The 56,193-nt window shown below is 64.6% G+C and carries 54 protein-coding genes and 1 pseudogene (1 of these 55 only partly in view); 30 read left to right on the top strand and 25 right to left on the bottom strand.

Going from position 1 to position 56,193, the window contains the following annotated elements:
- The 3 genes from GA0061098_RS34905 to GA0061098_RS34895 form a co-directional block, all read right to left on the bottom strand.
- On the bottom strand, positions 1-674 hold the 5' portion of the coding sequence (locus GA0061098_RS34905; RefSeq protein WP_091965938.1) for an FAD binding domain-containing protein. 133 nt of this gene lie to the left of the window's left edge; the window shows 674 of its 807 coding nt (coding positions 1-674); it begins with the start codon at positions 672-674; its stop codon lies off the left edge, out of view.
- A 27-nt stretch (positions 675-701) separates the two neighbouring features.
- A complete protein-coding gene (locus tag GA0061098_RS34900; protein WP_026201687.1) occupies positions 702-1,187 on the bottom strand; it encodes a (2Fe-2S)-binding protein in 486 nt (161 codons plus the stop codon).
- 134 nt (positions 1,188-1,321) lie between these two features.
- Positions 1,322-1,768: an SRPBCC family protein gene (locus tag GA0061098_RS34895; protein ID WP_091965937.1), complete on the bottom strand. Its 447-nt coding sequence runs from the start codon at positions 1,766-1,768 to the stop codon at positions 1,322-1,324.
- A gap of 173 nt (positions 1,769-1,941) precedes the next feature.
- Between GA0061098_RS34895 and GA0061098_RS34890 the strand changes: the two genes are divergently transcribed.
- The 3 genes from GA0061098_RS34890 to GA0061098_RS34880 all read left to right on the top strand — a co-directional run bounded on the left by GA0061098_RS34890 (position 1,942) and on the right by GA0061098_RS34880 (position 4,648).
- Positions 1,942-3,297, top strand: a complete 1,356-nt coding sequence (locus tag GA0061098_RS34890) for a 3-carboxy-cis,cis-muconate cycloisomerase (RefSeq protein ID WP_091965936.1) — start codon at positions 1,942-1,944, stop codon at positions 3,295-3,297.
- 28 nt (positions 3,298-3,325) lie between these two features.
- Complete coding sequence (gene pcaD / locus GA0061098_RS34885; protein ID WP_091965935.1) at positions 3,326-4,108, top strand: 3-oxoadipate enol-lactonase; 783 nt, start codon at positions 3,326-3,328, stop codon at positions 4,106-4,108.
- A gap of 147 nt (positions 4,109-4,255) precedes the next feature.
- Entirely contained in the window at positions 4,256-4,648 is a 393-nt protein-coding gene (locus GA0061098_RS34880) for a carboxymuconolactone decarboxylase family protein (protein WP_091965934.1), read from the top strand.
- On the opposite strand, the gene GA0061098_RS34875 is transcribed toward GA0061098_RS34880, so the two are convergent.
- Complete coding sequence (locus GA0061098_RS34875) at positions 4,610-5,146, bottom strand: hypothetical protein (protein WP_091965973.1); 537 nt, start codon at positions 5,144-5,146, stop codon at positions 4,610-4,612. The genes GA0061098_RS34880 and GA0061098_RS34875 overlap by 39 nt on opposite strands.
- Positions 5,147-5,444: 298 nt before the next feature.
- Positions 5,445-5,627 carry a hypothetical protein gene (locus GA0061098_RS45325; RefSeq protein ID WP_018316535.1) on the bottom strand — a complete coding sequence of 61 codons (183 nt, stop codon included), beginning with the start codon at positions 5,625-5,627 and terminating at the stop codon, positions 5,445-5,447.
- Between the two features lie 276 nt (positions 5,628-5,903).
- On the opposite strand from GA0061098_RS45325, the gene GA0061098_RS34865 reads away from it, so the two are divergent.
- From GA0061098_RS34865 to GA0061098_RS34845, 5 genes are all read left to right on the top strand, one after another.
- Positions 5,904-6,821 carry an ABC transporter permease subunit gene (locus tag GA0061098_RS34865; protein WP_091965933.1) on the top strand — a complete coding sequence of 306 codons (918 nt, stop codon included), beginning with the start codon at positions 5,904-5,906 and terminating at the stop codon, positions 6,819-6,821.
- Positions 6,822-6,832: 11 nt separating this feature from the next.
- Entirely contained in the window at positions 6,833-8,152 is a 1,320-nt protein-coding gene (livM, locus tag GA0061098_RS34860) for a high-affinity branched-chain amino acid ABC transporter permease LivM (RefSeq protein WP_091965932.1), read from the top strand.
- Complete coding sequence (locus tag GA0061098_RS34855; RefSeq protein ID WP_091965931.1) at positions 8,149-8,982, top strand: ABC transporter ATP-binding protein; 834 nt, start codon at positions 8,149-8,151, stop codon at positions 8,980-8,982. Before livM ends, GA0061098_RS34855 begins: the two co-directional genes overlap by 4 nt.
- Positions 8,979-9,722 (top strand): ABC transporter ATP-binding protein, encoded by a 744-nt coding sequence (locus GA0061098_RS34850; protein WP_091965930.1) that lies wholly within the window; start codon positions 8,979-8,981, stop codon positions 9,720-9,722. The genes GA0061098_RS34855 and GA0061098_RS34850 overlap by 4 nt, the downstream gene beginning before the upstream one ends.
- 162 nt (positions 9,723-9,884) lie before the next feature.
- Positions 9,885-11,003 (top strand): branched-chain amino acid ABC transporter substrate-binding protein, encoded by a 1,119-nt coding sequence (locus GA0061098_RS34845; RefSeq protein WP_028142892.1) that lies wholly within the window; start codon positions 9,885-9,887, stop codon positions 11,001-11,003.
- 81 nt (positions 11,004-11,084) lie between these two features.
- Here GA0061098_RS34845 and GA0061098_RS34840 read toward each other — a convergent pair whose 3' ends face one another.
- On the bottom strand, positions 11,085-11,471 hold the full coding sequence (locus GA0061098_RS34840) for a response regulator (protein WP_091965929.1): 387 nt from the start codon (positions 11,469-11,471) through the stop codon (positions 11,085-11,087).
- A 246-nt stretch (positions 11,472-11,717) separates the two neighbouring features.
- On the opposite strand from GA0061098_RS34840, the gene GA0061098_RS34835 reads away from it, so the two are divergent.
- From GA0061098_RS34835 to GA0061098_RS34825, 3 genes are read left to right on the top strand one after another with little or no spacing between them, the layout of a single operon-like run.
- Entirely contained in the window at positions 11,718-14,525 is a 2,808-nt protein-coding gene (locus GA0061098_RS34835; RefSeq protein WP_091965928.1) for a PAS domain S-box protein, read from the top strand.
- A gap of 58 nt (positions 14,526-14,583) precedes the next feature.
- The gene (locus GA0061098_RS34830) at positions 14,584-15,579 is read left to right on the top strand and encodes a P1 family peptidase (RefSeq protein WP_091965927.1); all 996 of its coding nucleotides are present in this window, start codon (positions 14,584-14,586) and stop codon (positions 15,577-15,579) included.
- 50 nt (positions 15,580-15,629) lie between these two features.
- Positions 15,630-15,842, top strand: a complete 213-nt coding sequence (locus tag GA0061098_RS34825) for a KTSC domain-containing protein (protein WP_091965926.1) — start codon at positions 15,630-15,632, stop codon at positions 15,840-15,842.
- Between the two features lie 13 nt (positions 15,843-15,855).
- On the opposite strand, the gene GA0061098_RS34820 is transcribed toward GA0061098_RS34825, so the two are convergent.
- Positions 15,856-16,626, bottom strand: a complete 771-nt coding sequence (locus GA0061098_RS34820; protein WP_091965925.1) for an EF-hand domain-containing protein — start codon at positions 16,624-16,626, stop codon at positions 15,856-15,858.
- A 254-nt stretch (positions 16,627-16,880) separates the two neighbouring features.
- Here GA0061098_RS34820 and rpe point away from each other — a divergent pair, with 254 nt between their 5' ends.
- From rpe to GA0061098_RS34805, 3 genes are all read left to right on the top strand, one after another.
- Entirely contained in the window at positions 16,881-17,582 is a 702-nt protein-coding gene (gene rpe, locus GA0061098_RS34815; RefSeq protein ID WP_091965924.1) for a ribulose-phosphate 3-epimerase, read from the top strand.
- A gap of 311 nt (positions 17,583-17,893) precedes the next feature.
- The gene (locus GA0061098_RS34810) at positions 17,894-18,073 is read left to right on the top strand and encodes a hypothetical protein (protein ID WP_038971663.1); all 180 of its coding nucleotides are present in this window, start codon (positions 17,894-17,896) and stop codon (positions 18,071-18,073) included.
- A gap of 25 nt (positions 18,074-18,098) precedes the next feature.
- Positions 18,099-18,290: a hypothetical protein gene (locus GA0061098_RS34805; protein WP_091965923.1), complete on the top strand. Its 192-nt coding sequence runs from the start codon at positions 18,099-18,101 to the stop codon at positions 18,288-18,290.
- A gap of 19 nt (positions 18,291-18,309) precedes the next feature.
- Here the strand turns inward: GA0061098_RS34805 and GA0061098_RS34800 are convergent, their stop codons facing one another.
- The 5 genes from GA0061098_RS34800 to GA0061098_RS34780 form a co-directional block, all read right to left on the bottom strand.
- Positions 18,310-19,749 (bottom strand): serine/threonine protein kinase, encoded by a 1,440-nt coding sequence (locus tag GA0061098_RS34800; RefSeq protein WP_091965922.1) that lies wholly within the window; start codon positions 19,747-19,749, stop codon positions 18,310-18,312.
- Positions 19,750-19,755: 6 nt separating this feature from the next.
- Positions 19,756-20,496 carry a metallophosphoesterase family protein gene (locus tag GA0061098_RS34795; protein WP_091965921.1) on the bottom strand — a complete coding sequence of 247 codons (741 nt, stop codon included), beginning with the start codon at positions 20,494-20,496 and terminating at the stop codon, positions 19,756-19,758.
- Between the two features lie 131 nt (positions 20,497-20,627).
- A complete protein-coding gene (locus tag GA0061098_RS34790; protein WP_091965920.1) occupies positions 20,628-21,233 on the bottom strand; it encodes a hypothetical protein in 606 nt (201 codons plus the stop codon).
- Positions 21,226-21,912 carry a DUF2135 domain-containing protein gene (locus GA0061098_RS34785; RefSeq protein WP_091965919.1) on the bottom strand — a complete coding sequence of 229 codons (687 nt, stop codon included), beginning with the start codon at positions 21,910-21,912 and terminating at the stop codon, positions 21,226-21,228. The genes GA0061098_RS34790 and GA0061098_RS34785 overlap by 8 nt, the downstream gene beginning before the upstream one ends.
- Positions 21,909-22,706, bottom strand: a complete 798-nt coding sequence (locus GA0061098_RS34780; RefSeq protein WP_091965918.1) for a MotA/TolQ/ExbB proton channel family protein — start codon at positions 22,704-22,706, stop codon at positions 21,909-21,911. Before GA0061098_RS34780 ends, GA0061098_RS34785 begins: the two co-directional genes overlap by 4 nt.
- Before the next feature lie 199 nt (positions 22,707-22,905).
- Between GA0061098_RS34780 and GA0061098_RS34775 the strand changes: the two genes are divergently transcribed.
- Both GA0061098_RS34775 and GA0061098_RS34770 read left to right on the top strand, forming a co-directional pair.
- Positions 22,906-24,276: a sensor histidine kinase gene (locus GA0061098_RS34775; protein ID WP_091965917.1), complete on the top strand. Its 1,371-nt coding sequence runs from the start codon at positions 22,906-22,908 to the stop codon at positions 24,274-24,276.
- A 7-nt stretch (positions 24,277-24,283) separates the two neighbouring features.
- Positions 24,284-24,934, top strand: a complete 651-nt coding sequence (locus GA0061098_RS34770; RefSeq protein ID WP_091965916.1) for a response regulator — start codon at positions 24,284-24,286, stop codon at positions 24,932-24,934.
- Positions 24,935-25,389: 455 nt separating this feature from the next.
- Here GA0061098_RS34770 and GA0061098_RS34760 read toward each other — a convergent pair whose 3' ends face one another.
- Positions 25,390-25,977 (bottom strand): TetR/AcrR family transcriptional regulator, encoded by a 588-nt coding sequence (locus GA0061098_RS34760; RefSeq protein WP_091965914.1) that lies wholly within the window; start codon positions 25,975-25,977, stop codon positions 25,390-25,392.
- A gap of 557 nt (positions 25,978-26,534) precedes the next feature.
- On the opposite strand from GA0061098_RS34760, the gene purB reads away from it, so the two are divergent.
- Complete coding sequence (gene purB / locus GA0061098_RS34755; protein ID WP_091965913.1) at positions 26,535-27,842, top strand: adenylosuccinate lyase; 1,308 nt, start codon at positions 26,535-26,537, stop codon at positions 27,840-27,842.
- 58 nt (positions 27,843-27,900) lie between these two features.
- On the opposite strand, the gene GA0061098_RS34750 is transcribed toward purB, so the two are convergent.
- A complete protein-coding gene (locus GA0061098_RS34750; RefSeq protein ID WP_091965912.1) occupies positions 27,901-28,395 on the bottom strand; it encodes a hypothetical protein in 495 nt (164 codons plus the stop codon).
- Positions 28,396-28,542: 147 nt separating this feature from the next.
- Between GA0061098_RS34750 and GA0061098_RS34745 the strand changes: the two genes are divergently transcribed.
- The gene (locus GA0061098_RS34745) at positions 28,543-29,715 is read left to right on the top strand and encodes a M20 aminoacylase family protein (protein WP_091965911.1); all 1,173 of its coding nucleotides are present in this window, start codon (positions 28,543-28,545) and stop codon (positions 29,713-29,715) included.
- Positions 29,716-29,841: 126 nt separating this feature from the next.
- Here GA0061098_RS34745 and GA0061098_RS34740 read toward each other — a convergent pair whose 3' ends face one another.
- From GA0061098_RS34740 to GA0061098_RS34725, 4 genes are all read right to left on the bottom strand, one after another.
- Positions 29,842-31,653 carry a caspase family protein gene (locus GA0061098_RS34740; RefSeq protein ID WP_091965910.1) on the bottom strand — a complete coding sequence of 604 codons (1,812 nt, stop codon included), beginning with the start codon at positions 31,651-31,653 and terminating at the stop codon, positions 29,842-29,844.
- Positions 31,653-33,467 (bottom strand): caspase family protein, encoded by a 1,815-nt coding sequence (locus tag GA0061098_RS34735; RefSeq protein WP_091965972.1) that lies wholly within the window; start codon positions 33,465-33,467, stop codon positions 31,653-31,655. The genes GA0061098_RS34740 and GA0061098_RS34735 overlap by 1 nt, the downstream gene beginning before the upstream one ends.
- An 82-nt stretch (positions 33,468-33,549) precedes the next feature.
- Positions 33,550-35,403 (bottom strand): caspase family protein, encoded by a 1,854-nt coding sequence (locus GA0061098_RS34730; RefSeq protein WP_129591010.1) that lies wholly within the window; start codon positions 35,401-35,403, stop codon positions 33,550-33,552.
- A gap of 218 nt (positions 35,404-35,621) precedes the next feature.
- On the bottom strand, positions 35,622-37,487 hold the full coding sequence (locus GA0061098_RS34725; protein ID WP_091965909.1) for a CHASE3 domain-containing protein: 1,866 nt from the start codon (positions 37,485-37,487) through the stop codon (positions 35,622-35,624).
- 220 nt (positions 37,488-37,707) lie between these two features.
- Between GA0061098_RS34725 and GA0061098_RS47065 the strand changes: the two genes are divergently transcribed.
- On the top strand, positions 37,708-38,547 hold the full coding sequence (locus GA0061098_RS47065; protein WP_283808021.1) for an ABC transporter substrate-binding protein: 840 nt from the start codon (positions 37,708-37,710) through the stop codon (positions 38,545-38,547).
- On the top strand, positions 38,495-39,082 hold the full coding sequence (locus GA0061098_RS47060) for an extracellular solute-binding protein (protein ID WP_283808020.1): 588 nt from the start codon (positions 38,495-38,497) through the stop codon (positions 39,080-39,082). Before GA0061098_RS47065 ends, GA0061098_RS47060 begins: the two co-directional genes overlap by 53 nt.
- 81 nt (positions 39,083-39,163) lie before the next feature.
- Here GA0061098_RS47060 and GA0061098_RS34715 read toward each other — a convergent pair whose 3' ends face one another.
- Positions 39,164-41,071, bottom strand: coding sequence for an acyl-CoA synthetase (locus GA0061098_RS34715; protein ID WP_091965908.1), 1,908 nt, complete (start codon positions 41,069-41,071; stop codon positions 39,164-39,166).
- A gap of 248 nt (positions 41,072-41,319) precedes the next feature.
- Here GA0061098_RS34715 and GA0061098_RS34710 point away from each other — a divergent pair.
- Both GA0061098_RS34710 and GA0061098_RS34705 read left to right on the top strand, forming a co-directional pair.
- Positions 41,320-42,410, top strand: a pseudogene (locus GA0061098_RS34710) (SecDF P1 head subdomain-containing protein).
- A 251-nt stretch (positions 42,411-42,661) separates the two neighbouring features.
- Positions 42,662-43,468, top strand: coding sequence for a Crp/Fnr family transcriptional regulator (locus GA0061098_RS34705; protein WP_091965907.1), 807 nt, complete (start codon positions 42,662-42,664; stop codon positions 43,466-43,468).
- A gap of 10 nt (positions 43,469-43,478) precedes the next feature.
- Here GA0061098_RS34705 and GA0061098_RS34700 read toward each other — a convergent pair whose 3' ends face one another.
- Positions 43,479-44,120, bottom strand: a complete 642-nt coding sequence (locus GA0061098_RS34700; protein WP_091965906.1) for a glutathione S-transferase family protein — start codon at positions 44,118-44,120, stop codon at positions 43,479-43,481.
- A gap of 242 nt (positions 44,121-44,362) precedes the next feature.
- Here GA0061098_RS34700 and murI point away from each other — a divergent pair, with 242 nt between their 5' ends.
- The 6 genes from murI to GA0061098_RS34670 all read left to right on the top strand — a co-directional run bounded on the left by murI (position 44,363) and on the right by GA0061098_RS34670 (position 49,364).
- Entirely contained in the window at positions 44,363-45,154 is a 792-nt protein-coding gene (gene murI, locus GA0061098_RS34695; RefSeq protein ID WP_091965905.1) for a glutamate racemase, read from the top strand.
- Between the two features lie 61 nt (positions 45,155-45,215).
- Complete coding sequence (locus GA0061098_RS34690) at positions 45,216-45,989, top strand: HpcH/HpaI aldolase family protein (RefSeq protein WP_091965904.1); 774 nt, start codon at positions 45,216-45,218, stop codon at positions 45,987-45,989.
- 68 nt (positions 45,990-46,057) lie between these two features.
- The gene (locus GA0061098_RS34685; protein WP_091965903.1) at positions 46,058-46,441 is read left to right on the top strand and encodes a cupin domain-containing protein; all 384 of its coding nucleotides are present in this window, start codon (positions 46,058-46,060) and stop codon (positions 46,439-46,441) included.
- A 104-nt stretch (positions 46,442-46,545) separates the two neighbouring features.
- Positions 46,546-47,313, top strand: coding sequence for an acyltransferase (locus tag GA0061098_RS34680; RefSeq protein ID WP_091965902.1), 768 nt, complete (start codon positions 46,546-46,548; stop codon positions 47,311-47,313).
- A 277-nt stretch (positions 47,314-47,590) separates the two neighbouring features.
- On the top strand, positions 47,591-48,208 hold the full coding sequence (rpsD, locus tag GA0061098_RS34675) for a 30S ribosomal protein S4 (RefSeq protein ID WP_018316575.1): 618 nt from the start codon (positions 47,591-47,593) through the stop codon (positions 48,206-48,208).
- Positions 48,209-48,296: 88 nt separating this feature from the next.
- Positions 48,297-49,364: a threonine aldolase family protein gene (locus GA0061098_RS34670; protein WP_091965901.1), complete on the top strand. Its 1,068-nt coding sequence runs from the start codon at positions 48,297-48,299 to the stop codon at positions 49,362-49,364.
- A gap of 106 nt (positions 49,365-49,470) precedes the next feature.
- Here GA0061098_RS34670 and GA0061098_RS34665 read toward each other — a convergent pair whose 3' ends face one another.
- Genes GA0061098_RS34665 through grxD form a run of 4 tightly spaced genes read right to left on the bottom strand, consistent with a single transcriptional unit; the run spans position 49,471 to position 52,946 of the window.
- Positions 49,471-50,730 carry a serine hydrolase domain-containing protein gene (locus tag GA0061098_RS34665; protein WP_165637796.1) on the bottom strand — a complete coding sequence of 420 codons (1,260 nt, stop codon included), beginning with the start codon at positions 50,728-50,730 and terminating at the stop codon, positions 49,471-49,473.
- Between the two features lies 1 nt (position 50,731).
- Positions 50,732-52,018, bottom strand: a complete 1,287-nt coding sequence (locus GA0061098_RS34660) for a serine hydrolase domain-containing protein (RefSeq protein WP_165637795.1) — start codon at positions 52,016-52,018, stop codon at positions 50,732-50,734.
- Between the two features lie 46 nt (positions 52,019-52,064).
- Positions 52,065-52,616, bottom strand: coding sequence for an O-acetyl-ADP-ribose deacetylase (locus tag GA0061098_RS34655; protein WP_091965899.1), 552 nt, complete (start codon positions 52,614-52,616; stop codon positions 52,065-52,067).
- A gap of 3 nt (positions 52,617-52,619) precedes the next feature.
- Complete coding sequence (grxD, locus tag GA0061098_RS34650; RefSeq protein ID WP_091965898.1) at positions 52,620-52,946, bottom strand: Grx4 family monothiol glutaredoxin; 327 nt, start codon at positions 52,944-52,946, stop codon at positions 52,620-52,622.
- Positions 52,947-53,186: 240 nt separating this feature from the next.
- Between grxD and egtB the strand changes: the two genes are divergently transcribed.
- Together egtB and egtD are read left to right on the top strand one after the other, a co-directional pair.
- Complete coding sequence (gene egtB / locus GA0061098_RS34645; protein WP_165637794.1) at positions 53,187-54,482, top strand: ergothioneine biosynthesis protein EgtB; 1,296 nt, start codon at positions 53,187-53,189, stop codon at positions 54,480-54,482.
- Positions 54,483-54,530: 48 nt separating this feature from the next.
- A complete protein-coding gene (gene egtD, locus GA0061098_RS34640; protein WP_165637793.1) occupies positions 54,531-55,502 on the top strand; it encodes an L-histidine N(alpha)-methyltransferase in 972 nt (323 codons plus the stop codon).
- A gap of 107 nt (positions 55,503-55,609) precedes the next feature.
- Here egtD and GA0061098_RS34635 read toward each other — a convergent pair.
- On the bottom strand, positions 55,610-56,193 hold a 584-nt coding region (locus GA0061098_RS34635), incomplete at its 5' end, for an IS5 family transposase (RefSeq protein WP_091965896.1).

Below are 56,193 nucleotides of genomic sequence, written 5' to 3'. Positions count from 1 at the left end.
GCGGCGAAGCGCTTCTTCAGGGCTTCCTCGAACGCAGTGACACGGAACACGCCTTCGGAGCCGGCGCCGGTGACGGCGACCCGCACGTCGGACGGACGCCGTGCCACGAACACGCCAACCAGCGCATAGCGCGAGGCCTGGTTGCGGAACTTGACGTAGGCCGCCTTCTTCGGCAGCGGGAACATCACCTTGGTGATGATCTCGTCGGCTTCCAGCGCGGTCGAGAACAGGCCCTGGAAATACTCTTCGGCCTTGAGGCGCCGCTTGTTGGTGACGATGGTCGCGCCCAGCGCGAGCACGGCGGCCGGATAGTCCGCGGTCGGGTCGTTGTTGGCGAGCGAGCCGCCGATCGTGCCCTTGTGACGTACGGCGGGATCACCGATTCCGCCGGCAAGATTCGCGAGCGCCGGAATCGCCTCGCCGACGATGGCGGAGGTCGCGACCTCGGCGTGCTTGGCGGTGGCGCCGATCACCAGCGAACGGCCCTTCATCTCGATCGTATTGAGCCTCTCGATGTGGGAGAGGTCGACCAGATGCGGAGGGCTGGCGAGGCGCTGCTTCATGACGGGAATCAGCGTGTGACCGCCGGCGATCACCTTGGCGTCTTCGTTCTTCACCAGGAGGTTGGCGGCCTGCCGAACGGTCCCGGGGCGATAATATTTGAATTCGTACATCTGAATGTCCTGATCGCGGGATGCGCGTTACGCGAGGTCGGATTTCGCCATCGCCTTGGCGCCGGCGGAGATCGAGGCGACGATGTTCTGGTAGCCGGTGCAGCGGCAGAGATTGCCTTCTAATTCTTCCCGGATCGTATGGTCGTCGAGCTCGTTGCCCTTGCGGTGCACGATGTCGATCGCGGTCATGATCATGCCCGGCGTGCAGAAGCCGCATTGCAGGCCATGGTGCTCGCGAAAGGCCTCCTGCATCGGATGCAGCGGCGCGCCGTCTGCGGCCAGCCCCTCGATCGTCTTGACCTCGTGGCCGTCGGCCATCACCGCAAGCGTGGTGCAGGATTTCACGGCCTTGCCGTCGACATGCACGACACAAGCGCCGCACTGCGAGGTGTCGCAGCCGACATGGGTGCCGGTCAGGCGCAGATTCTCGCGCAAAAACTGCACCAGGAGGGTGCGGGGATCGACGTTGGCGGTGACTGGATTGCCGTTCACGATGAGGGAGATTTTTGCCATAAGCACTCTCTATCAGCGCCCCGACGGGTCCCGTCGAAGCGGTTCTTATAATTATTCCAACCCATCATATGGGCCATTATGCCCCGGGGCAATATCGCCCGGGACGCAAGGTGCCATGCCGAAGGCGATGACCTTCAGCCCTGTACCGCCTTGGCGAAGTTCGCGAAAAATTCGTCGGCGAGTTTCTTGGCGGCGCCGTTGATAAGGCGCTGGCCGAGCTGCGCCAACTTGCCGCCGATCTGCGCCTCGACATCGTAGGACAGCAGCGTGCCGCCGTCCTTCTCCGCCAGCTTGACCACCGCGCCACCCTTGGCGAAGCCGGCGACCCCGCCCTCGCCCTCGCCCGAGATCTTGTAGCCGTTCGGCGGGTCGAGATCGGAGAGCGTGACCTTGCCCTTGAAGCGTGCCGACACCGGGCCGACCTTCATTTTCGCCGTGGCGCGAAAGCCGCCGTCGTCGGTCCTCTCGAGCTCCTCGCAGCCGGGGATGCAGGCCTTCAGCACCTCGGGATCATTGAGCTTGGCCCACACGGCCTCGCGCGGCGCCGCAAGCTGGACTTCGCCGTTCATCGTCATGGCCATGAGGGTGCCTCCCGGATCGCGTAACTTATAGTGCTGATCAAGTAACGCAGGGACGCGGCAAAGGAAAGGGCGGCGCCCGGTCAAGTGCAATGCATATTCGCAACTGCAAAAAGACGTGTGCGGGCGGTTGGGGATTGGCACAGCCGGGCCATGATGATTAGGTCGCGCGCAATATGAGCACATCCCTCTCCCCCCTGCTCGCACCGATGCTGTCGAGCGCCGCCATGCGCGCGGTCTGCGATGACCGCTCGACCCTGCAGAACATGCTCGATTTCGAGGCAGCCCTGGCACGCGCGGAGGCCGCCACGGATGTGATTCCAGCCTCTGCGGTGGGCTCGATCGAGGCCGCATGCAAGGCCGATTCCTTTGACGTGGCGGCGCTGGCCGAGGCCGCAACGCGATCGGGTAATCTGGCGATTCCCCTGGTCAAGATGCTGACAGCCAATGTCGGCAGGGCCGACACCGAGGCCGCGCGCTACGTGCATTGGGGCGCCACCAGCCAGGATGTCATCGACACCGCGACCATGCTCACGCTTCGCGCCGGCCTCGATGCGCTGGACGCCGACCTCAGCCGCGCCATCAAGGGTTTTGCCGCGCTGGCACGGACCCATCGCAACACTGCGATGGTGGCTCGGACCTGGCTGCAGCACGCGCTGCCGATGCCGTTGGGCCTGAAAGCCGCCGAATATGCCGCAGGCCTCGCCCGCGCCCGCTGCCGCCTGCGGCGGCTCTCCCGCGAGGGCCTCGCGCTGCAATTCGGCGGTGCGGCCGGCACGCTCGCGGCCCTCGGCGACAAGGGGCTTGCCGTGGCGGAACGTCTCGCGCAGGAGCTGAACCTGCCGCTGCCGGAAGCGCCCTGGCACACCCACCGCGACCGCATCGCGGAGGCCGCTTCGGCTTTCGCTATTCTGGCTGGAACCTGCGGCAAGATCGCGCGCGACGTTTCGCTGATGATGCAGACCGACGTCGCGGAGGCCTTCGAGCCCGCCGGCGAAGGCCGCGGCGGCTCCTCGACGATGCCGCACAAGCGCAACCCCGTCGCCGCCGCAAGCGCGCTGGGCGCCGCCACCATGGCCCCGCAGCTCGCCGCGACGATATTTGCCGCGCAGGTGCAGGACCACGAGCGCAGCGCAGGCCCCTGGCACGCGGAATGGCCGACCTTGCCGCAATTGATGCTGGTCGCCTCAGGCGCGCTGGCCGCCATCGTCGACATCGCCGAGGGCCTCGACGTCGACGCTGCGCGCATGCGCAGCAATCTCGATGCGACGCACGGACTGATCATGGCGGAAGCCGTCACCTTTGCGCTGGCCGACAAGATCGGCAAGAGCGATGCGCATCATCTCATCGAGGCCGCCAGCAAGCGCGCGGTCGCCGAGAAGAAGCATCTGCGCGAGGTGCTGTCGGCTGATTCGCAGATCACTGCGCATCTTTCGCCGGAAAAAATTGCGGCATTGTTCGAGCCGATGGCCTATCAAGGGGCTTCCCAAGCCTTGATCGACCGGCTGCTCGACAGCCTCGACCGCGAATAAGAACCGCAGAATACGACGGAGACGCCGCATGCCCATGATCGATGCCGACGGTTGCCTGCTCAACGTCTCCGTCGAGGGCCGCGACGGCGGGCCGACGCTGATGCTCTCCAACTCGCTCGGCTGCACGCTGCAGATGTGGGAGCCTCAGATGAAGGCGCTGACGCAGGTGTTCCGCGTCATCCGCTACGACCGCCGCGGCCACGGCAAGTCCAACGTTCCGCCCGGCCCCTACACGATGGAGCGGTTCGGCCGCGACGTGCTCGCGATCCTCGACGACCTCAACATCGAGAAGGTGCATTGGTGCGGCCTTTCGATGGGCGGCATGGTCGGGCAATGGCTCGGCGCCAACGCGCCGGAGCGCTTCGGCAAGCTCATCCTCGCCAACACCTCCTGCTACTATGCCGAGCCGACCAAATGGCTGGAGCGCATCGACGCCGTGAAGAAGGGCGGCATCGCCGCGGTCGCCGATGCCGTGATCGCGGGATGGCTGACGCAGGACTTCCGCGAGCGCGAGCCTGAGATCACCGCGAGGATGAAGTCGATGCTGCTCGCCTCCCCCGTCGAAGGCTACCTCGCCTGCTGCGAGGCGCTGTCGACGCTCGACCAGCGCGCGCTGCTGCCTGACATCAAGAGCCAGACATTGGTGATCGCCGGCCGCCACGACATGGCGACGCCGATCTCGGCGGGCGAGTTGATCCGCTCGAATATTCCGGGCGCAAGCATGACCATCATCGACGCCGCGCATATTTCCAACGTCGAGCAGCCGCATGCCTTCACCGACGCGGTGGTGGGATTTTTGACGCAGCGTTGATCGCCCCCATCGTCATTCCGGGGCGATGCGGAGCATCGAACTATGGTGCGCAATTGCGCACCTGAGAATCCCGATCGGCATTCACAACCTCGAGATTCCGGGTTCGCCTCTTCGAGGCGCCCCGGAATGACTCACCGGAGAAACACCATGGACGACCAGAAGCGCCGCGATGCCGGCATGAACGTGCGACGGAAGGTGCTGGGCAATGCCTGGGTCGACAAGTCGATCGCGAACCGCAATTCGTTCAACACCGACTTCCAGGACATGATCACCCGCTACGCCTGGGGCGAGATCTGGACGCGTCCGCATTTCGACGAGCGCACGCGGCGTGTGCTGGTGATCGGCACCATGGTCGCGCTCGGGCAATGGGACGAGTTTCGCCTGCATGTGCGTGCGGCGCTCGCGGAGGGAGGCTTCACTCCCGACGACATCAAGGAAATCCTGCTGCAGCAGGCGATCTATTGCGGCGTGCCGGCGGCGAACCACGCCGTCAAGGAAGCCTCAGCGATTGTGCAGGAGCTCGGCCTGCTCAAGACCTAGCGACGCAGGGATCTCGACAGGGGTCTCGACGATCTGCGGAGCAGCCTCGGGCCGCTCGATCAGGATCACGATGGCAGCACCGAGCAGCAGCAGCAGCTCGGTGGCGTGCAGCCGGAGCGCGGCCATCTCGCCGACCTTCGAAGCCATCACCATGCTGGCAAACGAGATCAGGCTGCCGATCGCCAGCGCAATCCCGAGCGCCTCATCGCTGCCGCCGGACTTGCGGGTTCGGGGGACGCAGAGCAGAGCGAGATAGATCGCAAAGAACGCGACCACGGTGAGACGGCCCAGCGCAAGCAGCCAGGCCGCGCGCACCGTGCTCATCCCTGCCATCTGGAGATGGTCGCTGAGGAACAGCGCGACGGCGACGCTCGGCCGCTCGTAGAGGCCATGCACCGGTGCGACGATGATGTTGAAGGCGACGATGGTCCAGGCCGGAATGAAATAGGCCGCCAGCAGCGCGCCGTTGACCGAGCCGATCCGCCAATTCCTGAACATGCCGCTTCCCGCTTCGTCGACCACGCGCCTTCCGCTGGGAAGGCTTTGCCGGGAGCTAACTCGCATCAGACTGTGGCGGCAATTTAAACCCTTTGTTTACCTTAACTGCCCTGCCCCCGTCATTCCGGGGCAATGCGCAGCATTGAGCTATGGTGCGCAATTGCGCATCTGAGAATCTCGAGATTCCGGGCCTGGTGCCAACGCGCCATCCCGGAATGACGCGGCAAGCAACTGCCCAAAAAAGACCCCGCCTTGCGGCGGGGCCCTCCTCAATACCCTTCGTTCTCGGGCTCCCAAATTACTTGTCCTGCTGGCCGCCCTGCTGCTGGCCGGGGCGATCGCCCTGGCGCATCGGATCGTTCTGCTGCTGCTGTCCGGGTTTCTGACCGCCGCCCTGCTGCTGGCCCGGCTGCTGACCTGGGCGCTGCTGGCCGGGGTTCTGACTCTGCTGACCCGGATTCTGGTTCTGCTGCTTCGTCATTCGGGGAACTCCCTTGTTGGACGTCAGAGGCGAGATAACGGCCGGCATCCGCTTTGGTTGCCCGAGGAACCCGGTTCCTCGCAGTTGCGGAACCGACGGCTAAATGAGCTCTGTACAAGACCTTCTGTCGAAGCGTGAGCTGTTGCAGCCGCCAGTTCCCTCCTGTTACAAATCCGGAAGAATGCTTAGGGGCTGCCGGGGCCCAAGAAACGGCCCAAGAAACCCACTCTCCTAAGAGCTCCCTTTGAGCCCGCGTCAGGTTTGGTACGGCAGCCCATGGATTATTTCGCCCAGCAGCTCATCAACGGTCTCGTTCTGGGCTCGATCTACGGCCTGATCGCCATCGGCTACACGATGGTCTACGGCATCGTCGGCATGATCAACTTCGCCCATGGCGACGTCTTCATGATCGGCGGCTTCATCGCCCTGATCACCTTCCTGATCCTGATCTCGTTCGGACTGACCACGATCCCGCTGATCCTGCTGGTCGTGCTGCTGGTCTCGATGGCGATCACCGCGCTCTATGGCTGGACCATCGAACGCATCGCCTACCGGCCGCTTCGCCATTCCTTCCGCCTCGCCCCGATGCTGTCGGCGATCGGCATGTCCTTCGTGCTGACCAACTATTCGCAGGTTGCGCAGGGCGCGCGCGTCAAGCCGATCCCGCCCTTCATCACCGGCGGCTACACCCTGCACGAGAGCACGGACGGCTTCGTGATCCAGCTCTCCAACATCCAGATCATGGTGGTGGTCACCACTATCGTGCTGCTGGCGATCTTCACCTGGCTGGTATCGCGCACCCGGCTCGGACGCGACATGCGCGCCTGCGAGCAGGACCAGACCATGGCGGCGCTGCTCGGCGTCGACGTCGACCGCACCATCTCCATGACCTTCGTGATCGGTGCCGCGCTCGCCGCGGTCGCGGGCCTGATGTACCTGCTCTATTACGGCCTCGTCGATTTCTTCATGGGCTTCGTCGCCGGAATCAAGGCGTTCACCGCTGCCGTGCTCGGCGGCATCGGCTCGCTGCCGGGGGCCATGCTCGGCGGCCTCGCGATCGGCCTGATCGAGACGTTCTGGTCGGCCTATTTCTCGGTCGAGTACAAGGACGTCGCAGCGTTCTCGATCCTGATCGTGGTGCTGATCTTCATGCCGACCGGCCTGCTCGGCCGTCCCGAAGTCGAAAAAGTCTGACGGTCGCGCGCGTGACAGCTCCCTCGACCAACACGGCCAAACCTGCAACTGGCATCCCCGCTCTCCTGAAGACGGCCTTCATCAACGCATTGATCGCGCTGGTGCTGTTCTCGCTGATGATCGGCATCCGCACCGAGGCGGGCTCCTCCGGCCAGCTCACCTATTGGACCCGCTTCGGCGATCTCGCGTCCATCGTCGCCGCCGTGTTCGGCGGCTCGATCGTGATCGAGCTGCTTCGGCAATGGATCGGCCCGACCGGCGCCGAGAAGTTGGTGCCGCCGGCGGTGCAGAGCGGCATATCGTTCATCGGCCGCTACCTCGCGCCGGCGCTCCTGATCTTCACGCTGCTGGTGCCGGTGATCTTCTATAACCAGCGCTACATCCTCGACCTCGCGATCCTGGTGCTTACCTATGTCATGCTGGGCTGGGGATTGAACGTCGTGGTCGGGCTCGCCGGCCTGCTTGATCTCGGCTACGTCGCCTTCTATGCGGTCGGTGCCTATTCCTACGGACTGCTCGCCACCAATTTCGGCTGGTCGTTCTGGATCTGCCTGCCGCTCGCCGGCATCCTCGCCGCCTTCTGGGGCGTGCTGCTCGGCTTCCCCGTGCTGCGCCTGCGCGGCGACTATCTCGCCATCGTGACCCTCGCCTTCGGCGAGATCATCCGCTTGGTCATCATCAACTGGCAGGATCTCACCGGCGGCCCCAACGGCGTCTCCGGCATTCCCCGCCCCACGTTCTTCGGCATTCCGCTCGACAACAGCGACGACGGGCTCGCCGCCAGGCTCGGCATCGAATATTCGCCGACGCACCGCATCGTCTTCCTGTTCTATCTGATCCTGGCGCTGGCGCTGCTCACCAACTGGGCGACGATCCGCCTGCGCCGCCTCCCGATCGGGCGGGCCTGGGAAGCCTTGCGCGAGGACGAGGTCGCCTGCCGCGCGCTCGGCATCAACACCACGACCACCAAGCTCACGGCGTTCGCGACGGGTGCGATGTTCGGCGGCTTTGCCGGCGCGTTCTTCGCCACCCGGCAGGGCTTCATCAGCCCGGAATCCTTCACCTTCCAGGAATCGGCGCTGGTGCTCGCCATCGTCGTCCTCGGCGGCATGGGTTCGCAGCTCGGCGTCGCGCTCTCCGCGCTCGCCATGATCGGCGGCTTCGAGCTGTTCCGGGGCCTCGAGGGCTATCGCATGCTGGTGTTCGGCATGGCCATGGTGCTGATCATGATCTGGCGGCCGCGCGGCCTGATCGGCCATCGCGCACCCACCGTGTATCTGACCAAGGCGAAAGCAATCTCCTCCGACCTCGTCAAGGAAGGGCACGGATGAGCGGCGACAAGATTCTCAGCGTCGACCGGCTCGCCATGCGTTTCGGCGGCATCGTTGCCGTGCAGGACCTTTCTTTCGCCGCCGAGCGGAAGAAGATCACCGCGCTGATCGGGCCGAACGGCGCCGGCAAGACCACCGTCTTCAACTGCATCACCGGCTTCTACAAACCGAGCGGCGGCGCCATTCGCCTCACCCATGACGGCGGCAGGACGATCGCACTGGAGCGGCTGAACGATTTCCGCATCGCCAAGCAAGCCAAGGTGGCCCGCACCTTCCAGAACATCCGGCTGTTTCCCGGCATGACCGCGCTGGAAAACCTGATGGTGGCGCAGCACAACGCTCTGATGCGCGCCTCCGGCTTCACCTTCCTCGGCCTGATCGGCGCTCCCGGCTATCGCGACGCCGAAAAGCGCGCGATTGATCTCGCCACGGACTGGCTCAAGCGGGTCAATCTGCTCGACCGCGCCGACGATGCCGCAGGCAATTTCGCCTATGGCGACCAGCGCCGGCTCGAGATCGCGCGCGCAATGTGCACCGAGCCCGCGCTTCTGTGCCTGGACGAGCCCGCCGCCGGCCTCAATGCGCGCGAGAGCGCGGCCTTGAGCGAGCTCCTGCTCTCGATCCGCGACGAGCTCGGCACCTCGATCCTCCTGATCGAACATGACATGTCGGTGGTGATGGAGATCTCCGACCACATCGTGGTGATGGACCATGGCGTCAAGATCGCCGAAGGCACGCCGCGCGAGGTCCGCGACGATCCCAAGGTGATCGCTGCCTATCTCGGCGCCGACGAGGAAGAGGCGGCAGCCGTGATGGAGGGCGGATCGTGACCGCGGCGCCCTCTCCTCTGCTCGCGATCCGGGGCTTGCGCGCCGCCTACGGCAAGATCGAGGCGCTGAAGGGCGTCGACGTCGAGATCAATGCCGGCGAGATCGTGGCGCTGATCGGCGCCAACGGCGCCGGCAAGTCGACGCTGATGATGACGATCTTCGGCAAGCCGCGCGCCCGCGCCGGCCAGATCCTGTATGAAGGCCGCGACATCACCGACGTCCCCACCCACGAGATCGCGCATTTGCGTATCGCGCAATCGCCGGAGGGCCGCCGCGTCTTCCCGCGCATGAGCGTGGCGGAAAACCTCCAGATGGGGGCGGATGCCACCGGTTGCACCGAGGCCGAACGCGAGGGGACGCTGCAACGCGTCTTCACGCTGTTTCCGCGCCTGAAGGAACGCTACGCCCAGCGCGGCGGAACCCTGTCCGGCGGCGAGCAGCAGATGCTGGCGATCGGCCGCGCCTTGATGAGCCGTCCCCGCCTGCTCCTGCTCGACGAGCCCTCGCTCGGCCTTGCGCCGCTGATCGCGCGCCAGATCTTCGATGCGATCCGCACCCTGAACCGGCAGGACGGCCTGACCGTCCTGATCGTCGAGCAGAACGCCAACCACGCCCTCAAGCTCGCCCATCGCGGCTATGTCATGGTCAATGGCCTGATCACGCTGGCCGGTACCGGCGCCGAGTTGTTGCAGCGCCCCGAGATTCGCGCCGCCTACCTGGAAGGCGGCCGGCACGGCTGACCGGCCGGCAAGCCCGACCCGCGTGCGGCCGACTGTGGCGAGATATCTCTGCCGATGCCCGTATTTTGCCGGTGACTTCTCGGTAAATTCATTCGAGAATGGCGCCGGTTTGGACCGGGCAGGCCCGGCAACTTCCACAGGCGACCACCCGCGAGGTATCTCATGAAGTCACTGAAGCTCATCGGTCTGGCATTCGGCGCGTCGATCGCGCTGTCGAGCGCGGCGTTCGCGCAGGATGTCACCGTCGCAGTCGCAGGCCCGATGACCGGCGGCGAGTCCGCCTTCGGCCGCCAGATGAAGAACGGCGCCGAAATGGCCGTGGCCGATATCAATGCCGCAGGCGGCGTCAACGGCAAGAAGCTCGCGCTTTCGGTCGAGGACGATGCCTGCGACCCGAAGCAGGCGCGCTCGATCGCCGAAAAGATCGCCGGCGCGAAAATCCCGTTCGTGGCCGGGCACTATTGCTCGTCGTCGTCGATCCCGGCTTCGGAAGCCTATGCCGACGGCAACGTGCTGCAGATCACGCCGGCCTCGACCAACCCGCTGTTCACGGAGCGCAAGCTCTGGAACGTGGCGCGCGTCTGCGGCCGTGACGATCAGCAGGGCCTGATCGCGGCGCAGTACATCGCCAAGAACTTCAAGGGCAAGAACATCGCGATCCTCAACGACAAGACCACCTATGGCAAGGGTCTTGCCGACGAGACCAAGAAGGCGCTCAACAAGGCCGGCGTCACCGAGAAGATGTACGAGTCCTACAACAAGGGCGACAAGGACTTCAACGCGATCGTCTCGCGCTTGAAGCGCGACAACATCGACCTCGTCTATGTCGGCGGGTACCATCAGGAGAGCGGCCTGATCCTGCGTCAGATGCGCGACCAGGGCCTCAAGACCGTGCTGATGGCCGGCGATGCGCTCGCCGACAAGGAGTACGCCTCCATCACCGGCCCGGCCGGCGAAGGCACGCTGTTCACCTTCGGCCCCGATCCGCGCAACAAGCCGACCGCGAAGAAGATCGTCGAGGCTTTCAAGGCCAAGAATATCGACCCGGAGGGCTACACCCTCTACACCTATGCGGCTATGCAGGTGTGGTCGCAGGCGGCCAAGAAGGCCGGCACCACCGACGCCAAGAAGGTCATGGAGGCGATGAAGGCCGGCAAGTGGGACACCGTGATCGGTCCGGTCGAGTATGACGCCAAGGGCGACATCAAGCAGATCGACTACGTCGTCTACAAATGGGACGCCAAGGGCAACTATGCCGAGATCAAGGGCAACGGCACCTAAGCCCGCTTGACGCGCCCTCGGGCCGCCATACGATCGTCACCACGCCCCGGCTTGCCCGGGGCGTTTCTTTTCGCAGCGGGTTCAGACGGCCGCAGGCAGCTCGCCGCTGACCGCGGCCTGGGCTTTCCGAAGCGCTTGCAGGAGATCGTTCGGCCGAAACGGTTTCTGCAGGCAGACCACGTTGGCCAGGTGGGACGACTGCTCCATGAAATCCAGCGCCGTCATTCCGGACACCGCAACGACGGGAAGCTCCGGCGCCTGCTCGCGCAGGGTCGCGATGACGTCGACACCGCTGACGTCGCCAAGGAAAATATCGACAATCGCCGCGTCAAAAGAGCCTTCCGCGAAGGTTTTCAGCCCGGCCGCACCGCTGTCGGCCTCGGCAACCTCGTAACGGTTGACCCGAAGAACGATCGCGACCATCGCGCGCACGTCCTTCTGGTCGTCGATGATGAGAATACGAGGCATGGGAACAACCCCCACAGATTGATCCAAATCGTATGATTCAAACCTGGAACCCGCCGCGGCGGCAGGGCATTATGACACCGCCCAGTAAAGCGCATCTTACCCCCTCCCTATTCCACGCTCCCACCAAAATTAAGTAAGCTGTAACCTTCGGTTGAGTCGTCACTGCAACAGTTCACGACACGCGCCCGGAACGAGCTACCGTGGGGGCCGTGGAGATCAAGACTGCCGTATCTTGGAACTGCGGAGATGCTCAAAACGGGTCTGCATGAGATGAACGTGCCTGCGATCGACCGAAGCACATTTCTTTCAACGCTGCCGGCTGCATCGGCCGACCGGACCGCGGCAATGTGGATCGTCGGCGTCTCTTCGATCCTGTTCGCCCTGGCCGTGCCGTTCGCAGGTATCCAGCTGCCTCCGGTCCCGGCCTTCGTGGCGAGCTACCAATCCGCTCTGGCAGTGAGCGACATCATCACGGCAGTGCTGCTGCTGTCGCAGTTTTCGGTGCTGCGGACCCGCGCCCTGTTGTGGCTGTCGACCGGCTACCTGTTCACCGCCGCGGCAGCGCTGGTCCATGCCCTCACCTTCCCCGGCCTGTTCGCGCCGACGGGGCTGTTTGGCGCCGGCAGTCAGACCACGGTCTGGCTCTACATGGTCTGGCACGGCGCCTTCCCGCTGTTCGTGCTGGGCTATGCCTGGCTGAAGGAAAAGGACGGCGGCCCCACGGTCCGGGGCAGGACAAGCAACGTGATCTGCGCCATCGTGCTCGGCGTCGTCGTGGCCATAGCTGCCTTCACCTGGATCGTCACCGCCCAGCACGATCTGTTGCCGGTCCTGCTCCGCGACAGCCGATACACACCGACCATGATCGGGGTCGTGTCCTTTGTTTGGTCACTGAGCTTCGCCGCGCTCGTTTCACTGTGGTTCCGGCGCCCGCATTCGGTGATCGACATATGGCTCATGGTCGTGATGTGCGCTTGGCTGTTCGACATCGCGCTGTCTGCGATCGTCAACGTCGTGCGCTTCGATCTCGGTTTCTACGCCGGCCGTCTCTATGGCCTCGGCGCGTCGAGCTTCGTGCTCGCGGTGCTGCTGATCGAGAACGTTCGCCTACAGGCCCGGACGGTGGGTCTTGTCGGCAGACTGCGCGAACAATCGGCATCGGATCGCGACTTCTATGGCAAGCGCCTCGCGCTGTATGGCGCCGTCGTCGAATCCTCCAACGACGCCATCATCACCCAGTCGCTCAACGGCGCCATCACCGGCTGGAACCGTGCCGCCGAGCATCTGTTCGGCTATTCCGCCGCAGAGGCCGTCGGCAAGCCGATCGACATCATCGTGCCGGAGGACCGCAAGCCGGAAGTCAGGAGCATTCTCAATCGCATCAGCAGCAACGAGTCGATTGCCCAGCACGAGACGGTCCGTCTCAGGAAGGATGGTCGCGCGCTCGACGTCGTCCTCAACGTCTCGCCACTTCGGGCGGAGAGCGGCGAGATCATCGGCGCCTCCAAGATCGCCCACGACATCACCGAGGAGAAGCAATCCAGGGAAAAGCTTCGCCGCGAGATCGAGGAGCGCCAGCGTATCTTCGAGACTTCGCAGGACCTGATCCTGGTCACCGACGGTTTCGGCAATTTCATCCAGGTCAGCCCGAGCGTGAAGGACATCCTCGGCTTCAGCCCGGAAGATCTGATCGGGCACAGCGCCACCGAGTTCATTCACCCCGACGACCTCGATAGAACCCGGGAGGAGATGCGCGCGGCGCGGCGCGGCGCGGTCAAACGCAGCTTCGAGGCGCGCTACTATCACTACGACGGTCACGAGGTCACGCTGAACTGGATGGGCACCTGGTCCGAGCCGGTGAAGCGTCACTTCTTCATCGGCCGGGATCTCACGGAGAAGCAGGCCGCCGAAGCCCAGTTCCGGCAGGTCCAGAAAATGGATTCCATCGGTCAGTTGACCGGCGGCGTCGCTCACGACTTCAACAACGTGCTGACCGTCATCACCGGCACGATCGGCATCTTGTCGGACGCGGTCGCCGACCGGCCCGAGCTGGCTGCGATCACCAAGCTGATCGACGACGCCGCCGAGCGCGGCGCGCAGCTGACCAAGCACCTGCTTGCCTTCGCCCGCAAGCAGCCGCTCCAGCCCCGCGAGATCGACGTCAATGCGCTGGCGCTCGAAGCCGCCAAGCTGTTGCACCCCACCCTGGGCGAGCAGATCACCATCATGCCGCAGCTCACCGAGGATGCATGGCCGGCTCTGGTCGACCCCGGCCAGCTTTCCACGGCGATCCTCAATCTCGCGCTGAACGCACGTGACGCGATGCCCGATGGCGGCACCCTGGTGCTGGAGACCCGCAACGTCTTCCTCGACGACGGCTATGCCAGCATGAATGCCGACATGGTCGCCGGCAGTTACGTGATGATCGCGGTCAGCGACACCGGCTCCGGAATTCCGCCGGAGTTGATCGACCGGGTGTTCGACCCCTTCTTCACCACCAAGGAGGTTGGCAAGGGCACCGGGCTCGGGCTCAGCATGGTGTTCGGCTTCGTCAAGCAGTCCGGCGGCCACGTCAAGATCTATAGCGAGGAAGGCCACGGCACGAGCGTCAAGATCTACCTGCCGCGCTCGAGCGGCGTGCAGGAGACCGAGATCGAAGTGCTCCAGAACGCGCCCATCACCGGCGGCGATGAGAAGATCCTGATCGTCGAGGACGACGCACTGGTGCGGCAATATGTGGTGACCCAGGTCAAGAGCCTGGGCTACACCGCGCTCGAGGCCGCCAACGGCGCGGAGGCCCTGACCATCATCGACAACGACAAGACCATCGACCTGCTCTTCACCGACATCATCATGCCGGGCAACATGAACGGTCGCCAGCTTGCCGATGAAGCCGCCCGCCGCCGTCCCGAGCTGAAGACACTGTTCACCTCTGGCTACACCGAAAATGCCATCGTTCATCACGGCCGGCTCGATTCCGGCGTGCTGCTGCTGGCAAAGCCCTACCGCAAGTCCGAGCTTGCCAAGATGCTCAGGACGGCACTCGCCAGTTGAGCCTGCGTGCTCTCTGCGCTATCGCAGATTGCGAACTGCACTCAACGATGAGGCCGTCTTGAAAAATCTGCTCACCGATATTGCCGGCGTCCGCGTTGGACATGCCGAGGATGCCAAAGTTGCCTCCGGCACGACCGCGATCATTTTCGACCAGCCGGCGGTCGCGGCGATCGACGTCCGTGGCGGCGGACCCGGCACGCGCGAAGACGCACTGCTCGATCTCGCCAACACCGTCGAGCGCGTCGACGCGATCGCACTGTCCGGCGGTTCCGCGTTTGGCCTCGATACCGGGGGCGGGGTGCAGGCCTGGCTCGCCGAGCAGGGCCGCGGCCACCGGGTTCGGGAAGCGCTGATCCCGATCGTGCCCGGCGCGATCCTGTTCGATCTGCTCAATGGGGGCGACAAGGCCTGGGGACGGTTCTCGCCCTATCGCGACCTCGGCTACGCCGCGGCGGCCGCCGCCGGCGCCGACTTCGCGATCGGCAGCGTCGGCGCCGGCCTCGGTGCCACCACTGCAACACTCAAGGGCGGGCTCGGCTCGGCCTCGGCGGTGACGCCTGATGGCGTCAAGGTCGCCGCGATCGTCGCCGTCAACGCGGTGGGAAGTGTCACCGTCGGCAACGGACCTTGGTTCTGGGCGGCGCCGTTCGAGGCGAACGGCGAGTTCGGCGGACGCGGCCTGCCGGACAAATTCACCGACGACATGCTCCGCATGCGCATCAAGGGCGGCCCTGCCGCGAACGCGCGCGAAAACACCACCATTGGCGCGGTCGTCACCGACGCGGTGCTGACCAAGCCCCAGGCCAAGCGGCTGGCGATGATCGCGCATACCGGTTTCGCCCGCGCGATCTATCCGGTGCATGCACCGACGGATGGCGATGTGCTGTTTGCGGCCGCCACCGGTGAGAAGCCGATCGATCCGCTGGTCGGCCTCACCGAACTCGGCACCGTCGCAGCCAACGTGGTCGCGCGCGCAATCGCCCGCGGCGTCTATAGCGCAGCCGCGCTACCGTTCCCGGGAGCGCTGCCGGCCTGGATGGACCGGTTCGGCTAGAAACGAAACGGCGGATACGGCGTTATCATGGCGGGCCAGGGTGTACCGCCATGCCGTCTTCCGTGATCCGCTTCTTTCGCTATGCGCCGGACACGCGCGAGCTGAAGGTGACTTTCGTCAGCGGACGGCTCTATGTCTACGAGGATGTTCCGCCCGAGGTCGACGCCGCGTTCAGGGAAGCGCGCACAAAGGGGGCGTTCTTCAACCACAAGATCCGCGACCGGTACGCCTATCGTGACATCACGCACGAATATGCCGGCTAATCTCGGATGCCGCTCACACGCTCATCGACATCGATGAGCCGGCAGCCGCCGAAGAGCCCTGCCCCTGCCCGCCTTGCTGCTGCATCAACTGCGCGAACAGATCGTAAGCCGAGTTGCGGGGGCTGGAGGCGCCCGGCACCGTCGTCGACATCTTGAAGCCGTCGGCATAGGTGACGGTCGTCGTGGTCGAGCCGTCGGCAGCGGTCGTCGTGGTCGAGGTCGATCCGCCGCCGGACTTCGACGAGGAATCCGATCCATCGCCCGCGCCGCCGGCGCCTTGCGCGTGATGGTGCCCGTGGCCGCTCTTCAGCGCCTTCGACATCTCGTCAAGGCTGACGTTGCCGTCGGCGTTCGCATCCAGCTTCGAGAAGACATCGTCGGCTTGCGCGAGGTTGGTGCCGCCGGCGCCCAGCGCGTCCTCGAACTCGGACTTTGTAATGCTGCCGTCGCCGTCCGCATCGATCTGAGAGAACAGATCCTTGAGCGCAGTCTCCCGGCCCTTCGACATCGAGGACGACGAGGTCGAGCTCGCCGAACTGCTCGCGCCGTCGGTCGACTGGCTCTGCGCGGCGAGCAGCGCGCTCATGGTCGCCGGCGCGATCTGTGGCGGATTGGCTGAGCCGACCAATGAGGTCGTCATGCTGCCCGTGCTGCTGTCGATCGCGAACGGGTTGGTTGCGCCTTGCGAAGATCCGGCCTTCTGCGTCGACGAGGACGACTTGGAGTTCGTCAGCGACTGGATCGCGTCGAGCGCGCTGGATACGGCGCCAAGGGCTAACAACATTGCACAACTCCAACCGATGCGGCATGCCGCCGCCAATGTTCCTCGGGTAACGTCAGCAAGCGTCGTGCCAGCGCAAAAATTTCAATGAAATCCGCCGCCACCGCACCTTCGACGGCCCGGGAACACCGGCAAATCATGCCGGTCGCGGCAGAAATTTCCGCCCACAGGAAGCACGCCTGCCCTGCATTGCCCGCCACGGAGGCCCATGTTAGGCGAGGCCCAATCTTCTTTCGGCCGCCACGGGAAACCGCGCCATGACCCAAGCCTTCGCCCCCCGCCCCCTGGCAATCGCGCCCTCGATCCTGGCCTCGGACTTCTCCAGGCTCGGCGAGGAGGTGCGCAGCGTCGACGCCGCCGGCGCGGACTGGATCCATCTCGACGTGATGGACGGTCACTTCGTTCCCAACATCTCCTACGGCCCCGACGTCATCAAGGCGATGCGCCCGCACACGAAGAAGGTGTTCGACGCGCACCTGATGATCTCGCCCTGTGACCCCTATCTCGAGGCCTTTGCGAAAGCCGGCTGCGACCACATCACCGTGCATGCGGAGGCCGGTCCGCATTTGCACCGCTCGCTCCAGGCGATCCGCGCGCTCGGCAAGAAGGCCGGCGTCTCGCTCAATCCCGGCACCCCGATCAGCACGCTCGAATATGTTCTCGACCTCGTCGACCTCGTGCTGGTGATGTCGGTCAATCCCGGCTTCGGCGGCCAGGCCTTCATCCCTTCCGCGATCGGCAAGATCCGCGACATCCGCGCGATGACGGCCGGACGCCCGATCGACATCGAGGTTGATGGCGGCGTCGGCCCCGAAGTTGCGGGCGCGCTCGCCGCGGCCGGCGCCAACGCCTTCGTCGCCGGCACATCCGTGTTCAGGGGCGGCACGCAGGAAGCCTACAAGACCAACATCGCCGCGATCCGCAATGCCGCGCTGGGAGCTCGCGGCGAAGCGATTTGAGCTGGATCAAACGACGCAGGCGGACGGCGGAAAATCCCGCGGCTTTTACGGGTGTTGCGACGCGTATTGCCTAAAATTGCACTCTTGATCCGTACTCATCCGGACTTCACTGATTCGCGCAAATCACCGCAAGTGACTCCTGCCTGCTTTTGACGGGAGCACATCATGACGACGACCCTGGTTTGGACTGGCGTAGCGTTGTGGTTCGGATTCAACGCGGCGATTGCAACTCGCAGCCTCTTTGTCGCACGACCAGTGAAAGCCGCGGCTTCCGCCCGCATCATCCACCATCGCCGTCGGGGCTGAGCGCCATGCAGATCGCACTCGTGAAGCGCCAGCCGAAGCGCAGGTGCCGGATCCCGCGCCGCCCGCATCCGGGCCTCGACTATTTCTTCGGCCGCCTCGAGCGTGCCGATGGCGCACTCGGCGACGATGCCGGGCTCGACAATTCGGACCTCGATCATTCGTTTCCGTCGCAGCGCCGACACTGAGACACTCTTTTCCGGACCACCTCCCATGAAACCGCACTGCCCGAACTGCCTCAAGGAAATGACCAAGGCATCCGCGTCGCGTAACCTGTTCAATTGCGAGCCCTGCCGCGAGATCATCCAATATTTCGGCGGCAGTCCGGATCACGGCGAGCCCGGCCCGCAATTCTCCTGGCCGATCCGCCGCAAGCGCACCATTCACTCCGCCCACGCGGCCTGATCCACCATCGGCAGGCGGTCTATCCTGGCACTTCGCCGGCATTGGGCTCGCCGGCTTCCCCAGCCATCCGCGGCGGCCGTACCACGGTGACGGTGCAGGCCGCTTCCGAAGCTACCTTGGCCGAGACGCTGCCGAGCAGCGTGCGCCTGAACGAACCTTGCCGCGCGCCGATGATGACGTGGTCGACTTGGTTGACCTCGGCGAACTCGAGGATCGCGGCGGCGGGATCGACCGCCTCCAGCACATGAGCCGACAGCCGGCTCTCATCCAGCTTGAGCGGCGTCGCCCAATGCCTGAGCGCGACCAGGCGGTCGATATGCTTGTTGGACCCCTGCTCGTCCAGCGTCCGGTCGATCGCGATCCGGTTCAGCTTGAGCACGTTGACGCAGGCAAGCCGTGCTGACGGCAAGGTGGCAAGGATGCGCTCGGTGGTCACGCGCAGCGCCTCGTTCAGCTCCGGCGTGCCTTCCACGGTGTCGAGCGCGACGGCGAGGATGGGGCTCGATGCGATCTGGGCGGCAACATCCGATTTCGCGCGCGGCGCCATGACGCCCTGGTTGAAGCGGCGCCGCCAAGCGACGCCGATGGGGTCGTGTCTCACCCGCTCCGAGCGCGCGGTGAGCTTGACCTGGTCTGGATGGGCGAGATCGAAGGCAAGCTGCGACGCCGTCGGATAGCGCCACACCGGCTCGATCTCGAGACACCGCAGCACCACCTCTTGAAGCCAGAGCGGATAGTCGGCGCGCAAGCATCGCGGCGGGTGCGGATCGCGCCACAACCGGCGCCGCATCGCGCGCAGCGTCTCGCCCTCGCCGAACGGCCGCTCGCCAGTGGTGAAGAAATAGAGCAGCACGCCGAGCGAAAACAGGTCGCTGCGCGGATCGTCGCGCACCCCTGACAGCCGCTCGGGTGCCATGTAGGGCGCGGTGCCGTAAGGCAGGCGGAATTCCTCCTGCAGAAGATCCGGCAGGTGGTTGTGATGCGATAGGCCGTAGTCGATCAGCACCGCCTCGCCGCTATCGCGGAACATGATGCTGCTCGGCTTGATGTCGTGATGGATCACGTTCTGGCGGTGTAGATCGGCAAGCGCGGTTGCGATCTTGGCGACGAGCTGCCGCGCTTCGTCGTAGGGCAACGGCAGGTCAGGCAGCCGCTTGTAGAGCGTGGTGCCGCTGATGCGCTCGATCACGACATAGGCCTGGTGCGCGAAATCGCCGGTGCCGAAACAGGCCGGGACGTGCGGACCCGCCAGCCGCGGCAGGATCATCATCTCCATCTCGAAGGAGACGATCGCGGCGGGGTCCTCGCCCTCCGACACCCGCGGAATCTTCATCAGCAAAGGCACGTCGATGCCGGGATGGGTGACCGTCCACAGCGTCGCCATGCCGCCGGCATGAACGCATTCACCGATGGTGTAACCATCGATCACGGCACCGGATTTGACCAGGGGCTTCGGCATCGGCCTCTAGCGCCCCTGCGAGAGCCGATCGGCGAGCCAGTGCGGCAGGCCGTTGTCGCGAATCCTGTCCGCCGCGGTCTCGATATCATAGGGCGCGCGGCAGTAGGTGATCTGGCACGATTCAGTGTCGAACAATACGAAGGCCGCCGACGGATCGCCGTCGCGGGGCTGGCCGACCGCGCCGAGCACGGCGAGCCATTGCCGGCCGCGCAGAAGCTGCACCGGGACGTCGGTCTTCGGGACGAAGCTCGTCATCTTGGCCGTCACCGACATCGAATAGAGCGCGGGACGATGGATGTGGCCGCAAAACGTGACATGAGCGGGCGTTGCAATCAGGCTCTTGGCGGCGTCGACCGTCGAGCGGACATAGTGCCAGCGCTGGGGGCTGGAGGCTTCCGAATGCACGAAGAGACGATCGCTATCCTGCACCAGTATCGGCAGTTCGGTCAGGAACCGCCGCTGCGCGGTATCAAGCCGGCCGCGGGTCCATTCGATCGCGATTTGCGCCTCGGCGTTCATGGTCTCCGTCGAGGAATTGACCGCCTGGTCGTGATTGCCGCGGACGGCGATCGCACCCTGGGCAACGAGCTCCATCGCGGTATCCACCACCCATTCCGGATCGGCGCCATAGCCGACGAAATCGCCGAGCAGGACGAACCGCCCCGCGCCCCTCGCGCGGGCAACCTTCAGGCAGGCCTCGAAGGCCTGCCTGTTGCCGTGGATATCCGAAAAGACAGCTAGGAGCACGCACCCTCCACCCTCCAATTCTTATTGAAGGCCGGTAAGGCCAAATTGAGGGAGGTCAAAACCATGCGCCAGCGCCGCGCCGTTTACCAGCGCAGCCTTGCGGTGATGATCCTGCGGCGATGACGAAGGGCCTATTGCTCGTCCTTTGGGGGCATCCGGGGCGGCGGTATCGGCGTGAACACGGCGCCTTGCGCGCCGGCCGGCGGGGCGAGGAATTCGCCGGTCGAGGAATCACCGCCGGTGGTCTCCAAAATGGTCTTCGGCGTCACATATTCGCGGACCATATCGATGAGGCTGCCATCACCGCCGCCGAAATCCGCGGCACGGCCACCTTGCGGATGTCCCAACGCGATCTCGTTCTCCGCGGCATGGGTCTTGTCGGCGAGCCTGTCGTCGTAGGGCACGCGGAAGGCGCGCGGGATGCCGCTCGGGCGATTGTCCTCGTCCAGCTGCTCGACCCACAGATAAATCGAGCCGGGATCACCCTGAAGCGAATGCGGCTCGACGATGCGGGACTTCAGCAGCTTGAAGGTCGCCGGCAGCCGGTCTGTGCTGGCCCAACCGAGCAACCCGCGCATCTCGCTGAAGCTGACGATGTAGAAGGCGCTGGTAACCACCACCGCGACCGCCTTGAACGACCAGTGCAGCCGCCCATAGACCAGCACGATCAGCAGCAGCGCGCCGATCACGGCATAGGCAACCGACAGCGTGAGGATGACCGTTTGCAGATTAGTCACGGCGTATCCTCTTGGCGTTACTGCTCACACCGGTTCTCGGGTCGAGATCGGCCCCGTTGCGCCAGCTGCTGCGGAACGTCTCCAGCAGCGATTTCGGCCGCTGGCTCACGTCGATGACCTTACCCTCGGCATCGAGCCGGAACCGCACGGCGGTCTTCTCGTCGCCGGTGTGGTCGAGCGTGAACTTGTTGTCGAAGACCACCTGCGCGGTCGGATTGAGCTTTTGCACCTTCACATTGGCCGTGACGGGTTCGCTGGTCGTCGCCACGAAATGCGAGACGTTGACGGTGTATTCGCCGGCGACGATGCCGCGCACCGTGACGATCTCCTCGCGGATCGGCGAGGCGATCTTCTTGCCGGCGACCATGATGAAGTCGTTGGCCCCGCCGCGGTCGTCGCGATCGAGGGTCAGGAAGCCGGCCTCACGATGGCGATACCATGCGATGTTGCCGGCGGGATCCTGCACGAACAGGTCGAGATCGTCGGGGTGGCTGTCCGGCCAGTCCAGCGTGATCATGAACTCAGCCTTGGAATCGATCTTGCCCTCCTTGGCATCAGGAGAGACCGCGAGCAGCGCAAGAAAGAATAGGAACGCGATCACCTGGAGCGCCTTGAACAGCATCACGCCCAGCGGATCGAACGGCTCCTCGCGCGGATAGAGGCCGAAATCATCCATCATGACGGGATTCCGGCGCCCTTGATTCCAGCCCCCTTTTCAGACCCCTTGCGCTCCAGCACGGGCGTCACATAGGTCTCGGTCAGCACGACCGCATCCGAGAACACACGCTGGGTCGCGGCATCCAGCATGTAATACTGGATGCGGACCAGGATCGAGCCGACGAGGCCGGCGAGCGTCGTGTACATCGCGACCGCCATGCCGTCGCTCATCAGCCCCATCGAAGAGCGCATCGCGACCTTGTCGGCGGCATCCAGCCCCGCGATCGGGGCCAGCATGATGATGAAGCCGACGATGGTGCCGAGCAGGCCGAGCTTCATCAGCGTATCCGAGACGAAGGCGCCGAACCCATTGGAGCCGCGCAGCCGGTCCGCGAGCGTCCGCAGCAGCAACGTCTGGTCGACCGGGCGGTAGCCCTGCGCGGCCGCTTTCGTCAGCAGGCTCTGGATGTGGTCGCGCACCAGCCCGCGCGGCAGCGCCGCCGCGCTCGCATCGAGCACCTTGCCGCCGTCAGGCGCCGCGAGCGCCTCGCGGCAGCGCCGCGCCGCTGCGCCTTCACGCGCGATCGCCCGCGTGCGCAGGAAGCAGTGGCCGCAGGTCAGGACATAGAGCACCGCGATGACGCTCGAAATGTAGGTCCGGTCCGAGGTTAGCATCAGATGAATCAGGCCGAACCGCCACAGCAGCACGACGGCGAAGATCGAGAGCCCCGTGAAGATCATCCAGAACAGGAGCGCACTGCGCTCGGATGGGTCGGTCGCGGTTCCCGCGATCGGTCCAATCGTGATCGAACTCATGCTGCACTGCTCCCGGCCCGCAACGATTGGCCTGCAAAGATTTCCAGTCGATTAGATCAAAGTCGCCGTATCAGGTCCAAAGACCCATGCCCAATCCTGCTTGGGAAATTTGCCCGAGCTGCAATCCCGCCACACCCCGCAATTGGCAAGGCGCGGCGGCATTGTTAGGCTGAGCTTATCAAACGTCGAGGGTGATCGCATGCGCCTCGTGCTTCAGCTTGTCGCCCGTCTGCTGCTTATCGTGGCCCTGTGCCTTGGCGCGGCAACCATATGGGCCACATTCGACGCCTATCGCAGCGTCGACCGGTCGACTGCGGCATCGGCGCAGCGGGTCGCGCAGGCGCTTCAGGCGCTGTATTGGCGCGAGCTTTTGTTGCGGAGCAGCAGAGCGCGCGAGCATCTCCTGCCCGTTCCGGATTGGCGCACCCTGGAGACCATGAAGCTAATCTCGCCCGGCGTCTGCGTCGAGTTCCAGCCGGCCGCGCCATTCGAGAAGCCGCTCTGCGGCCAGAGCGAGGGGCTGGGCAAGAGCCCGCCGCGCTGGTTCGCCGCGATCGTGCCGACCTTCCTCGGCAGCCACGCCGAGGTGGTCCGGCCCGTCAGTCCCCGCGCCGCGACCGCCGGCACCGTGGTCGCGACGCCGGATGCCGCAGCCGCCGTCTCGCTCGCCTGGGAATACATCCTCAACGTGATCGACGTCGCGCTATTGATGGCGACGGCGATCGCGCTGCTGGCTTCGCTGGCGATCGCGCATGCGCTGGCACCGGCGCGCACGATCGTGACCGCCCTGCAGCGCATGGCGCGCGGGCAGTATCGCACCAAACTGCCGCGCTTCCGCTCCATGGAGCTGGCGATGATCGGCAGCGCCGTCGACGAGCTCGGCGGCCGGCTGGAGGAAGCCACCGAGCAGCGCGCCGCGCTGACGCGGCGCCTGATCGAGATCCGCGACGACGAGCGCCGCACCCTCGCCCGCGAGTTGCACGACGAGTTCGGGCAGAATCTTTCCGCCATTCTCGCCTTCGCCAACACGATCGAAACGGCGAGCACGAAGGACAATCGGGATAATGGCATCGCGCAGGATGCGCGCATGATCTCGCAGGCCACCCATCATCTGATGGCCTCGCTCCGCGATGCGCTGAAGCGTCTGCGCAATCCCCTGCCCGAGGAGCTCGGGCTCGAGGCAAGCCTCGTCAATCTCGTCGACAGCTGGCGCTCACAGAGCGCGGCGCGGCCGACAATCCAGCTCGATCTCAGGGGTGACCTCACTGACATCAGCGGTCCGGCCGCCACCACGGCCTATCGCGTGGCACAGGAATGCCTGACCAACGCGCTGCGTCACGGTGCGGCGCGCGAGATCTCTTTGCGCATCGAACGCCGGGCCGGCGAGGATGACGCGCTGCTCATCCGCGTCGAGGACGACGGCGGCGGTGATGCGGAGCGCGTCGCGCAATCGGCCGGCTTCGGCCTGACCGGCATCCGCGAGCGCGTCACGGCGGCCGGCGGATCGCTCTCGATCCTGCCCGCCCGCGGCGGCCTCAGCGTCGCCGCCACCATCCCGCTCGCCGCGTGAGGGCGGAATGAGCGAGGTTGCAGCAACAGGCATCTCCGTGCTGCTCGTCGACGACCACCCGATCGTCCGCCAAGGGTATCGGCGCGTGCTGGAAAGCCAGGGCGATCTGCATGTCGTGGCGGAGGCCGACAACGCCGCGGACGCCTACAGCGCGTTCAAGGCGCATAATCCCGATGTCGTCTTGCTCGACATCTCGATGCCCGGCGCGAGCGGGCTGGAGGCGATCCGCAACATCCGCGCGCGCAGTCCGCGGGCGCGGATCCTCGTCTTCACCATGCACAACGAGGCCGTGCTGGTGAAAGCCGCCTTCAGCGCCGGGGCCAGCGGCTTCGTCACCAAGAGCAGCGAACCGTCCGCCGTCGTCACCGCGATCCGCGCCGTCGCGCGCGGCGAGCGGGCCATGAGCGACGATATCGCGCATATCCTCGCCGAGGACAGTCTATCGGCGGGCTCAGCGCTGGATCAGCTGGGCGAGCGCGAGATCGAGATCCTGCGCCAGTTCGCCGGCGGCGCCACCACCGAGCAGATCGCGACGCATCTCAATCTCAGTGTGAAGACAGTGCAGAACTACCACTATCTGATCAAGACCAAGACCGGCGCGCGCACGGACGCGCAGCTGGTCCGGCTGGCAGCGAGTTGCGGATTGACGCGGATCTAGCAGCAAAGCTGCCGCACTGCCCTGGTCCCTTGAAGCTTCTCAATCTGCTGAACGAGATTGGAACGGACACCATCCGGCTCCGGTTAGTACCGGAGTGAAGGAGTCACAAGGTCATGAGTAAGGGTCATCACAAGGCAGTCGACCATCCCCCGATCATCACAGTAGGCGAGCTCATCGACGAACTTTGCCGCCTGCCGGACACAGCCGTCGTCCACTTCCGCTGTCCAATGCTCGACCAGGAGCTAACCTTCTACCGACTTCGCAAGCGGTCAAAGGACGCCGTCGAAATCGCGGTCAATGCATATCCGGATAGTCCGCCGGTCGTTCCATCGTCCGATCCTGCCTTCCACGCGCGGAGACATTCGGCTTCCTCGCCCTCGCTTCGCGACGGCGCCCTTCTTCACAAGGCGAGAGGTTGATCGGCCGCACCGCGGATTGAAATAGGTCCCGCGGCCTCAGGCCGCCTTCAGACCGCGCAGCAGCAGCGCGAGCGTCGCATCGACGCGCGCGGAGAGATCGGCATCCTTCCACTCGTCGGCATGCGCCGGATGGTGGAATCGGACGGTGGCATCGAAGATCGCGCGCGCCGTGGTCTTGACGTCGCCGATGGCGAATGCGCCCTGCTTCACGCCGTCAATCAGGATCGCCGAGATCTGGTCGATCATGGTGTCCTTGTGACACTTGACGGCCGCGCAGGCCTCGCGCGCCAGCATCAGATAGGTCTCGAACATCTCGGGGTCGTCGAGCACGCGCGAACGCTTGGCGGCGAACAGCGTCCGCAGCCAGCGGTCGAGCCGCGCCGGCGCCGGGCCCTCCTCCGCGGCGATCTGGCGGAGCGGCGCGTCGATGCGGTCCAACCAGCGTTTGGCCACGGCCTCGCGCAGCGAGGCCTTGCTCGGGAAATGACGATAGACGCTGCCGTGGCTCACATCGAGCGCACGGGCAACGTCGACCACGGTGGCCTTGGCAAGTCCGTAACGCCGCAAGACGTCCTCGGTCACTTCGAGGATCCGCTCCGGCGTCAAGACAACGGCTTCATTCATGCCAGCACCATGTTCCCGTTTGGGCTCAGTTACCCGGCGATAGAGCTGCTTCCGAAGCGCCCCTGCCGGCCGTTTCGGAAAGCTCTCGCCTTAATGAGGCAGTTTTGCAGCCTGCGCCGCGATCTGGCGCGCCACCAGCAAATTGAGCCAATGCCCAATCGCGCCGGTGAAGTTGATGATTTCGGTTGTCATTTTCTTTTATCTCCATTCGTCCACGGCCCTCGCCCTTCGATGGCGACCTTCGATCCGAGAACTATTTCGGATGTCGGGCTCCCCCTGGAGGTGACCGCGGGACGCCCAATCGGAGCGTCCGACAACGGATATACACATCCCGCTGACAGATTTCAATATCTGTCAGTCAATGATCCGTGATTGACAGTTAATATTTGCGGCTGGGGTCGCCAACCCCCGGTCCGGTGGATAGCTCGGCGATCCCCCTCTCCCGGGGCCCAGACCGTTTGTTTCGCCCTGCCTGCTCTGTTAAATCACGGCGTAAAAAGCATTTTGGCCGGCGCCGCCCTCTTTGGGCCGCCCGCTCACCTTCCTGGAGCCGTCAGATGATCCCCCGCTATACCCGCCCGGAAATGGCCTCGATCTGGGAGCCGCAGACCCGGTTCAAGATCTGGTTCGAGATCGAGGCGCATGCGGCGGACGCCCTCGCCGAGCTCGGCACCATCCCCAAAGAGGCCGCCAAAACGGTCTGGGCCAAGGCCAAGGACGCCACCTTCGACGTCGCCCGCATCGACGAGATCGAGCGCGAGACCAAGCACGACGTCATCGCCTTCCTCACTCACCTCGCCGAGATCGTCGGCCCCGAGGCGCGCTTTGTCCACCAGGGCATGACCTCCTCCGACGTGCTCGACACCTGCCTCAACGTCCAGCTCACCCGCGCCGCCGACCTGCTGCTCGCCGACCTCGACAAGGTGCTGGCCGCACTCAAGAAGCGCGCCTTCGAGCACAAGATGACGCCGACCATCGGCCGCAGCCACGGCATCCATGCCGAGCCCGTGACCTTCGGCCTCAAGCTCGCTTATGCCTATGCCGAGTTCTCGCGCGCCAAGGAGCGCCTGATCGCGGCGCGGAAGGAAGTCGCGACCTGCGCCATATCAGGCGCCGTCGGCACCTTCGCGCAGATCGATCCGCGCGTCGAAGACCACGTTGCGAAAGCCATGGGCCTCGTCCCCGAGCCGATCTCGACCCAGGTAATCCCGCGCGATCGCCACGCGATGTATTTCTCGACGCTGGGCGTGATCGCCTCCTCGGTCGAGCGCATCGCGGTCGAGATCCGCCACATGCAGCGCACCGAGGTGCTGGAGGCCGAAGAGTTCTTCTCGGAAGGACAAAAGGGCTCCTCCGCGATGCCGCACAAGCGCAACCCGGTGCTGTCGGAGAATCTCACCGGCCTCTCCCGCATGGTGCGCGCCTATGTGACGCCGGCGCTGGAGAACGTCGTGCTCTGGCACGAGCGCGACATCTCGCACTCCTCGGCCGAGCGTATGATGGGCCCGGACGCCACCGTGACGCTCGACTTCGCGCTGGTGCGCCTCGCCGGCCTGATCGACAAGCTCCTGGTGTACCCCGCCAACATGCAGAAGAACCTCGACCGCCTCGGCGGCCTCGTGCATTCGCAGCGCGTGCTCCTGGCGCTCACGCAGAAGGGTGCAAGCCGCGAGGACGCTTATAAGCTCGTGCAGCGCAACGCGATGCCGGTCTGGCGCGGCGAAGGCGATTTCCTTCAGTTGCTGAAGAAGGACACCGAGGTGAAAAAGTATCTCTCGGACGCCGAGATCGAGGAGCAGTTCGACCTCGGCTATCACCTCAAGCACGTCGACACGATCTTCAAGCGCGTGTTCGGCGAAAGCTGAGCACCGCTTGCGTCGCCCGGGAGCCACGCTCGTGGCTGCCGGCAGGTGCGATTGCGGTCTATAGTCGCTTCTGCAGCCATTTCACCAGCGCGGGGCTGCCGATGGTGGCGGTGATGAAGCCGCACATATTGCCGTCGACATAGCCCGCGCGGCCGCGCCCCTGTACGTAGCGCTTGCTGAAGAAAATCGTGTGCAGTCTATTGCCGGCGTCATCGAGGAAGACGAGCTGCCAGCGCAAATCGGGTTGGTAAGACAATTGTACGGGCGCCAGCGCCTTGACGGCTGCCGCCAGTTCGGTCGCGTCGGTCGCAGTCAGGACCTGCGTCTTGCGTTCGCTCGCGTAGCTCGAAAAATGCTCCGGCGAGATCGGGATGCTGGCGAGCAGCCGATCGGAGATCTTCAGAAGATCGATCCGCTTGATCTGGCCCGCCTCGATCTTCTGACTGATCGACGCAATCACGGCAGTGGCCGGGCCGACATCGCAGGCGAAGGCCGGGCTCGCCATGATCGAGAAGCAGGCCGCCAGCACGAGAATGTCGCGTCCGAACTTCATGGCCTGCCCTCGTCCCCGGCGTATCGCTGCCTCACCTTATAGCCACGGAGCGAGGCGACGAAAGCCCGGCGACCATTTGCGGACCGCGATGCCGCGGAGTACGCTTCCAGCCCATCGCCCCTGCGAACACAGAAGAAACGGATCCCCATGCCCATCGTCAACCGCGTTGCCGCCCTCTCCGACGAAATGGCCGCCTGGCGCCATGACTTCCACGAGAACCCGGAACTGCTCTACGAGGTCCACCGCACCGCCGGCATCGTCGCCGATCGCTTGCGCGAATTCGGCTGCGACGAGGTGGTGACGGGTATCGGGCGCACCGGCGTCGTCGGGGTGATCCGCGGCCGCAAATCCGCCTCCGGCAAGACCATTGGGCTCCGCGCCGACATGGATGCGCTGCCGATCATGGAGACGTCGGGCGTGCCTTATGCGTCGAAGGTCCCCGGCAAGATGCACGCCTGCGGCCATGACGGCCACACCGCGATGCTGCTGGGTGCCGCCAAATATCTCGCCGAGACGCGCAATTTCGACGGCACGGCGATCATGATCTTCCAGCCCGCCGAGGAAGGCGGCGGCGGCGGCAAGGCCATGGTCGAGGACGGGTTGATGACGCGCTGGAACATCCAGGAGGTCTACGGCATGCACAACATGCCGGGCCTGCCCGAAGGCCATTTCGCAACCACGCCCGGGGCGATGCTCGCCTCCTCCGACAACATCCAGATCACGGTCCACGGCAAGGGCGGCCACGCCGGCGCGGGTCCGCACAAATCCGTTGACAGCGTGCTGATCGGCTCGCAGATCGTCAACGCGCTGCAATCGATCGTGGCGCGCAACGTCGATCCGCTGAAGTCAGCCGTCATCTCGATCACGCAATTCCACTCCGGCACCGCCTTCAACATCATCCCCGAGGTCGCCGAGCTCGGCGGTACCGTGCGCACGCTGGATCCCGAGGTGCGCGATCTCGTCGAGCGCCGCATCGGCGAAGTCGCCGAGAGCGTCGCCCGCGCCTATGGCGGCTCGGCCGAGACCAAATACAGCCGGATGTACCCGGTGACGATGAACCATGCGCGCGAGGCCGGCCTTGCCGCCGACGTCGCCCGCGACATCGTCGGCACCGATCGCGTCAACGACAAGTTCATCCCGATGATGGGCGCCGAGGACTTCTCCTTCATGCTGGAAGCGCGCCCCGGCGCGATGGTGCTGGTCGGCATGGGCGACGGCAACGAGTGCCACCACCCGGCCTATGTCTTCAACGACAACATCCTTGGCCACGGCGCGTCGTTCTGGGCCCGCCTGGTCGAGACGCGGATGCCGGCGGGGTAGCGATTGAGGTTCGTAGGGTGGGTTAGCGTAGCGTAACCCACCACTTGTTGAACTAGTTAGAGGCAAGGAAGTGAATTAGCTCAGCCGGCCACTTTGCGAGCTGCACGTTCCTGCGGAAACGCGACCTCAATTGCATATCTCGGTTTGCCCCACACCTCCGCTTTGGGCTTCGACACGACATCCTTTGCGGACGGGACGACAGCCGGTACCTACCGTACAGATAATCTGTCCGGTAGCTTGCGGCTTGGCTCCCGTCTCGGCGCTCTTCCGTTCCTGATCCCGGGATTTGGAATCTTGGCGCGAAACGGGCTTTCGCTCAATCTTCTCACACTCGTTGTCGTCATTGATGCGATAGCCGGCGCGGCAGGAGATCTTCACGCACTGGTCGCCATCAGCCCTGAAGCCGCGGTCGCACACCAGCGGACAAATCCGTCCGGGCTTGGCCCTCAGCGCGTCGAGCACGTCCACATTCGCAAGCTTCACGTCGAATTTGGTGCCGGCGTATTTGTTGAACAGCGTCAGCGAGCGTTGCGCCGTCTCGCTCCACTCGCTGTACGGCTCGGCCTTCATGCAGCCGACGCGCCGCAGCTCGACTTGCACGGATCTCGGCAGATCTCCGGCCGGAGCGGAACTCGTCGGCGGCGGCGAAAGCGCTGCAACCTTCTTGCTCTCGGCATCGGTGGCCTGCTTGTCTGCGGCCTGCTTCGCGGCGGCTTCGGCCGCCGCCTTCTGCTTCTCCGCGAGCGCCTTCGCAGCCGCCGCCTCGGCTATCTTGCGCTCGCGTTCGGCCGCATCGGCCTTCGCCTGCTCGATCTGCTTTTGCTTCTCCGCGGCGATCCGCGCGTCCTCGGCGGCTTTGGCGGCAGCGGCCGCCTTTTCCAGCTCCGCCTTGTGGGCCCGTTCGGCGGCGAGCTTCACCTTCTCCTGCTCGGTCAGCCGTGCCTTCTCGGTCGCCGCCGTGCGCTCCTCCTCGGCGGCAATCTTCTTCAGCTGCACGCGGGCGAGGTTGGCATAGAAGCCATCCGGATAGGTCTGCAGGAAAGCTTCCCATGCCTCACGCAGGCCTGCCTGAAGCGCAAGCTCGTAGTCCCTGCGCACGCTGTCTTGCGGATTGGCTTGCGGTCCCGCCACAGCGACCGGCTTCGCCGGCACCAGCGGCACGTCGTCGCCGCCGAGCGAGCCGTAGACATAGGGCTCTTGCCTGCTGCCGGTGTTCTTCAAGACGTCGTCCCGCACGAAGCCGAACGCCTTGCGCAGATCAAGCCCGGGCTTAGGCAGGTGTTCGACCAGCGCCGTGGCGAAGGGACTGTTGCGGGAATCGCCGTCGGACGCCGTCGATCCCGCCTTGGCCGCGAACGCGATCATCGTGTTCGGGCTGGTCGGCTCCACCTTGGCAAGCCCGCGCCCGATGGCGCGCGAGGCCACCATGCGCTTCATGGTCTTGGAAAAGGGATTGTCGCGGCAGGCGTCGAGAATGACGAGGCGCAGCCGCTTGGCCGGCTCGACGGCGAACAGCGCACGATCGAGCGCAACGGTCTCGTCGAGAACGTCGCCATCGGTCTCCAGCATCGCGTCGGTCGGGATGAGATAGTTGTTGCCGTCGAGCTCGATGCCGTGGCCGGCATAGTAGATCACAGCCATGTCGGCGTCGCGGACCCTCCCGGCAAATTCGCGCAGCATCCGCCGCATCTCGGAGGCATTGAGGTCTGTTTTGACGTCGACCGCATCGAAGCCGGCCTTCTTGAACATGTCGCCAACCAGCGCGGCATCGTTCACGGGATTGGTGAGCCGCAGCGTGTTCTTGTAGGCGGAATTGCCGATCACGAGCGCGACGCGCTTCTCGGCAAGGGCCGGTCCGCAAACGAGCCAGGTCGCAAGAACAAAAAAAGCGAGGGCCGTCAGCGCGATGGAGCAAGCCCGAAAGATGTGCTTCATCATCAGTTGCATATTTCAGCCGGTATCTTAGCCGCGGGATTGGAAGGATGATTGGCGGTCCCAAGCCGGCATCCCTTGGCGATCGGCCTGCATCCGGCGTTGTTGCAGATCATCTGTCCCGAGGCCTGCGGCGCCGATGGCGCGGACTCGCTCTGTTTCCGATCGGTGTCCCGCCTCCGCGACTCCTCGCGCGTCGCGACCGGCTTCTTTTCCTGGACCTTCTCGCATTCATTGTCCTCGCCGACGCGATACCCGGCGCGGCAGGTGATCTTGACGCATTGGTCGCCGTCGGCCTTGAAGCCGAAATTGCAGACGAGCGGGCAAACCCTTCCCGGCTTCGCCTTCAGCGCATCGAGCGCATCCACGCTGGCGAGCTTCACGTCGAGCTGGGTGCCGGCATATTTGTTGAACAGCGTCAGCGAGCGCTGCGACGTCGCACTCCAGTCGCCGTCTGCGGCGGCGGACAGGCAGCCGACGCGGCGCAACTCACTCTGCACGGATTTTGTCAGATCAGCCGCCGATAACGTGGATGCCGGCGCGGGCGAGAGCGCAGCGACTTTCTGGTTCTCGACTTCGGGCAGCTGCCGATCGGCCGTCGGCTTTGCGGCCTGCTCAGCCCTCTCCGCCGCCTGCTTCGCGGCAAGCTCGGCCTTGGCTTTCTCCGCAGCCTGCTTCTCGGCCAATGCCTTCGCTGCGGCCGCCTCGGCGATCTTGCGCTGCTGCTCGGCCGCCTCGGCCCTCGCCTGCTCGATCTGTTTTTGCTTCTCTGCGGCGATCCGCGCCTCTTCCGCCGCCTTGGCAGCTGCGGCCGCCTTGTCCTGCTCGGCCTTCTGGGCGCGCTCGGTCATCAGCCGCGTCTTCTCCTGCTCGGCCGCCTTGGCCTTTTGCTCGGCCGATGCGCGGGTCTCTTCGGCGGCGATCTTGTTCAACTGGCCCTTGGCGAGGTTGGCGTAAAACCCGTCGGGATATTGCGCCAGAAACGCCTCCCAACCGTCCCGCGTGGCGAGCTGCAGCGCGAGTTCATAGTCCCGCCTGAGTTCAGACTGCGGATTTGCCTGCGGACCGGTCGCGGCCGGCTTGGCTGGCACCAGCGGCACGTCATCGCCGCCGAGCGAGCCATACACGAAAGGCTCTTGCTTGTTCGCGGTACTCCGCAGCACGTCATCGCGCACGAAGCCAAACGCCTTGCGCAGGTCGAGCCCGGGCTTCGGCAGGTGGTCTGCGAGCGCCGTGGCGAACGGACTGTTTCGGGAATCGCCATCCGATGCCGTCGACCCCGCCTTGGCCGCGAACGCGATCATCGTGTTCGGGCTGGTTGGCTCGACCTTGGCAAGCCCGCGCCCGATCGCGCGCGAGGCCACCGTGCGCTTCATCGTCTTGGCGAACGGATTGTCGCGGCAGGCATCGAGGATGACGAGCCGAAGCTGCTTGGCGGGCTCGATGCTTACCAGCACGCGATCGATCGGCAACGCCTCGTCGTAGACGTCGGTGTCGGCCTCGAGCGCGGCGTCGGTCGGGATCAGATAGTTGGTGCCGTCCACCTCCATGCCGTGGCCCGCATAGTAGATGACCGCGACATCGGCATCCCTGGTGCGCCCGCCGAATTCGCGCAGCGCCTTGCGCATTTCAGACGCGTTCAAGTCCTGCCTGACGTCGACCGTATCGAAGCCAGCCTTCCTCAACATGCCGCCGATCAAGCCGGCGTCGCTCGCCGGGTTGGCCAGCTTCGGCACGCTCTTATAGGCGGAGTTGCCGATGACGAGCGCGACTCGTTTCTCGGCCTGCGCGGGCGCGCAAGTGACGAGAGCTGCAACAATCAATACGCAAAAGGATCTAACAATATTCACCACATCACCCGCGGGCCTCGATGCATTGCATGGAACCGGTCAGTCAGGGAAGCTAATTGCACACCTCGTAGGAGCCTCCGGTTGCGGTGTTCGAGCTGACCCTGCCGGGGATGACCCCGCTGACGAGCCGACACCCTTTTTGCACCGGACGACAGCCGGTCGAACTGCAAATGATCTGCCCGCTCGCCTCGGGCTTGGACGGCGCAGCTTCGGTCGCCCTCCGATCAGCATCGCGCCTCCTCGCATCCTCGCGCGTCGCGACCGGCTTCTTTTCCTGGATCTTCTCGCATTCATTGTCGTCGCCGACGCGATAGCCGGCGCGGCAGGTGATCTTGACGCATTGATCGCCGTCGGCCTTGAAGCCGAAATTGCAAACCAGCGGGCACACCCGTCCGGGCTTCGCCTTCAGCGCATCGAGCGTATTCACGCTCGCGAGCTTCACGTCGAGCTGGGTGCCGGCATATTTGTTGAACAGCGTCAGCGAGCGCTGCGCGGCCGAACTCCACTCGCTCTCCGCAGACGAGGTCAGGCAACCGACGCGGCGCAATTCGCTCTGCACGGATTTTGTCAGATCAGCCGCCGATAACGTGGATGCCGGCGCGGGCGAGAGCGCAGCGACTTTCTGGTTCTCGACTTCGGGTATCTGCCGATCGGCCGTCGGCTTGGCGGCCTGCTCAGCCCTCTCCGCCGCCTGCTTCGCGGCAAGCTCGGCCTTGGCCTTCTCCACTGCCTGCTTCTCGGCAAGCGCCTTCGCAGCCGCCGCCTCAGCCACCTTGCGCTGATGCTCGGCCGCTTCCGCTTTCGCCTGCTCGATCTGCTTTTGCTTCTCGGCCGCGATGCGCGCCTCTTCGGCTGCCTTGGCGGCAGCTGCCGCCTTCTCCTGCTCTGCCTTCTGGGCGCGCTCGGCAATGAGCCTGGTCTTTTCCTGCTCCGCCGCCTTGGCCTTTTGCTCAGCCGACGCGCGCGTCTCTTCGGCGGCGATCTTGTTCAACTGACCCTTGGCGAGGTTGGCGTAGAAACCATCCGGATATGCCGCCAGAAACGCTTCCCAGCCGTCGCGCGTCGCAAGCTGAAGCGCGAGCTCGTAATCCCTGCGAATAGCATCCTGCGGGTTGGCCTGCGGACCGGTTGCCGCCGGCCGCACGACGAGGGGCACGTCGTCGCCGCCGAGCGAGCCATAGACATAGGGCTCCTGCTTGTAGCCGGTAGCCTTGAGCACGTCGTCGCGCACGAACCCGAAGGCCTTGCGCAGATCAAGGCCCGGCTTCGGCAGATGCTCGACCAGCGCAACGGCGAACGGACTGTTTCGCGCATCGCCATCGGACGCCGTCGATCCCGCCTTGGCCGCGAACGCAATCATCGTGTTCGGGCTGGTCGGCTCGACCTTGGCGAGCCCGCGCCCGACGGCGCGTGAAGCCAGCGTGCGTTTCATCGACTTGGCGAACGGGTTGTCGCGGCAGGCATCCAGGATGATCAGGCGCAGCTGCTTGGCCGGCTCGACCGCGAACAGCGCGCGTTCGACCGGAATGGTCTCGTCGAGAACGTCGCCATCCGTCTCCAGTGTCGCGTCGGTCGGAATGAGATAGTTGGCTCCATCGAGCTCGATGCCGTGGCCGGCGTAATAGATCACCGCCATGTCCGCATCGCGCGACCTGCCGGCAAACTCGCGCAGCATGCGCCGCATCTCGCTGGCACTGAGATCCAGCCTGACGTCGACGGAATCAAAGCCCGCCTTCTTGAACATGCCGCCGACCAGCGTGGCGTCGTTCACGGGATTGCCGAGCTTGGGCGCGCTCTTGTAAGCGGAATTGCCGATCACGAGCGCGACCCGCCGGTCGGCATGCGCCGGTCCGCAGGCAAGGCCAATCGCGAATATCAACAAGACAAACAGTCGAAACGGAATCACTTGCGTCCCCCCGGATGCAATTCCCTGAGACTATTCGCTAGCGTCGCCGATTGCTAATTCTTCCTATGTGATTTTCATCACATAGAGGTCTCTAACGGCGACATGGATAATGCGGCGAAGCGTCGCCCAGTAGCGCGAGCGTAGGTTGAACCGATCCGGTTCAACCTACCTGCGCATGCACCACCCGGTGTCGCATCACGAAGGGCGCAAGCAGCGTGTTACGCGGAGCCCGTCATCGGGGTTGCAGAGCGTAGACCCGTTGGCTTGCTCGCCGTCGGCAGGCGAGCGGTCTCGTCTGACGCGAGAGGCAGGGTGAACTGAAAGACGGCGCCACGAGGCTCGTTTGCGCCGGCCCACATCCGCCCGCCATGCTCCTCGATGATCGAGCGGCAGATGGCGAGGCCCATCCCCATGCCTGTGGGCTTGGTGGTGTAGAAGGCTTCGAACAGGGTCTCTACATTCTTCGGATCCAGCCCCGGACCGGAATCCCGCAAGGTGACGAGCACGCCGTCCGATGCATCCCGACCGGTGCTGATCAGCAACTCGCGTCCCCCCTCGCCGACAGCGGCCATCGCCTCGACCGCGTTGACAATCAGGTTGAGCAGCACTTGCTGAATTTGAACCCGATCTGCCTGAATGGGCGGCAAGCCTTCGGCAAGTTGCGTTTGCACCGAGACGCCGTTCTTGAACGCTTCACTGCGGGTCAACGCGATGACATCAAGCACCGCCTGGTTGATCTCCATGTCCTCCTTTTGCGGGGGCGCCTTCCTGATAAGCGCCCGGATCCGGCCGATAACGTCGCCGGCTCGCATGCCGTCGCCGGTGATCCAGTCGAACGTCTGTCGAACTCGCTCCAGATTGGGTGGTTGAGCCCCCAGCCAGTTCAACCCGGCCTCGGCGTTCGCCACTATTGCGGCGATCGGCTGGTTGACTTCATGGGCAATCGACGCGGTGAGTTGTCCCATCGTCGTAACGCGATTGGCGTGCGCGAGCTCCATTAGGGCTTCACGGTAGCGCCGCTCGTGTTCGCGAGATTCGGCTTCCGCCCGCTTGAGAGCCGTCAGATCAAGGACGAAGCCGACCCCCTGGTCCGTGCCTTCTCCAAACATGGTCCCGCCGATCAGCACGGGCACGCGGCTTCCGTCCTTCCGCACATACTCCTTCTCGAATGCCTGGGCCGTCCCGACCCGCTTCAACTCCGCCACGGTTTCTAAGTCGCGGCCGCGCCATTCCGGCGGCGTGAGGTCGGTCCGATGCAGGCGGCCTGAGACCAGATCCTCCCGGTCGTATCCCACGATACGCAGGAATGCATCATTGGCCTCGAAAATGCGCCCCTCGACTTCCCAGATGATGATGCCGATGATGTTGGCATCGAACAGGCGCCGGATCTTGGTATCTCGCGCGGCAAGATCACTCTGGAGCTGGATGTTCTCCTCGGTCGTTTTTCTCCGCCGTTTCGCTTCGAGCCGCGCGAGCGCGAGCGCCGCGCCGGCCAACGCGACGACGAGGACAACGGCGCCGGCGATCAGCCAGGTCCAGCGTCGCTCAAATGCTTCGGCGCGCGACTCCCGGTCGGCGAGCCGAAAGCGCTCGTGATCTACCATCTGGTCGATTTGCGAGCGGATCTCGTCCATGCTGCGGATCATTGCCAGCGCGGCCAGCCCGGACGTGCCGGCCGTCTTCAGCAGCTCGTCGATCTCGCGCAGCGTTGCTGCAATGGTCAATGCCACATGTCCGGCCCGAAGGCCCTGCAACGGATCGTCCGCGACCAGCGTCTGCAGCGCCTGAGCCTCCCGGCGTACACTTTCGTCAGAGACGCCGTAGGCCTTGAGATAGGCGGGGTCGAGGGTCATGAGATACCCGCGCCTTTCGGTCTCCAGTTCCGCGACGATCGCCCGCAGCCGATCGAGCGTTTCGAGTACCTGGCGGCTATGCTCGAAGAAGTGATGAGCTGCTTGCCGCTCCTGCCAATATTGCAGGCCGAGGAAGCCGGTCGCGGCAAACAGGGTCACAAGCACTGCGACCGCAAGGATTAGCGGACGAGCAAACCATCGCAAAGACAGAGCCGGAGCAGAGGCTGACATTTGCCTAGGGTCATGCTCGCGTGAACGGCGCGTCTTCTGGTGCCGAGGCCAGAGCATTGCTAGAATGATAGCATAGATAGGCCCGCAAGGGTGAGCCGGGAACCCTGGCTAGGTTACATCGGCTTCGGCCCCCGTAAGTCGACTGGCGAGGGCCACGATGTCGCAGGGTGTGGCCCCGCTCACGTGTCGTGAATGACTGCCTTGGTGAAGGAGCATTAGCATGGCGCAGGGTGAAAACTCACTGAACCGTCAAATGCCCGCCAGCCGGCGCAGTTTCATCAAGGGATTGGGCGCGGCGGGGGCGGTGCTGCCGGCCCTTGGCGTGCTACCGCGGTGGAGTTTTGCCCAGGATGCCGCGATCCGCGCCAACGCCGCGATCGACTGGAAGCAATTTGCGGGACAGACGATCGCGCTTTCGGGCGCGATCCATCCGTGGTCGAATGCGATCACGCCGCTGTTGCCGGAGTTCACCATACTCACCGGCATCAACGTCACCATCGATTTCCAGCTGGAGACCACATATCTCGGGGCGCTGCCGATCAGGCTCGCCCGCGGTAGCAGCACGCCTGACGTCTTCATGTTCACGACCTATGGCCAGGGCATCTCGAACGGATGGCTGGAGCCACTGAACGGCTATTATTCCAACAGGTTGCTGACCGACCCCGCCTGGTATGACGAGAGCGACCTGCTCAATACGGCCCGAGCCTTCCCGCTGTGGTCGGACGGCGAACGCTACGCCGTCCCGATTACCTCGGAGGCGATGACCCTGTTCATCAACAGGGATGCGCTGGCAGCCAAGGACCAGCCGATTCCCCAGACCTTCGAAGAGCTGCTTGTCACCGCCAAGGCGGTCAAGGCCGGCGGGATGTCGGGGATCGCCATGCGGGCCCAGGCCGGCGGCAATTCCTCCCCACCGGCCCATGGGCTTCGTGTTCTCCTACGGTGGGGCCATGGTCGAGCACAACAGGGTCGTTTTCGCGAGCCCGGAGGCGATCGCGGCCGTCGAGATGTACGGACATCTGCTCAGTCAGGCCGGGCCTGCCGGCGTCGGCAGCTATGAATGGTACAACGTGCTGGACGACTTCCTGCAGGGGCGGACGGCCATGGCAATCGACAGCAGCAACTTCGCTACCGACATCTCCAATCCAGCGAAAAGCCGTGTCGCCAAGCAGGCTGGATTTGCAATCTTTCCGCATCTCGCCGGTCGCAGACCCGTCCCCTTCATGTCGCACTGGCAGGCGTGCATCAATTCCAAATCTCGAAACAAGCGGGCGGCTTTCCTGTTCCTGCTCTGGGCGACGAGCAAGGCGACCTCGCTGCAGACTGCTGCAGCGGGGCTGGCGACGACACGCGTGTCGGCCTGGTCGAGCGAGGGCTTCAAGAAGGCGTTCGGCTCGCAAGCCGCCGAAGCGGCCCTGACCAACTTGCAGAATGCGGATGTCGACCGGGCCAAGGCAATCCTTTTCCATCCGCAATCGAGACCGATCCTCGACGCCTTCATGATCGGCGTCAATGAAGTGGTCAACGGTGCGAAATCGGCGAAGGACGCGATGACGGGCGCAGCCGAAAGGGCCAATGCGGCGATCCGCGGGTAGCGGCGACGTGTTCTCTAATCGAGGAGCGCTGGAGCCACGCTGTGCGCGGCCCCATCGGCCCTACCCGCTCGACAATGCCGATTAGGCGAAAACCACCTCGTGCCGCATCACGAACGGCGCGAGCAGCTTGTCCACCTCTTCCGCGACGGCCGCCCGCTTGGCCTCCGGCACGTCCGCGATCGTTACCGTCGCGATCGAGCCGTGGCTGCCGTGGGCGCCGACCTTCACCTTGCAATCGACGCCCGTCTCGGTCAGCGGCGTCAGCACTTTGGTGAATACGCGTTGGGCCGCGTCCCAGCGGAGCTGCGGCTTGAACACCTTGCCGACGCCTGTGACCGGCATCGGGTCGATCGGAATGACCTGCACCGGGACAGCCGCGCGCTCTGGCGTGCGCTCGCGCACCCAATTTTCCAGCTCGCCCGGCTCGACCTTGGCGCCCGGCTTCAACTGCACATACCCCACGGGAAGTTCGCCGGCATAGGCGTCGGGTTGGCCGACCACGGCGGCGAAGCCGACGGCGGGGTGACGGAACATGATCTCCTCGACCGGCGCGGGATCGATGTTATGGCCGCCACGGATCACGAGGTCCTTGGCGCGACCGGTGATCCAGAGATAGCCGTCTGCGTCGAGCCGGCCGAGATCGCCGGAATTGACCCAAACCTCGTCGACGAAGGCGCCCTTGTTGTGCTCGTCGTTGAGATAGCCGCCGAATACGCCGGGCCCGGCCATGATGACGACGCCGATCTCATCAGGCGCGCAGTCGCGGATCAGGCGGCCATTGGCATCGAGTTGCACGATGCGCACGCGCGCATAAGGCATGGGAAGGCCGACCGAGCCGAGCCGGATCGGCCGCGATGGATAGGCCAGCGTGTGCACGCTCGAAGTCTCGGTCATGCCGTAGACCTCGACCACGGGCAGCTTCAGCTTGTCCTGGATCGCCGAGCCGACCGCGACGGGGATCGCCGAGCCGCCACCGGCGGCATATTTGAGGCTGGAGATGTCGGCATCGCCTGATGGCACCGCGAGCGTTGCGGCGAGCACCGTCGGCACGCTCGACAGCGCTTCCGGCTTGAAGCGCTCGACCAGGCGCCAGATGTTCTTCACTGCACTCGGATTGCGCCAGCCGCTCGGCGACAGCACGACCAACGAGCCGCCGCTCGACAGCATCGTCAGCACCTGTGTCAGCGATCCCCCGACGTGAAACAGCGGCATGCCGAACAGCAAATTGGCGCCGGGCTTCGCTCTCAGCAGCAGGTTGAGCGCCCATGCCTGATAGACTTGGTTGGTATGCGTGTGCCGCACCAGCTTGGGCGTGCCGGTGGTGCCGCCGGTGTGGAAATAGGCGGCGATGTCGGCATCCGAAATCTTGCGCCCGCTGACAAGCCGATCCGACGGCTGCTGCTTGATCAGGTCGCTGAAAGCAAAGATGCCATTCGCCGGATCGCCGCCGCCGAACACTTGCACGATCGCCTTGAGGTGCTTGAGTTGCGGGCGGATCTGCTCGACCTTCTGCCAGATGTCGGTGCCCGGCATCGGCCCGAGCGCCACCAGGATTTTGGTGTTCGCAGCTTCCAGGATCTCCGCAATCTGGTGCGGCTCCAAGAGCGGATTGACCGGATTGGCGATGCCGGCGGCCTCCGCGCCGAACAGCGTCACGAAGGCATCCGGCACCAGCGGCAGCATGAAGCTGATGACGTCGTCTTTCTCCGCGCCGAGCGCGTGAAACATGTTGGCGGCCTGCGTGACGCGCGCAATGAAATCGCGATAGGTGACCACCAGCGGCGTGTCGGCGGGATCAGCGTTTTGTAGAAACTGGATCGCCGCACCGTCGGGATTGCGCGCCGCGCCCAATTTGATGGCGTCAAACGTGCTCTCGGCAGCGATGCGGTCCGCATAGGGGACCCGCTCGAACGCCCGGACCTCCTCGTCGGTCAAAAGATCCGGATAGTCGTTGCCAATGAGCCGATCGAGCGCGTGGATGCCCGCCATGGAATTCCGTCCTCCCTCAGATACATGTCCCCGCCCCCTGTCTTTTGACATTTTGGGTCGGCGAGGCCCCGACCGATGACCAGCCCGGTGCGGACAGAATGATGGATGATTTGGCGTTCGTCCATTGCCAACGGCCCCGGCGATCGAACGTGACCTGAGCGGCGCTTGAACCTCCGCGGCTGATCCGGGGACCAAGAACTGGCACTGCATTCGCTCGCCAGCGCCCTGCCGCAAGACTTGAGGTCATCATGACGACGCCCCTGCGGAACCGCATCACACGGCTGATCGCCGCATTCGCCATCGCGTCGACGATCGCGCTGCCCCGCGCGGCGCTCGCCGCGGACGGCCAGCTCGACAAGATGCGCGCCAAGATCGCGGCATTCATCACCGACAAGATGGAGAAGCTGGGCGGATCACGCATCATCTACAAGGTGGACAGGGACGCCTTGCGGGAGGCGGTCACCACGGATCTGCGCGACGACGTCTAGACGACGTCTACAAGACCCTGCGCGAGGGTCGGATCGCCTTCTCCGGCCTTACGATTCGTGACGGCGGCGTCGATGTCAAGGTCGCGGACGCCAAGGGCCGCGAACTGCTCACGCGCAAGCTCGCCTCGGCGGCAGAGGGATTGCCCACGCACGCGCTCGCCGTGACCGACGCCGGCGACGGGCTGACCAGGCTTGCGCCGACCGATGCCGCATCCGCCGCACGGCTGCGCGATCTCGTCGAGGATTCTATCGCCATGATCGAGCAGCGCCTCAAGGACGCCGGCGTCACACTGGCCAGCGTCCAGCCTGAGGGAACGGACCGCATCCGCATCTTCCTGCCGGGCATGATGGAGCCCGAGCGCATCACCGCGATCTTCGCCAGGAAGGTCAAGGTCAGCTTCCGCCTGATCGATGTCACGATGTCGGCGGAGCAGGCGCAATCCGGCACGCCTCCGGCGGGCACGGAAGTGATGTTCGGCTTCAAGGACAAGCTTCCCTATCTCGTCAAGGCCAGCGCGCTCGACGGTGACGACATCAGCTACGCGGGACCGGGATTCACGAGCGACACGAAGGAACCGATCGCCTCGTTCCGCTTCAACGGCCGCGGTACGCGACGCTTCGCTCACATCACCGCAGAGAACGTTGGAATGCCCTTCGCCATCGCACTCGACGACAAGGTGATCTCCTCCCCCGTGATCCGCGAGCCCATCACGGGCGGCTCCGTCCAGATTTCCGGCAACTTCACCCTGGAAGAGGCCAACAGCGTCGCCATGTTGCTGCGCGCCGGCTCGCTGCCCGGACGTCTTGGCCCTGTCGAGCAGCAGGTCATCCAACCCGCCGCCAAGCCATAAGGCGAAGATCGTCAGACGCCCCGCCCGGGGCCATTCGGCCGCTCCGCGACGCCGAAGCCCGCCCCGAATCACGGCCGCGTTGCGCCCGGACGCACAACCAACGGGCAATTGCCGAAACGCCCAATCAGGCTAAAATTTGCCTCTTGCGGCGTGACGGCCAAAGGCTTCATTTCAGGCGGCCGTCATTCGATTTCGGCTATACGTGTCGAGCATACCGACCAGGACTGAAAGCCTTACGCGGGGTTAGTACCATGCCGTCCGGCAGCGCAGACATTTCCTCGATCCTCGACCGCATTCTCGATGCGGCAACGGACAACCTCAGGATCGCGAAGATCCTGGTCCAGATGGGCCTGGACCCGAACAACGTCACCTATGATGCGATCTTCAACCGGCTGCTTGAGATCTTCGTCCACAACATCACGTTTGCCAATCTATTCGCCGCGGTCGGCGCCGGTTTCTTCGTCGCTACCCTCTTGATGCGGACCATGGTGCCCCTGCGCGTTGCCAACATGATCGGCTGCGCGTTTTTTGCCGTTTTCGGCGCGCTCTCCGCGAACGTCGCGACGTTCCTGCTCTATCTGCTGCTGCTCCCGATCAACGCCCTGCGCCTGCGGCAGATGCTCAAGCTGGTCAAGAAAGCGCGCCATGCCGCCGAAGGCGACATGTCGATCGAATGGCTGAAGCCGTTCATGACCGAACGGAAATATCGCCACGGCGACACGCTGTTCAAGCTCGGCGATCCCGCCAAGGAGATGCTGCTCACGGTCACCGGCAAGTTCCTGGTCAAGGAGATCAATGTCGAGATCGGGCCTGGAGCTCTTATGGGCGAGCTCGGCTTCCTGACGCCGGACAACCGCCGCACCGGAACCATCGAATGCGTCGAGGACGGACAGGTGCTGACGATCACCTATGACCGTCTGCTCGAGATTTATTTCCAGGACCCGCAGTTCGGCTATTACTTCCTGGTGCTGACCAGCCAGCGCCTGCTGCAGAACATCGATCGTTTGCAGAAGCAGCTCGCCACGGAGCGGGCGGCCACGACGAACAGGATCGCGTGATCGCCGCTGCTCAGCCTAGCAGCAGCGCCATGCCGGGATCGCCCTTCTCCATCGCGCGCCGGTAGGCCGGGCGGGCACTGACGCGGCCGAGATATTTGACCACGTTCGGGCAGCGTTGGACATCATAGGGCTGGAAGTAGCGCATCGTCGTCAGCGAAAAGCCCATCATGATGTCGGCGGTGGTGAAGGCGTTGCCCGCCAGATATTCGGCGTCGCGAAGGCGCGCGTCGAGGAGATCGTAGGAGCGATCGAGCCGTCGCTTCATGGCAAGCAGGGTCGGGTTGTCCTTTGCAAGATCGAGCCGGTTCAGAATCATCATCCGCCCCATGCCTGGTTGCAAGGTGCCATTGGCGAAGTGAAGCCAATACAGGAACTGCGGGAAGGCGGGATCATTGGGGCCGAGCACCAGACGGCCGTTGCCGTACTTTGCGATGATGTAGTCGACGATGGCACCGGACTCCGCGAGCACAAGATCGCCGTCGGTCACGACGGGCGCTGCCCCGCTCGGGTGCAGCGTCTTGTACTCCGGCGGCGCCAGCATGGTGACGGGATCGCGTGCATAGCGCTTCAGCTCATAGGAAAGCTCCAGCTCCTCGCACAGCCAGACGATGCGCTCGGACTGAGACCTGCCGAGATGATGGACGGTGAGCATGAGGCCTCCTGCAGCAGTAAGTTGGGCACGTCGTGATGACGCATATAGCAGCCATGCCAGGGCGGGCTCTCGGTCTTGTGCCCTGGAGACGCAGCGCAGTGCCTTCGTGGGCGTGCGCTGCAGAGCTGGGGCCTTCCAGCCGGGTTTCCTGTCCGCAGCGCGTCCGGCTTCCCCCCAAAACGGCCCCGCCGCAAAATCGCCCTAAAAACCGAATGGTAACCATGACGGGCTAGGGTAATGACGTGACCAATTCTCCGACGATCCTGGTGTTCGATTCCGGCCTTGGCGGGCTCACGGTGCTCCGCGAGGTCGTGGCCGCGCGTCCGGACGCCCATTTCGCCTACGTCGCCGACGACGCCTTCTTTCCCTACGGCCACCACAGCGAGGACGAGATCATCGCCCGCGTCGTGCCGCTGATGGGGGAACTGATCGGCACGCATGACCCTGACATCATCGTCATCGCCTGCAACACGGCGTCCACCCTGGTCCTGTCCCACTTGCGCGCCACTTATTCGGTGCCCTTCGTCGGCACGGTGCCGGCGATCAAGCCGGCCTGCGCGCAATCGAGGACCCGCCGCGTCTCGGTGCTCGGCACCAAGGGCACGGTGAAGCGCGAATACACCAAGGCCCTGATCCGCGATTTCGCGCAGGGCTGCGAGGTGACGCTGGTCGGCTCGCCCGAGCTTGCCTCGCTGGCCGAAGCTGAGCTCAGCGGCACTTCCGTCAGCGACGGCGACATCCTGGCCGAACTCGCCCCCTGCTTCGTCGGCGAAGACGCGACCTCGCGCACCGACACCGTCGTGCTCGCCTGCACACATTATCCGCTGCTGCTCGACCGGTTGAAGCGGCTGGCGCCCTGGCCGGTCGACTGGATCGATCCCGCGCCGGCGATCGCCCGCCGCGTCTCGGATCTGCTCGGCCCGCGCATCGGCGGCATCGCACAGGCCGGCGCCGAGATGATCTTCACCTCGAACCGCGTGCACGGCCTTTCGGCCACGCTGACGCCGTTCTTCGGCGGCCGCGCGCTGGCCTGACTTTGCGCATCGGCGCCGCGCTGCTAGGTTTTGCCGTCGTCACCTCACCGCAGGCCTTTCCATGTCGGTCCAGACCCCGCCGCTCAACCGCCTCCGCCAATTGTGGCGCGATGGCCGCCCCTCTTTCGGCGCGATCGCGACCATCCCGAGCGTGCAGATGGTGCAGATCATGGCGCGCTCGCTCGACTGGATCATCGTCGATCTCGAACATGGACCGATCGGCCTCACTGAAGCGCACGCGATGATCGCCGCGACCACCGGCACGCCGTGCACGCCCCTGGTGCGGATCGCGGCGAATGAGCCGTGGCTTGCGAAGGCGCCGATGGACATCGGCGCCTTCGGCATCAACTTTCCGATGATCACGAACCGCACTGATGCCGAGAAGGCGGTCCGCAGCGTGCGCTACCCGCCGCGCGGCGACCGGCTCTGGGGTCCGTTCCACGCCCCGTTCCGCTGGGGCCAGTCGATGCCGGACTACATGGCAAGCGCCGACGACGAGATGATCTGCATGATCACCATCGAGCATGTCGATGCCGTCAACCGCATCGACGAGATCATGGCGACGCCGGGCATCGACGTCGCGGTGATCGGCCCTGGCGATCTCGCCACCTCCATCAACAAGCGCGGCCAGATGGACGATCCGGAACTGCTGGAGCTGGTCGCGCGCGCCGAGGCCGGCATCCTGAGAAGCGGGGTGCCGATCGGCGGCGTGGCCCGCACCGCCGACCAGGCCAACGCCCTGGTCGACCGCGGCTACCGCGCCATCGCGCTCGGCTTCGACTGGTCGCTGCTCCAGCGCGGCATCCTGGCGGCGTTCGAGGGCATCAGACGCTGAGCAGCCCGATTGCCGCCTTGCCGGGAACTGCGGCCCTGCTAGGGTCGGCCGCATCGGGAGGAAAAACCATGCTCAAGAAGACTTTGCTCGCTCTGACCTTTACTGGCCTCGCCTTCGCGGCCTTCGCCCAGCAGCCCGGCATCAAGCGCACCCCGCTCCAGAAAGTCGAATTTCCGGAGGGCTATAATACCATCACCGCCATTGCGGAGGTCCCGGCGGGCGGCGCGGCCGGACGCCATACCCATCCCGGAATTGAGACCGGTTATGTGCTGGAAGGCGAGCTCAATCTCCTCGTCGAGGGGCAGCCGGAGAAGACCCTGAAGGCCGGCGATTCCTACCAGATCCCGGCAGGTGTCGTGCACGACGCCAAGGCTCATGGCGATAAAGCCATGAAAGTGCTTGGAGTTTACGTCGTCGACAAGACCAAGCCGCTGGCTTCGCCGGCTCCCTGATTCGTCGAACCGACCGGCCCCAAGGGGGTTGGTTCATGCTAGAGCAGGCGGCGAGCGGGCGCCCGCTCACTGCTCATTTTTCAATCTGCGGGAACCCAAGACCGATGCGCGGGACGCCAAAGCCCATTTCGCTGCCGCGCCGCCTGATTTGCGACCTCATGCGCGCGTCGATGGACGTGCCATTTGTTTCGCTCTCCCGTTCGCTCAATATCCGCCCCCTGCTCGAGGCACGCGCCGGAGCCGCCGCACCGGCGGGGTGGGCCGCGACCTTCGTCAAGGCGTTCGCCCTGGTCGCCAGGGACGAGCCGATCCTGCGCACCGTCTACGCCAAATGGCCCTGGCCGACGTTCTACGAACTGCCGAACAGCGTGGCGTCGGTGGCGATCGCCCGGGTCGAGGACGGCGAGGAATGCGTGATGCCGCAGCGAATCGCGGCCCCCGAGGCCATGGCGCTGGCCGCGGTCGACGCCGAGATCCGGCGCGGCAAGACGGCGCCGATCGCAGACGTCCCGATGTTCCGGAAGATCATGCGGGCAACCCGCCTGCCGCTGCCGCTGCGGCGCCTATCCTGGGCGATCGGCCTCAATTTCGGCCGCCAGCGTGGCAACTGGTTCGGCAGTTTTGCGGTGAGCTCGGTGGCCGCCTATGGCGGCGGCGAGCTCCACCCGATCACGCCGGGCCCCTTCATCGTCAGCTACGGCCTGGTCGAGCCCGACCAGACCATTCATGTCGTGATCCGCTGGGACCACCGGGTTACCGATGCGGCACCGATCGCCCGGGTCCTGACCCGGCTGGAGCAGGTCCTGAACACTGAAATCGCTGCCGAATTGCGGGCGGCCGGCGCGAAGCCGATAAGGGTGGTCGGGACATGAGCACCGTCGTTCCGGGGCGGCTCGCAGAGCCTCACCCGGAACCTCGAGATTCCGGGTCGATGCTGCCGCATCGCCCGGAATGACGGGCTAAACAATTGACAGCGAACCCCAAACTCACTTAAAAGCCGCCTGCTCGCGGGCCGATTTCGGCCCGCGAAGCGTTTCGCGACCCGTGGTCCTCTCCCTTGAAGCTTTGGGGATCGGACCTGTCAGTGCCGGGCTAGCCCGTCACACAGGAGGGCGCGTTTCCTCAAACCATGTACCTGAAGAGGACGCGATGACTAAGCGCAGTGAGGCGAAGTACAAACTCGATCGCCGTATGGGCCAGAACATCTGGGGCCGCCCGAAGAGCCCCGTGAATCGCCGCGAGTACGGCCCCGGCCAGCATGGCCAGCGCCGCAAGGGCAAGCTCTCGGACTTCGGCGTGCAGCTGCGCGCCAAACAGAAGCTGAAGGGCTACTACGCCAACATCTCCGAGCGTCAGTTCCACGGCATCTATGTCGAGGCGAGCCGCCTCAAGGGTGACACCGGCGAGAACCTGATCGGCCTGCTGGAGCGTCGTCTCGACGCGGTCGTCTACCGCGCCAAGTTCGTCTCGACGATCTTCGCTGCCCGCCAGTTCATCAACCACGGCCACATCAAGGTGAACGGCCGCAAGGTCAACATCTCGAGCTATCAGCTCAAGGTCGGCGACGTGATCGAGGTCAAGGAAGCCTCCAAGCAGCTCGCCCACGTGCTCGAAGCCAGCCAGCTCCCCGAGCGCGACACCCCGGACTATCTCGAAGTCGACCACGGCAAGATGACCGCGAAATACGTGCGCATCCCCGGCCTCTCCGACGTGCCGTTCCCGGTGCAGATGGAGCCGCATCTGGTCGTCGAATTCTATTCGCGCTAATATCTGAGTATCGAAAGGCCCCGGTTCGCCGGGGCCTTTTTGCTTAAGAGCCACAATTCAGTGGCCGCAATGCGTTAGGAGCCGTCGCATGCTCTACACCCCTCCCCCTGTTGATCCCAAGGCGCCGCCGGTGCGCATCAATCTGCTCTCGGACACGCAGACCAAGCCGACGGCCGCGATGCGCGACGCCATGGCGCGGGCTGAGGTCGGCGACGAGCAGGTCGGTGACGATCCGACCGTGAATGCGCTGTGCGAGCGCGTCGCCGCGCTGATGGGCAAGGAAGCCGCGGTCTACATGCCCTCGGGCACGATGTGCAACGTCACCGCGACGCTGGTGCATTGCCGTCCCGGCGACGAGATCCTGGCGCACGAGACCGCGCACATCATCGCCCGCGAAGGCGGCGCGCATGCGGCGATCGGCGGTTTTCAGGTGACGCAGCTCAGGGGGCCCGACGGCCAGTTCACGCCGGAGACATTCCGGAAAGCCCTGCATCCACGCACGCGCTACCAGCCGCCGCAGACCGTCGTCAGCGTCGAGCAGACCGCCAATATCGGCGGCGGCACGATCTGGAAGAAGGCCGCGCTCGACGAGATCGTCGCGATCGCGAAACAGCACGGCCTCGTCACCCACATGGACGGCGCGCGCCTGCTCAACGCCACCGTCGCCAGCGGCATCTCCCCGCGCGACATGACCGCCGGCTGGGACTCGGCCTGGATCGACTTCTCCAAGGGCCTGGGCGCACCGATCGGTGGCGTGCTCGCGGGCTCGCGCGCCTTCATTGATGCGGTCTGGCAGTGGAAGCAGCGCCTCGGCGGATCGATGCGGCAGGCCGGCATCTGCGCCGCCGCCTGCATCTACGCGCTCGACCATCACGTCGACCGCCTCGCCGACGACCACGCCAATGCGCGCGCGCTCGCCCGCGGGCTGTCGCAGATCCCCGGCGTCGAGGTGCAGGAGCCCGAGACCAATCTCGTATTTTTCAAGCCCGACGGCGCCGGCATTGCCGGCGACAAGATGGTTGCGGCGCTGCGCCAGCGCGGCGTGACGCTCGCGATGATGGACGGCCGCATCCGCGCCTGCACCCATCTCGACGTCAATGCGGCCCAGATCGAGGAGACGATCGGGTACGTCAGAGAGATCGTGCGCGGGGCGTAGCTCTTGTAGCCCGGAAGGAGCGAAGCGAAATCCGGGGCAGTCTTTCCGTTGGCGCGAATCCCGGATTGCGCTGCGCTCCTTCCGGGCTACGAAGAAACGCCTGCGCTCACCGCCCCATCGCCTGATAGATCAGCGTCTTCAACGCCAGCTGGATCCGGCCGCGTTGCGACGGGGTTTGCACCATGAAGATCCCGAACAGGTCGTCCTCGGGATCGATGAAGAAGAAGGTGCCGCCGACGCCGTCCCAGCGATATTCGCCAAGCGGCCATGACGTCCCCGGGGGCACCGAAGTGCGCACCGCAAATCCGAGGCCGAAGCCGGAGCTGCCGCTCGGATAATAGTTCTGATCGCGCGCGATCTTCGTTTCCGGCCCGATGTGATCCGACGCCATCAGCGCGATGGTCTCGGGCTTGAGATAGCGCCGGCCTTCATAGCTGCCACCATTCAGCAGCATCTGCGCGAAGCGGGCGTAGTCGCCGACTGTGCCGACCATCCCCCCGCCGCCCGATTCCCACTTCACCGGCCGCCTGATATCGCGAACCTGCGTCGTCGGATTGATGTTGCGATCCTCCGGCATCGGCTCGGCAACGCGCGGGAATTTAGCGGGATCGGCGACGAAGAACGCCGTCTCGGTCATGCCGAGCGGATCGAGCAGCCGTTCCCTCTCGAACTGGAGCAGCGTCTTTCCCGAGATCACCTCGACGACGCGGCCGAGCACGTCGGTGGAGAAGCCGTAGTCCCACACCGTGCCCGGCTGCTCGACCAGCGGCAGCGTGGCGATTTTCGCGGCGAAGTCGGCATTGCTGAGATTGCTGTTGAAGAGATTGGCTTCGGCATAGAGCTCGCGCACTGCGCCGCCGTCATGATAGCCGTAAGGCAGCCCTGAGGTGTGGCGCAAGAGGTCCTTGATCGTGACGGGACGCTCCAGCGGCTCCAGCGCCAGAGCGACCTTGCTATCCTCGGCCTTCTTCTCCACGCCGACCTTCATGCCGGCGAAAGCAGGAATGTATTTCGAGACCGGATCGTCGAGCGCGATCTTGCCCTCCTCGACCAGCATCATCGCCATGACTGATGTGATCGGCTTTGACATCGAATAGAGACGGAAGATCGTGTCCGCGCTCATCGAACTCTCGGTCGCGACATCGCGAACGCCGAAATTCTCGTAATAGACCGGCTTGCCATGCTGCTGGAGCAGCAGAATGGCGCCGGGAATCTTGCCGGTGGCGATCTCGTTCCGGATGTAGTCGGAAACCTTTGCAAGGCCCTCGGGCGAGAAGTTGCGCGCGGCGCGCTCGGAGCTCGCCTGCGCACTCACGACACCGAACAGAAAGGCGAGCGCCGCAATGAAGGAGCGACGCCCGGTCATGTCACTTCTCCATGGCTTCATAGACCAACTGCTTCAATGTCCGCTGCACGCGCTGGCGCTCGGTCGGGGTCTGCTCCAGCAGCACGAAGAACATGTCCTGCTTGGGATCGATCACGAAATAGCAGCCGGAGGCGCCGTCCCATTTCAACTCGCCGAGATTGCCGGGCGGCGGCGGCTTGGCGTTGCCGGGATCGGTGCGCACCGCGAGCCCGAGGCCGAAGCCGAAACCGTCGCCGGGGAAATAGAAATAGTCGCGGTCGACGCCTGATTTGGGGCCGAGCTGATCGGTCGTCATCAGCTTGAACGTCTCGGGCTTGAGAATGGTCTTGCCGTCGAGGCTGCCGCCGTTGAGCAGCATCTGCGCGAACCGCTCATAATCGGCCATGGTCGTCACCATGCCACCGCTGGCGAACTGCATCTTCTTGACCACGGTCGGATCGTTGATCCGGCCAACGCGGAAGTCGCTGTCGTTCGGCACCGGCTGCGCCAGAAGCTTCTGCTTCTCGGGAGCGGTGACGAAGAAGCCGGTGTCGACCATGCCGAGCGGATCGAGCAGCTTCTCGCGCATGATGTCGATCAGCGGCTTGCCGGCCGCGATCTCCATCACGCGTGCCAGCACGTCGGTGGAATGGCCGTATTGCCAGAGCGCGCCCGGCTGGTTGTGCAGCGGGAGTTTTGCGATGCGTTCGGCGAACTCGGCGAGGTCGAAATCGCCGGCGTAGATGTTGGCCTCGCGATAGGCCTTGCGGACCAGGCTGTCACCATAAAAGCCATAGGTGATGCCCGAGGTGTGCGTCATCAGATCGTGCACCGTCATCGGCCGGTTCGCCGGCACCAGCTCGAGCGACTTGGTGCCGTCCTCCGCCTTCTTCTCGACGCCGACCTTCACGTTGGCGAAGGACGGAATGTACTTCGAGACGGGATCATCCAACTTGATCTTGCCGTCCTCGACCAATTGCATCGCGACCACCGACGTGATCGCCTTGGACATCGAGAACAGGCGGAAGATCGTCTTGTCCGTAATCGGCGCCTTGCTGACCACGTCCTGCACGCCGAAGGCTTCGTGATAGACCGGCTTGCCATGCTGCCGGATCAGCACGGTCGCGCCGGCGATCTTGCCGGTCGCAACCTCGTTCTTGAAGAATTCGCTGATCTTGCCGAGCTTGTCCTGATTGAAATGCGCACCGGCCGGAATCTCGTAGATGCCTTCCGCTCGCGCCAGCGACATCGCGCCGAGCGACACCAGCGCGCCGCAGACCAGCGCACGCAGTCCAGACTGTGAAATCATATCCCCTCCCCGGAACATGGTCCGGCGGAGTGTACCGACCGCGTCATCAGGCACAAGGGCCGGCGTGTCGCGCAAGTGCCTCGGCATGGAGCTTGGCGCTCGGCTCGGCGAAGCAGCAGAACACCACGCGGGCCACGGACGGCGCCGTAGCGAGCCCTTCGATTGTGGTACGAACGGCGATATCGGCGGCCCGGTCGGCTGGAAAGCGGAAAATGCCGGTCGAAATCGCGGGGAATGCCACCGAGGTCAGCTTGTGCTTCCCGCACAGCTCCATCGAGCGGCGATAACAGGACGCGAGCAGGTCATCTTCGCCGAGGCTACCGCCATTCCAGACCGGTCCGACGGTGTGGATCACATGGGCAGCCCTGAGCCGGTAGCCTTTGGTGATCTTGGCATCACCCGTCTTGCAGCCGTGGAGCATGCGGCATTCGGCGACCAGATCGGGCCCTGCGGCCTGATGGATCGCACCATCCACGCCGCCCCCACCAAGGAGCGACGTGTTGGCCGCGTTGACGATGGCGTCAACGCTCAGTGTGGTGATGTCTGCGACAATGACCTCGAGCTCGGCGCCGCCGATCCGGCGCGTCAGCCGGGTCACGGATCAGGCCGCGACGACGACGCCCTTCTCGGTGAAAAGCTGCTGCAATTCGCCGGCCTGGAACATCTCGCGGATGATGTCGCAGCCACCGACGAACTCGCCCTTCACATAGAGCTGCGGGATGGTCGGCCAGTTGGAGAAGGTCTTGATGCCGTTGCGCAGTTCGGCGGATTCGAGAACGTTGAGGCCCTTATAGCCGACGCCGATATGGTCGAGGATCTGGACGACCTGGCCGGAGAAACCGCACTGCGGAAATTGCGGCGTGCCCTTCATGAACAGAACCACGTCGTTCGACTTCACTTCGTTGGCGATGAATTCCTCGATGCTCATTTCCGTGTCCTTCTGGGGCGGAGCCCTCACCAATCAATTCGGGCTGGCTCAGCCGATCTAACCCGATACCTGCCTATATATGTAGCCCAAACCGTTGTGCATCCAAAGTAAAATGGCGGCGACACGCCCCCGCTGGCCGGGTTGCCCCCCAGCCGGATCCATAGGCTGATGACATCAATATCATCGCCTGGGAGGACTTTCATACCGTAACGGAGCCCCTATCTAGGACGAACCCAGGTTTTGGAACCGGGCAACGCCAACAACGTTCTCTTGTCCTGTCTGGAGAAAAACGTGACGAAACAAGCCTCCGCTACGGCCGCCCCCTCGCTTTCGTCACTGTCCTCTGCCGGTAACCTCGCTCAGCGGCTGGAAGACGCCTTTCTTGCCGTCCGCAACGAGACCGAGCGCCGGGCCGCGCCGCTGTCGCCGGAGGACCAGCAGATCCAATCCATGCCGGATGCGAGTCCGACGAAATGGCACCGGGCCCATACCACCTGGTTCTGGGAGCAATTTTTGCTCGGCGAGCACGCAGCTAGCTACCGGCCCTTCCACCCCGATTTCGCGTTCCTGTTCAATTCCTATTACGTCAGCGCCGGCCCGCGTCACGCCCGCAATCATCGCGGTGATATCACCCGTCCCAGCGCAAACGAGGTCGGCGTCTATCGCAAATATGTCGATGCGGCCGTCGTCAAATTCTTCCGCGAGACCGGCACGGACAAGCTTCGCGAGATCGCACCACTGGTCGAGGTAGGGCTCAACCACGAGCAGCAACACCAGGAATTGATGTTCACCGACATCCTGCACGCCTTCGCGCAGAACCCGGTCTATCCGGCCTACGACCCGGACTGGCGCTTCCCGGCCGCGACGCGCGCCGCCGATGACTGGCTGACGCTGAACGAGGGCATCCACACAGTCGGCCATGTCGACGACAGCTTTCATTTCGACAACGAGAAGCCGGCGCATCGCGCCCTGGTCGGCCCGGTCAGGGTCGCGCGCAATCTGGTCACCAATGCCGAATGGCTGGCCTTCATGCAGGACGGCGGCTATCGGCGTGCGACGCTGTGGTTGATGGACGGCTTTGCCGCGGCCAGCCAGGAAGACTGGCAGGCCCCGGGTCACTGGCGCGAGATCGATGGCCAGTGGCACGTGATGACGCTGGCCGGTGTGAAGCCGGTCGACCCCACCGCGCCGGCCTGTCATATCAGCTACTACGAAGCCGACGCCTTCGCGCGCTGGGCCGGCAAACATCTGCCGACCGAGATGGAGTGGGAGGTCGCGGCCCGCGCCGGCCAGCTCAACGATGCCTTCGGCATCGTCTGGCAGTGGACCCGCAGCTCGTACGCGCCCTATCCCGGCTACCGCGCCATCGAAGGCGCGCTCGGCGAGTACAACGGCAAGTTCATGGTCAACCAGCTGGTGCTGCGAGGCTCCTCGCTTGCAACTCCGGAAGGCCACAGCCGTATCACCTATCGGAACTTCTTCTATCCGCACCACCGCTGGCAGTTCACGGGACTGCGGCTCGCCGATTACGACTAACATTTCCGACGACAAATGCGCGCCGGACAGCGCGTTCAGGAGAGTATCATGAATGTGCACGCCAGCGCTTTGGCCGAAGCCCATCTTCCCGACGAGCAGACCACCGCCTTCGCTCGCGAGGCCATCAAGGACCTCTCGCAGCAGCCGAAAACCCTGTCGCCGAAATATTTCTACGACGCGACCGGATCGGAGCTGTTCGAGGCGATCACGAAGCTGCCGGAATATTATCCGACGCGGACCGAGCTCTCGATCCTGAAGGATCGTGGCAGCGAGATCGCGAAGATCATTCCAGAGCATGCCGCACTGGTTGAGTTCGGCGCGGGCGCGACGACGAAGGTCCGCCTGCTGCTGAACCATTGCAGGTTTGCGGCCTATGTACCCGTCGACATCTCCGGTGACTTCCTCAAGGCGCAGGCGAACGGCCTGAAGCGCGACTTCCCGTCGCTCGGCATCTATCCGGTGGCCGCCGATTTCACCACGCCGTTCGAGCTGCCGAGGGCGGTCGCGTCGATGTCCAAGGTCGGCTTCTTCCCCGGCTCGACCATCGGCAATTTCGAGCCGCATGAAGCCCAATCTTTCCTCAAGAGCGCGCGCGCGATCCTGGGCCGGGGCGCGCAGATGATCATCGGCGCCGACCTCGAGAAGGACGAACGGGTCCTGCACGACGCCTATAACGACGCCGCCGGCGTCACCGCGCGCTTCAACCTCAATGTTCTCGTGCGGATCAACCGCGAGCTTGGCGGCAATTTCGACCTCTCCGCCTTCACCCACCGCGCGATCTACAATCGCGAGCGGCACCGCATCGAGATGCATCTGATCAGCAAGAAGAGCCAGACCGTGCGCCTGCTCGGCACCAGCTTCTCGTTCCGCCCCGGTGAGAGCATCCACACCGAGAACAGCTACAAATACAGCATCGAGCGTTTCGCTGCGCTGGCGCAGGGTGCCGGCTGGCGGGTGCGCGAGAGCTGGACGGATGCGGCCAAGATGTTTTCGGTGCACGCGCTGGAGGTGGCGGAGTAAACGCTCCGGCGGTTATCCGCGAGAGCGCTTTCCCCGCAGCGCATCCTTCGAGACGCCCGCTTAGGCGGACTCCTCAGAGCCTGACTCAAAAAGGCGTGTAGATGCTTTCAGGGTGCGGCCAGGCGGCGAATTAGGAGCCTCAGATGGGCGGCGAGCAGCCAGGCGCGCTCGGTGGCGGCAGAGCCTTCGAAGTCTTTGGAGAGGCGCCGGCATCTGCCGAGCCATGCAAAGGTCCGTTCGACGACCCAGCGCCTGGGCAGGAGCTGGAAGCCTTTGACGCCGCGCGGCCGCTCGACGATCTCGATCGTCCAGGGTCCGCAGTCTGAGAGTGCGTTGAGGAGTTGTTTGCCGCGATAAATCCGGTCGGCAAAGACATGCTGAAGCGTTGGGAAGCGGCCTCGCAAGTCCTTCAATAGGGGAACGGCACCGTGGACATCCTGGATGTTGGCAGGATGGACATATGCAGCCAGCAAGTGGCCGTCGGTGTCGGTCACGATATGGCGCTTGCGCCCATGGAGGCGCTTGCCGGCATCGAATCCGCGTGGTCCGCCAGCCTCGGTCGTCGAGGCGGTCTGGCTATCGATGACGGCGGCTGTCGGTCTTGGCTTTCGTCCCAGTTGCCGGCGCGACTTGCGAACCAGAGCTTCGGCAATCTGCTGCCATCTACCCGTGTCGCGCCAAGCGTAGAAAT

It is taken from the genome of Bradyrhizobium shewense (assembly GCF_900094605.1).
Lineage (GTDB): Bacteria > Pseudomonadota > Alphaproteobacteria > Rhizobiales > Xanthobacteraceae > Bradyrhizobium > Bradyrhizobium shewense.
Note: the sequence above shows the minus strand (reverse complement) of the source record. Positions and strands in the feature narration are given on the sequence as shown.

Excerpts from the sequence above, each read along its gene's own strand:
- GA0061098_RS34760 (WP_091965914.1), bottom strand. The coding sequence starts at position 25,977 with ATGAATGAAGCCGTTGTCTTGACGCCGGAGCGGATCCTCGAAGTGACC.
- GA0061098_RS47065 (WP_283808021.1), top strand. The coding sequence starts at position 37,708 with ATGGCGCAGGGTGAAAACTCACTGAACCGTCAAATGCCCGCCAGCCGG.
- GA0061098_RS34690 (WP_091965904.1), top strand. The coding sequence starts at position 45,216 with ATGTCGGTCCAGACCCCGCCGCTCAACCGCCTCCGCCAATTGTGGCGC.
- GA0061098_RS34800 (WP_091965922.1), bottom strand. The coding sequence starts at position 19,749 with ATGCCGAAGCCCCTGGTCAAATCCGGTGCCGTGATCGATGGTTACACC.
- rpsD (WP_018316575.1), top strand. The coding sequence starts at position 47,591 with ATGACTAAGCGCAGTGAGGCGAAGTACAAACTCGATCGCCGTATGGGC.
- GA0061098_RS34880 (WP_091965934.1), top strand. The coding sequence starts at position 4,256 with ATGGACGACCAGAAGCGCCGCGATGCCGGCATGAACGTGCGACGGAAG.
- GA0061098_RS34780 (WP_091965918.1), bottom strand. The coding sequence starts at position 22,706 with ATGAGTTCGATCACGATTGGACCGATCGCGGGAACCGCGACCGACCCA.
- GA0061098_RS34810 (WP_038971663.1), top strand. The coding sequence starts at position 17,894 with ATGCAGATCGCACTCGTGAAGCGCCAGCCGAAGCGCAGGTGCCGGATC.
- GA0061098_RS34665 (WP_165637796.1), bottom strand. The coding sequence starts at position 50,730 with ATGACCGGGCGTCGCTCCTTCATTGCGGCGCTCGCCTTTCTGTTCGGT.
- GA0061098_RS34845 (WP_028142892.1), top strand. The coding sequence starts at position 9,885 with ATGAAGTCACTGAAGCTCATCGGTCTGGCATTCGGCGCGTCGATCGCG.
- GA0061098_RS34670 (WP_091965901.1), top strand. The coding sequence starts at position 48,297 with ATGCTCTACACCCCTCCCCCTGTTGATCCCAAGGCGCCGCCGGTGCGC.
- GA0061098_RS34835 (WP_091965928.1), top strand. The coding sequence starts at position 11,718 with ATGCTCAAAACGGGTCTGCATGAGATGAACGTGCCTGCGATCGACCGA.
- purB (WP_091965913.1), top strand. The coding sequence starts at position 26,535 with ATGATCCCCCGCTATACCCGCCCGGAAATGGCCTCGATCTGGGAGCCG.
- GA0061098_RS34705 (WP_091965907.1), top strand. The coding sequence starts at position 42,662 with ATGCCGTCCGGCAGCGCAGACATTTCCTCGATCCTCGACCGCATTCTC.
- GA0061098_RS34855 (WP_091965931.1), top strand. The coding sequence starts at position 8,149 with ATGAGCGGCGACAAGATTCTCAGCGTCGACCGGCTCGCCATGCGTTTC.
- GA0061098_RS45325 (WP_018316535.1), bottom strand. The coding sequence starts at position 5,627 with ATGACGAAGCAGCAGAACCAGAATCCGGGTCAGCAGAGTCAGAACCCC.
- GA0061098_RS34740 (WP_091965910.1), bottom strand. The coding sequence starts at position 31,653 with ATGATGAAGCACATCTTTCGGGCTTGCTCCATCGCGCTGACGGCCCTC.
- GA0061098_RS34840 (WP_091965929.1), bottom strand. The coding sequence starts at position 11,471 with ATGCCTCGTATTCTCATCATCGACGACCAGAAGGACGTGCGCGCGATG.
- GA0061098_RS34820 (WP_091965925.1), bottom strand. The coding sequence starts at position 16,626 with ATGTTGTTAGCCCTTGGCGCCGTATCCAGCGCGCTCGACGCGATCCAG.
- GA0061098_RS34775 (WP_091965917.1), top strand. The coding sequence starts at position 22,906 with ATGCGCCTCGTGCTTCAGCTTGTCGCCCGTCTGCTGCTTATCGTGGCC.
- GA0061098_RS34805 (WP_091965923.1), top strand. The coding sequence starts at position 18,099 with ATGAAACCGCACTGCCCGAACTGCCTCAAGGAAATGACCAAGGCATCC.
- GA0061098_RS34825 (WP_091965926.1), top strand. The coding sequence starts at position 15,630 with ATGCCGTCTTCCGTGATCCGCTTCTTTCGCTATGCGCCGGACACGCGC.
- GA0061098_RS34785 (WP_091965919.1), bottom strand. The coding sequence starts at position 21,912 with ATGATGGATGATTTCGGCCTCTATCCGCGCGAGGAGCCGTTCGATCCG.
- GA0061098_RS34865 (WP_091965933.1), top strand. The coding sequence starts at position 5,904 with ATGGATTATTTCGCCCAGCAGCTCATCAACGGTCTCGTTCTGGGCTCG.
- GA0061098_RS34895 (WP_091965937.1), bottom strand. The coding sequence starts at position 1,768 with ATGGCCATGACGATGAACGGCGAAGTCCAGCTTGCGGCGCCGCGCGAG.
- GA0061098_RS34660 (WP_165637795.1), bottom strand. The coding sequence starts at position 52,018 with ATGATTTCACAGTCTGGACTGCGTGCGCTGGTCTGCGGCGCGCTGGTG.
- GA0061098_RS47060 (WP_283808020.1), top strand. The coding sequence starts at position 38,495 with ATGTACGGACATCTGCTCAGTCAGGCCGGGCCTGCCGGCGTCGGCAGC.
- GA0061098_RS34770 (WP_091965916.1), top strand. The coding sequence starts at position 24,284 with ATGAGCGAGGTTGCAGCAACAGGCATCTCCGTGCTGCTCGTCGACGAC.
- grxD (WP_091965898.1), bottom strand. The coding sequence starts at position 52,946 with ATGAGCATCGAGGAATTCATCGCCAACGAAGTGAAGTCGAACGACGTG.
- pcaD (WP_091965935.1), top strand. The coding sequence starts at position 3,326 with ATGCCCATGATCGATGCCGACGGTTGCCTGCTCAACGTCTCCGTCGAG.
- GA0061098_RS34700 (WP_091965906.1), bottom strand. The coding sequence starts at position 44,120 with ATGCTCACCGTCCATCATCTCGGCAGGTCTCAGTCCGAGCGCATCGTC.
- egtD (WP_165637793.1), top strand. The coding sequence starts at position 54,531 with ATGAATGTGCACGCCAGCGCTTTGGCCGAAGCCCATCTTCCCGACGAG.
- GA0061098_RS34725 (WP_091965909.1), bottom strand. The coding sequence starts at position 37,487 with ATGTCAGCCTCTGCTCCGGCTCTGTCTTTGCGATGGTTTGCTCGTCCG.
- GA0061098_RS34750 (WP_091965912.1), bottom strand. The coding sequence starts at position 28,395 with ATGAAGTTCGGACGCGACATTCTCGTGCTGGCGGCCTGCTTCTCGATC.
- GA0061098_RS34875 (WP_091965973.1), bottom strand. The coding sequence starts at position 5,146 with ATGTTCAGGAATTGGCGGATCGGCTCGGTCAACGGCGCGCTGCTGGCG.
- rpe (WP_091965924.1), top strand. The coding sequence starts at position 16,881 with ATGACCCAAGCCTTCGCCCCCCGCCCCCTGGCAATCGCGCCCTCGATC.
- GA0061098_RS34745 (WP_091965911.1), top strand. The coding sequence starts at position 28,543 with ATGCCCATCGTCAACCGCGTTGCCGCCCTCTCCGACGAAATGGCCGCC.
- GA0061098_RS34890 (WP_091965936.1), top strand. The coding sequence starts at position 1,942 with ATGAGCACATCCCTCTCCCCCCTGCTCGCACCGATGCTGTCGAGCGCC.
- GA0061098_RS34680 (WP_091965902.1), top strand. The coding sequence starts at position 46,546 with ATGCGCGGGACGCCAAAGCCCATTTCGCTGCCGCGCCGCCTGATTTGC.
- GA0061098_RS34715 (WP_091965908.1), bottom strand. The coding sequence starts at position 41,071 with ATGGCGGGCATCCACGCGCTCGATCGGCTCATTGGCAACGACTATCCG.
- GA0061098_RS34900 (WP_026201687.1), bottom strand. The coding sequence starts at position 1,187 with ATGGCAAAAATCTCCCTCATCGTGAACGGCAATCCAGTCACCGCCAAC.
- GA0061098_RS34685 (WP_091965903.1), top strand. The coding sequence starts at position 46,058 with ATGCTCAAGAAGACTTTGCTCGCTCTGACCTTTACTGGCCTCGCCTTC.